42 protein-coding genes, 1 tRNA gene and 3 pseudogenes (1 of these 46 only partly in view) are annotated in these 57671 nt (G+C 69.5%); 24 read left to right on the top strand and 22 right to left on the bottom strand.

Features of this window, described 5'->3' with window-relative positions; all coding sequences use genetic code 11:
• A protein-coding gene (locus tag N4G70_RS23095; protein ID WP_017947815.1) for a Crp/Fnr family transcriptional regulator crosses the window boundary here: on the top strand, positions 1-593 show its 3' portion. It extends 82 nt beyond the left edge of the window; only the last 593 of its 675 coding nucleotides appear in the window; its start codon lies beyond the left edge, outside the window; it ends in the stop codon at positions 591-593.
• A gap of 555 nt (positions 594-1148) precedes the next feature.
• Here N4G70_RS23095 and N4G70_RS23090 read toward each other — a convergent pair.
• The 4 genes from N4G70_RS23090 to N4G70_RS23075 form a co-directional block, all read right to left on the bottom strand.
• On the bottom strand, positions 1149-1979 hold the full coding sequence (locus N4G70_RS23090) for an MBL fold metallo-hydrolase (protein WP_261714597.1): 831 nt from the start codon (positions 1977-1979) through the stop codon (positions 1149-1151).
• A 49-nt stretch (positions 1980-2028) separates the two neighbouring features.
• Positions 2029-2913, bottom strand: coding sequence for an NUDIX hydrolase (locus tag N4G70_RS23085; protein ID WP_261714596.1), 885 nt, complete (start codon positions 2911-2913; stop codon positions 2029-2031).
• A gap of 206 nt (positions 2914-3119) precedes the next feature.
• Positions 3120-3587, bottom strand: coding sequence for a RidA family protein (locus tag N4G70_RS23080; RefSeq protein ID WP_261714595.1), 468 nt, complete (start codon positions 3585-3587; stop codon positions 3120-3122).
• The gene (locus N4G70_RS23075; RefSeq protein ID WP_003975360.1) at positions 3584-3745 is read right to left on the bottom strand and encodes a DUF4177 domain-containing protein; all 162 of its coding nucleotides are present in this window, start codon (positions 3743-3745) and stop codon (positions 3584-3586) included. The genes N4G70_RS23080 and N4G70_RS23075 overlap by 4 nt, the downstream gene beginning before the upstream one ends.
• Positions 3746-3841: 96 nt before the next feature.
• Here N4G70_RS23075 and N4G70_RS23070 point away from each other — a divergent pair, with 96 nt between their 5' ends.
• The gene (locus tag N4G70_RS23070; protein WP_261714594.1) at positions 3842-4804 is read left to right on the top strand and encodes an ArsA-related P-loop ATPase; all 963 of its coding nucleotides are present in this window, start codon (positions 3842-3844) and stop codon (positions 4802-4804) included.
• Positions 4801-6465 (top strand): ArsA family ATPase, encoded by a 1665-nt coding sequence (locus tag N4G70_RS23065; protein WP_261714593.1) that lies wholly within the window; start codon positions 4801-4803, stop codon positions 6463-6465. The genes N4G70_RS23070 and N4G70_RS23065 overlap by 4 nt, the downstream gene beginning before the upstream one ends.
• Before the next feature lie 27 nt (positions 6466-6492).
• On the opposite strand, the gene N4G70_RS23060 is transcribed toward N4G70_RS23065, so the two are convergent.
• Entirely contained in the window at positions 6493-6861 is a 369-nt protein-coding gene (locus N4G70_RS23060; protein WP_174248591.1) for a WhiB family transcriptional regulator, read from the bottom strand.
• 436 nt (positions 6862-7297) lie between these two features.
• Here N4G70_RS23060 and N4G70_RS23055 point away from each other — a divergent pair, with 436 nt between their 5' ends.
• A complete protein-coding gene (locus N4G70_RS23055; RefSeq protein WP_261714592.1) occupies positions 7298-9562 on the top strand; it encodes a transglycosylase domain-containing protein in 2265 nt (754 codons plus the stop codon).
• A 358-nt stretch (positions 9563-9920) separates the two neighbouring features.
• On the opposite strand, the gene N4G70_RS23050 is transcribed toward N4G70_RS23055, so the two are convergent.
• Complete coding sequence (locus N4G70_RS23050; protein ID WP_261714591.1) at positions 9921-10385, bottom strand: GatB/YqeY domain-containing protein; 465 nt, start codon at positions 10383-10385, stop codon at positions 9921-9923.
• A 141-nt stretch (positions 10386-10526) separates the two neighbouring features.
• Here N4G70_RS23050 and N4G70_RS23045 point away from each other — a divergent pair, with 141 nt between their 5' ends.
• From N4G70_RS23045 to N4G70_RS23035, 3 genes are all read left to right on the top strand, one after another.
• Positions 10527-11456 carry a metallophosphoesterase gene (locus N4G70_RS23045; RefSeq protein WP_261714590.1) on the top strand — a complete coding sequence of 310 codons (930 nt, stop codon included), beginning with the start codon at positions 10527-10529 and terminating at the stop codon, positions 11454-11456.
• Positions 11457-11540: 84 nt separating this feature from the next.
• Positions 11541-12293 (top strand): Pr6Pr family membrane protein, encoded by a 753-nt coding sequence (locus N4G70_RS23040; protein ID WP_261714589.1) that lies wholly within the window; start codon positions 11541-11543, stop codon positions 12291-12293.
• 34 nt (positions 12294-12327) lie between these two features.
• Positions 12328-12401: transfer RNA gene (locus tag N4G70_RS23035), tRNA-Pro, on the top strand.
• A gap of 221 nt (positions 12402-12622) precedes the next feature.
• On the opposite strand, the gene N4G70_RS23030 is transcribed toward N4G70_RS23035, so the two are convergent.
• Positions 12623-13720, bottom strand: a complete 1098-nt coding sequence (locus N4G70_RS23030) for a hypothetical protein (protein WP_261714588.1) — start codon at positions 13718-13720, stop codon at positions 12623-12625.
• A 351-nt stretch (positions 13721-14071) separates the two neighbouring features.
• On the opposite strand from N4G70_RS23030, the gene N4G70_RS23025 reads away from it, so the two are divergent.
• Together N4G70_RS23025 and N4G70_RS23020 are read left to right on the top strand one after the other, a co-directional pair.
• Positions 14072-15397 carry a DNA cytosine methyltransferase gene (locus N4G70_RS23025; RefSeq protein ID WP_261714587.1) on the top strand — a complete coding sequence of 442 codons (1326 nt, stop codon included), beginning with the start codon at positions 14072-14074 and terminating at the stop codon, positions 15395-15397.
• 407 nt (positions 15398-15804) lie between these two features.
• Positions 15805-16113: pseudogene (locus N4G70_RS23020) on the top strand (very short patch repair endonuclease); the annotation flags it as partial.
• A 90-nt stretch (positions 16114-16203) separates the two neighbouring features.
• On the opposite strand, the gene N4G70_RS23015 reads toward N4G70_RS23020, so the two are convergent.
• Positions 16204-16440: a hypothetical protein gene (locus N4G70_RS23015; protein WP_261714586.1), complete on the bottom strand. Its 237-nt coding sequence runs from the start codon at positions 16438-16440 to the stop codon at positions 16204-16206.
• Between the two features lie 188 nt (positions 16441-16628).
• Here N4G70_RS23015 and N4G70_RS23010 point away from each other — a divergent pair, with 188 nt between their 5' ends.
• Genes N4G70_RS23010 through N4G70_RS23000 form a run of 3 tightly spaced genes read left to right on the top strand, consistent with a single transcriptional unit; the run spans position 16629 to position 21252 of the window.
• Entirely contained in the window at positions 16629-18956 is a 2328-nt protein-coding gene (locus tag N4G70_RS23010; RefSeq protein ID WP_261714585.1) for an ATP-binding protein, read from the top strand.
• Positions 18957-18970: 14 nt separating this feature from the next.
• Entirely contained in the window at positions 18971-20629 is a 1659-nt protein-coding gene (locus N4G70_RS23005; protein ID WP_261714584.1) for a DEAD/DEAH box helicase, read from the top strand.
• 56 nt (positions 20630-20685) lie between these two features.
• Complete coding sequence (locus N4G70_RS23000) at positions 20686-21252, top strand: hypothetical protein (RefSeq protein ID WP_261714583.1); 567 nt, start codon at positions 20686-20688, stop codon at positions 21250-21252.
• 119 nt (positions 21253-21371) lie between these two features.
• Here N4G70_RS23000 and N4G70_RS22995 read toward each other — a convergent pair whose 3' ends face one another.
• Genes N4G70_RS22995 through N4G70_RS22985 form a run of 3 tightly spaced genes read right to left on the bottom strand, consistent with a single transcriptional unit; the run spans position 21372 to position 27344 of the window.
• Positions 21372-23126, bottom strand: coding sequence for a hypothetical protein (locus N4G70_RS22995; RefSeq protein WP_261714582.1), 1755 nt, complete (start codon positions 23124-23126; stop codon positions 21372-21374).
• 22 nt (positions 23127-23148) lie between these two features.
• On the bottom strand, positions 23149-26199 hold the full coding sequence (locus tag N4G70_RS22990) for a helicase C-terminal domain-containing protein (protein ID WP_261714581.1): 3051 nt from the start codon (positions 26197-26199) through the stop codon (positions 23149-23151).
• Entirely contained in the window at positions 26196-27344 is a 1149-nt protein-coding gene (locus N4G70_RS22985) for an RNA polymerase sigma factor RpoD/SigA (protein WP_261714580.1), read from the bottom strand. The genes N4G70_RS22990 and N4G70_RS22985 overlap by 4 nt, the downstream gene beginning before the upstream one ends.
• A gap of 856 nt (positions 27345-28200) precedes the next feature.
• Between N4G70_RS22985 and N4G70_RS22980 the strand changes: the two genes are divergently transcribed.
• The 6 genes and pseudogenes from N4G70_RS22980 to N4G70_RS22955 all read left to right on the top strand — a co-directional run bounded on the left by N4G70_RS22980 (position 28201) and on the right by N4G70_RS22955 (position 38075).
• Positions 28201-28629: a restriction endonuclease gene (locus tag N4G70_RS22980; protein WP_261714579.1), complete on the top strand. Its 429-nt coding sequence runs from the start codon at positions 28201-28203 to the stop codon at positions 28627-28629.
• Positions 28560-30376 (top strand): annotated as a pseudogene (locus N4G70_RS22975) (hypothetical protein). Before N4G70_RS22980 ends, N4G70_RS22975 begins: the two are co-directional and overlap by 70 nt.
• Positions 30377-31153: 777 nt before the next feature.
• Positions 31154-31570, top strand: coding sequence for a hypothetical protein (locus N4G70_RS22970; protein ID WP_261714577.1), 417 nt, complete (start codon positions 31154-31156; stop codon positions 31568-31570).
• Complete coding sequence (locus N4G70_RS22965) at positions 31567-35331, top strand: caspase, EACC1-associated type (RefSeq protein ID WP_261714576.1); 3765 nt, start codon at positions 31567-31569, stop codon at positions 35329-35331. Before N4G70_RS22970 ends, N4G70_RS22965 begins: the two co-directional genes overlap by 4 nt.
• Positions 35332-35359: 28 nt before the next feature.
• Positions 35360-36253, top strand: a complete 894-nt coding sequence (locus N4G70_RS22960; protein ID WP_261714575.1) for a phosphorothioated DNA-binding restriction endonuclease — start codon at positions 35360-35362, stop codon at positions 36251-36253.
• Between the two features lie 175 nt (positions 36254-36428).
• Complete coding sequence (locus N4G70_RS22955) at positions 36429-38075, top strand: serine/threonine-protein kinase (RefSeq protein ID WP_261714574.1); 1647 nt, start codon at positions 36429-36431, stop codon at positions 38073-38075.
• Positions 38076-38156: 81 nt separating this feature from the next.
• Here the strand turns inward: N4G70_RS22955 and N4G70_RS22950 are convergent, their stop codons facing one another.
• The gene (locus N4G70_RS22950; protein ID WP_261714573.1) at positions 38157-38711 is read right to left on the bottom strand and encodes a GNAT family N-acetyltransferase; all 555 of its coding nucleotides are present in this window, start codon (positions 38709-38711) and stop codon (positions 38157-38159) included.
• Positions 38712-39039: 328 nt separating this feature from the next.
• Here N4G70_RS22950 and N4G70_RS22945 point away from each other — a divergent pair, with 328 nt between their 5' ends.
• Positions 39040-39714 (top strand): DNA-binding response regulator, encoded by a 675-nt coding sequence (locus N4G70_RS22945; RefSeq protein ID WP_261714572.1) that lies wholly within the window; start codon positions 39040-39042, stop codon positions 39712-39714.
• Positions 39715-39849: 135 nt separating this feature from the next.
• Here N4G70_RS22945 and N4G70_RS22940 read toward each other — a convergent pair whose 3' ends face one another.
• The 7 genes and pseudogenes from N4G70_RS22940 to N4G70_RS22910 all read right to left on the bottom strand — a co-directional run bounded on the left by N4G70_RS22940 (position 39850) and on the right by N4G70_RS22910 (position 47324).
• Complete coding sequence (locus tag N4G70_RS22940; RefSeq protein WP_261714571.1) at positions 39850-41151, bottom strand: 4-hydroxybenzoate 3-monooxygenase; 1302 nt, start codon at positions 41149-41151, stop codon at positions 39850-39852.
• Position 41152: 1 nt separating this feature from the next.
• Entirely contained in the window at positions 41153-42529 is a 1377-nt protein-coding gene (locus tag N4G70_RS22935) for an alpha/beta fold hydrolase (protein ID WP_399036486.1), read from the bottom strand.
• Positions 42530-42835: 306 nt separating this feature from the next.
• Positions 42836-44161 carry a 3-carboxy-cis,cis-muconate cycloisomerase gene (pcaB, locus tag N4G70_RS22930; protein ID WP_261714569.1) on the bottom strand — a complete coding sequence of 442 codons (1326 nt, stop codon included), beginning with the start codon at positions 44159-44161 and terminating at the stop codon, positions 42836-42838.
• On the bottom strand, positions 44145-44753 hold the full coding sequence (locus tag N4G70_RS22925) for a protocatechuate 3,4-dioxygenase subunit alpha (RefSeq protein ID WP_261714670.1): 609 nt from the start codon (positions 44751-44753) through the stop codon (positions 44145-44147). The genes pcaB and N4G70_RS22925 overlap by 17 nt, the downstream gene beginning before the upstream one ends.
• 44 nt (positions 44754-44797) lie before the next feature.
• Positions 44798-45448: a protocatechuate 3,4-dioxygenase subunit beta gene (gene pcaH, locus N4G70_RS22920; RefSeq protein WP_261714669.1), complete on the bottom strand. Its 651-nt coding sequence runs from the start codon at positions 45446-45448 to the stop codon at positions 44798-44800.
• A 467-nt stretch (positions 45449-45915) separates the two neighbouring features.
• A pseudogene (locus N4G70_RS22915) lies at positions 45916-46548 on the bottom strand (3-oxoacid CoA-transferase subunit B); the annotation flags it as partial.
• Positions 46545-47324, bottom strand: a complete 780-nt coding sequence (locus N4G70_RS22910) for a CoA transferase subunit A (RefSeq protein WP_261714567.1) — start codon at positions 47322-47324, stop codon at positions 46545-46547. The gene N4G70_RS22910 and the pseudogene N4G70_RS22915, both read right to left, overlap by 4 nt.
• Before the next feature lie 180 nt (positions 47325-47504).
• Here N4G70_RS22910 and N4G70_RS22905 point away from each other — a divergent pair, with 180 nt between their 5' ends.
• From N4G70_RS22905 to N4G70_RS22895, 3 genes are all read left to right on the top strand, one after another.
• Positions 47505-49130, top strand: a complete 1626-nt coding sequence (locus tag N4G70_RS22905; protein ID WP_261714566.1) for an IclR family transcriptional regulator C-terminal domain-containing protein — start codon at positions 47505-47507, stop codon at positions 49128-49130.
• Between the two features lie 841 nt (positions 49131-49971).
• Entirely contained in the window at positions 49972-51177 is a 1206-nt protein-coding gene (locus N4G70_RS22900; protein WP_261714565.1) for a cytochrome P450, read from the top strand.
• 28 nt (positions 51178-51205) lie between these two features.
• Positions 51206-52297, top strand: a complete 1092-nt coding sequence (locus N4G70_RS22895) for a type III polyketide synthase (RefSeq protein WP_261714564.1) — start codon at positions 51206-51208, stop codon at positions 52295-52297.
• 57 nt (positions 52298-52354) lie between these two features.
• Here the strand turns inward: N4G70_RS22895 and N4G70_RS22890 are convergent, their stop codons facing one another.
• From N4G70_RS22890 to N4G70_RS22880, 3 genes are all read right to left on the bottom strand, one after another.
• Positions 52355-52864 (bottom strand): hypothetical protein, encoded by a 510-nt coding sequence (locus tag N4G70_RS22890; protein ID WP_261714563.1) that lies wholly within the window; start codon positions 52862-52864, stop codon positions 52355-52357.
• Positions 52865-52968: 104 nt separating this feature from the next.
• The gene (locus tag N4G70_RS22885; protein ID WP_261714562.1) at positions 52969-54492 is read right to left on the bottom strand and encodes an alkaline phosphatase; all 1524 of its coding nucleotides are present in this window, start codon (positions 54490-54492) and stop codon (positions 52969-52971) included.
• Positions 54493-54645: 153 nt separating this feature from the next.
• Positions 54646-56160, bottom strand: coding sequence for an LCP family protein (locus N4G70_RS22880; RefSeq protein ID WP_261714561.1), 1515 nt, complete (start codon positions 56158-56160; stop codon positions 54646-54648).
• 173 nt (positions 56161-56333) lie between these two features.
• On the opposite strand from N4G70_RS22880, the gene tatA reads away from it, so the two are divergent.
• Both tatA and N4G70_RS22870 read left to right on the top strand, forming a co-directional pair.
• Positions 56334-56597 carry a Sec-independent protein translocase subunit TatA gene (gene tatA / locus N4G70_RS22875; RefSeq protein ID WP_261714560.1) on the top strand — a complete coding sequence of 88 codons (264 nt, stop codon included), beginning with the start codon at positions 56334-56336 and terminating at the stop codon, positions 56595-56597.
• Positions 56598-56660: 63 nt separating this feature from the next.
• The gene (locus N4G70_RS22870; protein WP_261714559.1) at positions 56661-57623 is read left to right on the top strand and encodes a threo-3-hydroxy-L-aspartate ammonia-lyase; all 963 of its coding nucleotides are present in this window, start codon (positions 56661-56663) and stop codon (positions 57621-57623) included.
• The last annotated feature ends 48 nt before the right edge of the window (positions 57624-57671 follow it).

The raw sequence follows: 57671 nt of genomic DNA, 5'->3' as shown, positions 1-57671 counted from the left end.
AAGTGACGCTCGCCCGTGGCGACGCGCTGTTCCACGAGGGCGACCCGGGTGACCGCCTGTACGTGGTCACCGAGGGCAAGGTGAAGCTGCACCGGACCTCGCCCGACGGCCGCGAGAACATGCTGGCGGTCCTCGGCCCCGGTGAGCTCATCGGCGAGCTTTCCCTCTTCGACCCGGGCCCGCGCACCGCCACCGCGACCGCGCTGACCGAGGTCAAGCTGCTCGGCCTCGGCCACGGCGACCTTCAGCCCTGGCTGAACGCCCGCCCCGAGGTGGCGACCGCTCTGCTGCGCGCCGTCGCCCGCCGCCTGCGCAAGACCAACGACCAGATGTCCGACCTGGTCTTCTCCGACGTGCCGGGCCGTGTCGCCCGCGCGCTCCTCGACCTGTCGCGCCGGTTCGGTGTGCAGTCCGAGGAGGGCATCCACGTCGTGCACGACCTGACCCAGGAAGAGCTGGCCCAGCTGGTCGGCGCCTCCCGCGAGACGGTGAACAAGGCGCTCGCCGACTTCGCCCAGCGCGGCTGGCTGCGCCTGGAGGCCCGCGCGGTCATCCTGCTGGACGTGGAGCGCCTGGCGAAGCGCTCGCGCTGATCCACCACGCGAGGGGCCGGTCTCTTTCGGGACCGGCCCCTTTCGCATGGGCCGAACCGTGAACGGCCCCGGGCGACGGCGGACTCGCGACCCCCATGCCCCCACAGGACCACCGGCGCCCCCGCCCCGCCACCGCGCTCGACCGCCGGGCCCAACCACCGCCCCCACCAGGCAGAACCGTCCGGGGAGTTGAGAATTTCGAATCCGCCGGATTCACCGGGAACTCGGTCACGGGCCGGGACGTTCTCACGATGTACACCAGAGATCTCGGCCCCTCACCACCAGATCTCGGACCGCGGGCCCGCCGCCGAATCTGGCACGGTCCATGGCGCCAAGGCGCCGCGCCTGTACGAGAGTTGAGAGCCGCCCCGCCCAACTCTCCTCTACAGAGCGCCCTTTCACACCGCGAGTGACCCTGCTCGGAGCCGACCCCGAACCCGAACCCGGACCCCCGCCGGACCCGAACCCGGACCCGCGGGCGGCCCCGGCGGTGTCATTCCAACAAGGCCGTCAAAGCCGGCAAAGCCATCAGAGCCATCAGAGCCATCAGAGCCGTCAGATAAGCCCGTGCTCGCGCAGGTACTCGAGCTGAGCGTGCACGGAAAGTTCCGCAGCCGGCCACAGCGACCGGTCGACGTCCCAGTAGACCCGGGCCACCACGTCGGCCGCCGTGCGGTCGCCGTTCTCCACCGCCGTCTCCACCTGCGCCAGGCGGTGGGCTCGGTGGGCGAGATAGAACTCGACGGCACCCTGCGCGTCGTCGAGGACCGGGCCGTGACCCGGCAGCACCGTGTGCACACCATCGTCAACAGTCAGCGAACGCAGCCTGCGAAGGGAGTCGAGATAGTCGCCCAGGCGGCCGTCGGGATGAGCCACGACGGTCGTGCCGCGCCCGAGGACCGTGTCCCCCGTCAGCACCGCGCGGTCGGCGGGCAGGTGGAAGCAGAGTGAGTCCGCCGTGTGGCCCGGGGTGGGCACCACCCTCATCTCCAGGCCACCGGTGGTGATGACCTCACCGGCCGCGAGGCCCTCGTCACCCAGGCGCAGGGCCGGGTCGAGGGCGCGCACCGGGGTACGGGTCAGCTCGGCGAAGCGGGCCGCGCCCTCGGCGTGGTCGGGGTGCCCATGGGTGAGCAGGGTGAGGGCCACCCGCTTGCCGGCCTTCTCCGCCGCGGCGATGACACGGCTGAGGTGTCCGTCGTCGAGCGGGCCGGGGTCGATGACGACGGCCAGGTCGGAGTCGGGCTCGGAGACGATCCAGGTGTTGGTGCCGTCCAGGGTCATCGCGGAGGGGTTGGGCGCGAGGACGTTGATCGCGCGCTCGGTGGCAGGGCCCGAAAGGACCCCGCCGCGCGGCTGCCCGGGAAGGGCGGCGGCGTCGGTCATACGGCAGCTCCAGGAGTGGCCGGGTCGGTCGTGGTCACCGGAGTGGGCCTCATCGGGGTCCGCCCGCCGGGATGTGCTTGGTGAACTCGTCGTGGCCGGGCCAGCTCAGGACGAGTTCACCCGCGTCGGTCAGGCGGGCCCGGGCGAGGACGGGAGTCAGATCGCGTTCGTCCGCGGCCACGAGGGCCTCAGCGGCAGTGGCGTACGGAAGGAGGTCGCGCAGGGTGGAGATGGTCGGCGGCATCATCAGGAGGTCGCCCTTGTCGTAGCCGGCGGCGGCTTCGGCGGGGCGGATCCAGACGGTGCGGTCGGCCTCGGTCGACGCGTTCCGGGTGACCTGGCCCTCGGGCAGCGCGGCGACGAAGAACCAGGTGTCGTACCGCCTGGGCTCGAATTCGGGGGTGATCCAGCGGGCCCAGGCGCCGAGCAGATCGGAGCGGAGCACCAGACCTCGGCGGTCCAGGAATTCGGCGAAGCTGAGGTCGCGGGTCACCAGGGCCTGGCGGTCGGCCTCCCAGTCGTCGCCGGTGGTGTCGCCGACGACGGTGGTGGCGTCAGGGCCGGCGAGGAGGACGCCCGCCTCCTCGTAGGTCTCACGGACCGCGGCACAGACGATGGCCTGGGCGGAGGCCGCGTCCGTGCCGAGGCGCTCGGCCCAGACGTCACGGGAGGGGCCGGCCCAGCCGAGTCGGGCGTCCTCGGCGTCGCGGGGGTCCACGCCACCGCCCGGGTACGCGTACGCGCCGCCGGCGAAGGCCATGGAGGTGCGTCTGCGCAGCATGTGCACGGCGGGGCCGGTGTCCGCACCGGCCGCCCCGTCGCGCAGCAGCATCACGGTCGCGGCCCGTCGCGGCTCGACCGCGATGAGCTCGCCTGCGGCGAGGGCGCGGATGCGGTCCGGCCACTCCGGCGGATACCACTGACCATTGGGCATGGGCGGATGCTACGGGGTGGCGTGTGGATGTTCGAGGGGGTGCATGGGGTTGGTCATCCCTTCGACACACCCGGCCCGCCCGAGCCGCCGCCCAGCGCCCGGCCGAGCCGGGCGACGGGCGGTCGGCGGACAGCAGAACCGACGACAGCAGGACCGACGAAGGGCCGCCCCCTGGGGGACGGCCCTCGACGAAAGGAGTGAAGACCTCAGTCCGCGACGAGTTCCACCTGGATCTCGACCTCGACCGGAGCGTCCAGGGGCAGTACCGCGACGCCGACGGCGCTGCGGGCGTGGACGCCCTTGTCGCCGAGTACGGCGCCGAGGAGTTCGCTGGCGCCGTTGATGACACCGGGCTGGCCGGTGAAGTCGGCGGCGGAGGCCACGAAGCCGACGACCTTCACGACGCGCGCGATGCGGTCCAGGTCGCCCACGACGGACTTGACCGCGGCAAGCGCGTTGAGGGCACAGGTGGCGGCCAGTTCCTTGGCCTCCTCCGGGGTGACCTCGCCGCCGACCTTGCCGGTGACGGGCAGCTTGCCCTCCACCATGGGGAGCTGGCCGGCGGTGTACACGTACACCCCGGACCGCACGGCGGGCTGGTAGGCGGCGAGCGGCGGGACGACCGACGGCAGCGTCAGGCCGAGCTCGGCCAGCTTGGCCTCGACGGCGCTCATGCCTGCTTCTCCCGCTTCAGGTAGGCCACGAGCTGCTCGGGGTTGTTCGGCCCGGGGACGACCTGGACCAGCTCCCAGCCGTCCTCGCCCCAGGTGTCCAGAATCTGCTTGGTCGCGTGCACGAGAAGGGGCACGGTCGCGTATTCCCACTTGGTCATGGGCCCGACTGTAGCCGCTGGCCGCCGCCCCCTCGCGCGAGCGCCTTACGCGGGCCACATGCGTAGGCCGCGGACGGACTGGTTAGGCTCGAAGGTGTGAGCAGGCTCCAGGTCGTCAGTGGCAAGGGCGGTACCGGCAAGACCACGGTCGCCGCAGCACTCGCGCTCGCCCTCGCGACGGAGGGCAGGCGCACGCTCCTCGTCGAGGTCGAGGGCAGACAGGGCATCGCGCAGCTCTTCGAGACGGAGGCCTTTCCGTACGAGGAGCGCAAGATCGCGGTCGCGCCCGGCGGCGGGGAGGTGTACGCGCTGGCCATCGACGCCGAGCGGGCGCTCCTGGACTACCTCCAGATGTTCTACAAGCTGGGCGGCGCGGGCCGGGCGCTGAAGAAGCTCGGGGCGATCGACTTCGCGACCACCATCGCGCCGGGGGTCCGCGACGTCCTGCTGACCGGCAAGGCGTGCGAGGCGGTGCGCCGGAAGAACAAACAGGGGGCGTACGCGTACGACTACGTCGTGATGGACGCGCCGCCGACCGGCCGCATCACCCGCTTCCTGAACGTCAACGACGAGGTGGCGGGTCTCGCGAAGATCGGTCCGATACACAACCAGGCGCAGGCCGTCATGCGCGTCCTCAAGTCCCCTGAGACGGCAGTGCACTTGGTGACGCTCCTGGAGGAGATGCCCGTCCAGGAGACCGTCGACGGCATCGCCGAGCTGCGGGGCGCCGAGCTGCCGACGGGCAAGGTCATCGTGAACATGGTCCGGCCGCACGTCCTGGACGGGGCGGCCGTGCGCGGGGTGACGGGCGACCGGCGCAGGGAGGTCGCCAAGGCGCTGACCCGCGCCGGGGTGACCGGCTCGGCCAAGCTGGTGACACCGCTCCTGGCGCAGGCCGCCGAGCACGCCGAGCGGGTGGAGCTCGAGCGCGAACAGCGGGCGGTGCTGGGCACGTTGGGGATACCGACGTACGAACTGCCGCTGGTCGGCGAGGGGATGGACCTGGCCGGGCTGTACCGCCTGGCCACGGAACTGCGGAAGCTCGGGGTGGGTGAGTGACTTTGGACGCGGCCGAGGCGCTGGCGATCGATCCGCTGCTGGATGATCCGGGCACCCGCATCATCGTGTGCTGCGGCTCGGGCGGGGTGGGTAAGACAACTACCGCCGCCGCACTGGGAGTTCGGGCCGCCGAACGGGGCCGGAAGGTCGTGGTGCTGACCATCGACCCGGCTCGCAGGCTCGCCCAGTCCATGGGCATCGACTCGCTGGACAACACCCCGCGCCGGGTCAAGGACGTCGAGGGCGACGGCGAACTGCACGCCATGATGCTCGACATGAAGCGGACCTTCGACGAGATCGTCGAGGCGCACGCGGATCCGGACCGGGCCAAGGCGATCCTGACCAACCCGTTCTACCAGTCCCTGTCGGCCGGCTTCGCGGGCACGCAGGAGTACATGGCGATGGAGAAGCTGGGACAGCTCCGGGCCAGGGACGAGTGGGACCTGATCGTGGTCGACACCCCGCCGTCGCGCTCCGCGCTCGACTTCCTGGACGCGCCGAAGCGGCTCGGGTCGTTCCTCGACGGCAAGTTCATCAAGCTGCTCATGGCGCCCGCGAAGATGGGCGGCCGGGCCGGGATGAAGTTCCTCAACGTCGGCATGTCGATGATGACGGGCACGCTCGGCAAGCTGCTCGGCGGGCCTTTCCTGCACGACGTACAGACCTTCGTGGCGGCCATGGACACGATGTTCGGGGGGTTCCGGACCAGGGCCGACGCCACGTACCGGCTGCTTCAGGCGCCGGGCACCGCGTTCCTCGTCGTCGCCTCGCCCGAGCGGGACGCGCTGCGCGAGGCGGCGTACTTCGTGGAGCGCCTGGCCGCCGACGACATGCCGCTGGCCGGGCTCGTACTGAACCGTGTGCACGGCAGCGCGGCCTCCCGGCTCTCGGCCGAGCGGGCCCTCGCCGCGGCGGAGAATCTCACGGAAGGCCTTTCGGAGGACCCCGCTGACGTTCTCGCGGAAGACTTCACCCAGGGCCTTGCCGAAGAACCCGCGGAAAATCTTGACGACCGTCGCATTGTGGATCAGGAGGCCGGGAAGGCTGGAGGGCGTGGCGCCAGCGTTTCCTCTCCCGACGCTGCCCCCGACACCGCCACGACGCCCGGCGAGGTTCCCCACCCCGCTTCCGATGCAACTGGTTGTGCCACTTCCGGCGCCCCTTCCGGCGCCGATGACATTTCCGGGACCGTTTCCGGTGCCGACGCGTCACCCGACCATTGCGTCGACCATTCCCTGGACCAGGACGACCAGTCGATGGCCCGGAATTCGGCCAGGCGGGATTCGGCCACTCACACGGCCACGGACGGAAAGCCGGAGGCCCGGGATTCGCAGGCCCAGGATTCGCAGGCCCGGGATTCCGTCGAGGATTCCGGCGTCGAGGTTTCCGATCAGCATGAGCAGGCTGACCAGGACGACAAGAACGACGAGGACGACCAGGATTCCGTCGAGCGGCTGACCGCGGGATTGCTGCGGTTGCATGCCGAGCGGATGCAGGTGCTCGCGCGTGAACAGCGGACGCGCGACCGTTTCTCCGCGCTCCACCCCGAGGTCAAGGTCGCCGAAGTGGCCGCCCTGCCGGGCGATGTGCACGACCTCGCGGGGCTGCGGACCATCGGGGAGCGGCTCGCGGCCGGTGGTTCCCCGGCCGGAGCTGTCTGACCCTCTGACTCTGTCAGCCTGGCTCTGTCAGCCCGCCGCCGCGTACGCCTCGTCTCCGAAGGAATGCCGGTAGTCGTACGCCGCTTCCTCCTCCGCGCACACGGGCAGGATCCCCGTGCTGCGCTCGTACTCGGTGCGCGCGGTCTCCAGAAGGCGGTGCCAGGAGGTGACGGTGGGGCGCCTGCGCAAAAGGGCGCGTCGCTCCCGTTCCGTCATTCCGCCCCACACGCCGAACTCGACGCGATTGTCGAGCGCATCGGCCAGGCACTCGGTCCGCACCGGGCAACCGGTGCATACCGCCTTGGCCCTGTTCTGCGCTGCACCTTGTACAAACAGTTCGTCCGGATCGGTAGTGCGGCAGGCTGCCTGCGCACTCCAGTCGGTTACCCAGCCCATGCCGGCGCCGTCCTCTCCCGAATCGAGGCTCCCCCACGGCGGCAGCGGCATATTCACCGCTGCCAGTTGAGGACGTTACGGAAGGTGGGCACAGCGCAACACCCCCGTCGGGCCCAATCTTGAATGGCCCGAACGGACTATGCGTACGCGGCAGATCACCCAACGGAGTGAGGCGAGGACATGCGCGACCAATCCGAAATAACAGGACGTATCAGCTGAGTCACAACGGACGCCCGATGACGCATGAGGCGCAATCGGACACCAACCGGGTTGATTTCCACCGGATTCGGGGACGGCGGAACCGGATTCGAGGACGGCGGGACACTTCCACGCACGGCCCAGGACTTGATGCGCAACCGCACTGCTGTGACAGTTGAGAGCAGCTTAGGCCAGAGCCTTAAGCCGTGTCCGGCGATTGAGAACGTAGGCTGCCCCCATGGCAAAGAAGCGATCGGGCGGAGGCCTGACCGGGACCCAGCAGGCGGCCAAGTTCCTCGGCGTGAGTGTGTTGGCGGGTGCCGTGCTCGCGGGAATCGCCCTTCCCGCCGCCGGCGCGCTGGGGCTCGCGGCCAAGGGCACGGTCGAGGGGTTCGACGAGATCCCGGCCAATCTGAAGACCCCGCCGCTGAGCCAGCGCACCACGATCCTGGACAACAAGGGCGGCACGATCGCCCAGGTGTACTCGCGCGACCGCACCGTGGTGCCGCTCGCCGACATCTCCCCGTACATGCAGAAGGCGATCGTCGCGATCGAGGACGGGCGCTTCTACGAGCACGGCGCGATCGACCTCAAGGGCGTCCTGCGCGCGATGAACAAGAACGCGACCAGCGGCGGTGTCGCCCAGGGCGCGTCCACGCTCACCCAGCAGTACGTGAAGAACGTCTTCGTCGAGGAGGCCGGTGACGACCCCGACAAGGTCGCCGAGGCCACCCAGCAGACGATCGGCCGCAAGGTCAAGGAGCTGAAGTACGCGATCCAGGTCGAGGAGGAGCTCGGCAAGAAGAAGATCCTGGAGAACTACCTCAACATCACGTTCTTCGGGCAGCAGGCGTACGGCATCGAGGCCGCCGCCAAGCGCTACTTCTCCAAGCCGGCCAAGGACCTCACCCTGGACGAGTCGGCGATGCTCGCCGGCATCGTGCAGTCGCCCAGCCGGTACGACCCCGTCAACGACGCGCAGGAGGCCAAGAAGCGCCGCAACACGGTGCTTCAGCGGATGGCCGACGTGAAGGACATCTCGCAGGCGGAGGCCGACAAGGCCAAGGAAGTGCCCATCAAGCTGAGCGTGAGCAAGCCGAAGAACGGCTGCATCACCGCCGTCGACGGCGCGGGCTTCTTCTGCGACTACGTACGCGAGGTCTTCCTGTCCGACCCGGTCTTCGGCAAGACGAAGGAAGAGCGGGCCAAGCTCTGGAACCAGGGCGGGCTCACCGTCCAGACGACGCTCGACCCGCAGAGCCAGAAGGCGACCCAGGCGTCGATCAAGGAGCACGTCTACCAGAAGGACTCGGTGGCGACCGCCGTCACCCTGGTCCAGCCGGGCAGCGGAAAGATCCTGGCGATGGGTCAGTCCAAGCCGTACGGCTTCGGGGACAACGAGACGCAGATCAACTTCTCGGTCAACCGCCAGATGGGTGGCTCCAACTTCGGCTTCCCGGTGGGTTCGACGTTCAAGCCGTTCCTGGCCGCGGCCGCGATCGAGGGCGGCAAGCCGCCGACCCAGCAGTACCCCTCGCCGTACGAGATGGACTATCCCGCCTCCGTCCAGACGTGCAGCGGCAAGCCGTGGGTGAACGACCCGAAGAACCCGGCGCACCTGGAGAACGAGAACGAGAGCGAGAGCGGGCCGTACGCGCTCAGGGACGCGATGGCCAAGTCCGTCAACACGTACTTCGTGCAGATGCTCGGCGACATCGGCATGTGCCCCGTGTCGCAGATGACGGACAGGCTGAACGTCCGTCAGGGCAACGGCGACAAGCTCCCCATGCTGCCCTCGGCACTGACCCTCGGCTCGACCGGCATCTCGCCCCTGACGATGGCCTCGGCGTACGCGGCCTTCGCCAACCGGGGCACGTACTGCAGCCCGATCGCCATCGAGTCCATCAAGAAGCCGGACGGCTCCTCGGTCCCGGTGCCCAAGACCTCCTGCTCGCAGGCGATGTCGCAGACCACCGCGGACAGCATCAACACCCTGCTGCGGGGCGTGATCGACTCCGGTACGGGTGCGGAGGCCGGGCTCAAGGACCGCGACAACGCGGGCAAGACCGGTACGACCGACGCCCGTAAGAACGCCTGGTTCGTCGGCTACACCTCGAACCTGTCGGCCGCGGTCTGGGTCGGCAGCCCCTCCCAGCGCGTCGAGATGAACAACATCACCATCGGCGGCCAGTTCCAGGAGCAGGTGTACGGCGGTCAGGTCCCGGGCCCCATCTGGCGCGACGCGATGACCGGCGCGCTCCAGGGGCAGGACTCGCCGCCCTTCGTCCGCGTCGACATCCCCGACGGCGGCCAGAAGACCACCGACCCGGTGCCGGGCACGGCGGGCAACAACAACGACAAGAGCAAGAACAAGGGCAAGCACAAGCCGAAGCCGGGGGGCGGCGACAACAAGCCCCCGAACCGCGGCGGCCAGCCCCCCTTCCCGGGCATCTCCTTCCCGCCGGGCGTCATCGGCGGGGACGGGGGCGGCTGGCCGCAGTAACTCTCGCGTGCGGCTGCGGTAGCCCTCGCGCGGGGGTGCGGGTGGCCGCGGTAGCCCTTGCGCAGGGGTGCGGGTGGCCGCGGTAGCCCTCGCGTACGCATACGAAGGGGCGCCCCGGGATTCACATCCTGGGGCGCCCCTTTTCGTACGCGTACGCGTACGCATACGCGTAGGCCTACGCGTACGCGCATGCGGTGCGGTCGGTACGGCACACCACGGCGATCGCGGTGCTGGGAATCCAGCCCGCCCGGAAGCCTCCAGAAGCCACCGGGAGCCGCCGGGAGCCGCCGAAAGCTCACGACAGCAGCGCGTCACTTCCGCGGCGTCGCGGCCACGGGTGCCGTACCCGGGACGGGGCTCAGCCCGCCAGCAGCTTCTTCACCGCCGCGGCGACCCGGCCGCCGTCGGCGAGCCCCGCCACCTTCGGGTTCACGATCTTCATGACGGCGCCCATCGCGCGCGGGCCCTCGGCGCCGGCGGCCCTGGCCTCCTCGACGGCGGAGGCGACGATCGCCGCGAGCTCGTCGTCGGAGAGCTGCTTGGGCAGGTACGCGTCGAGGATCTCGCCCTCGGCCAGCTCGCGCGCGGCGGACTCGGCGCGGCCTCCCTTGTCGAAGGCCTCGGCCGCCTCGCGGCGCTTCTTGGCCTCCTTGGCGATCACCTTGAGGACCTCGTCGTCGGAGAGCTCACGCGCGGCCGTGCCGGCGACCTCTTCCTTGGCGACGGCGGTGAGGGTCAGCCGGAGCGTGGACGAGCGCAGCTCGTCGCGCGCCTTCATGGCGGTTGTGAGGTCGTCCTTGAGTCGGGCCTTGAGCGTGGTCATGTCCCCAGTGTGTCAGGTACGGGCGTGGACCCGCCCGCCGATTTCCGCCGCCGCGACCTCCTCCCCGCCGGCTCCGTCAAGCCCTGCCGGGCGGCTTCAGGGGGCGTCAGGTGTCGCGGCCGGGTCTGCGACCATGGGCGTATGCGCGCGCGATACGGAATTCCCTTGGGCATCACGGCTGTCGGGGCCGCAGGCCTCGCCTACGCGGCCGGGTTCGAGGCCAGATCGTTCCGGCTGCGCCGGGTGACGGTGCCCGTGCTGCCGCCCGGGACGCGCCCGTTGCGCGTACTTCAGGTCTCGGACATCCACATGGTGAGCGGCCAGCGCAAGAAGCGGGCGTGGCTTCAGTCGCTCGCGGGTCTGCGCCCCGACTTCGTGGTGAACACCGGCGACAACCTCTCCGACCCGGAGGGCGTCCCCGAGACGCTCGACGCGCTGGGCCCCCTGATGGAGTTCCCCGGTGTGTACGTCTTCGGCTCGAACGACTACTACGGCCCGAAGCTGCGCAACCCCGCCCGGTACCTCTTCGAGAAGGCGCAGGGCCGGCACGGCCTCAACGGCAACGCGCCGGCCCAGGGCGTCGTACACAACCCGTGGGAAGACCTGAGGGACGCGTTCGACACGGCGGGATGGGTGAACCTGAGCAACACGCGGGGCCGCCTGAAGCTGGACGGGATGGAGCTGGCCTTCACCGGCCTGGACGACCCGCACATCAAGCGCGACCGGTACGAGCGGGTCGCCGGCGGCCCCGAGCAGGACGCCGACCTGTCGATCGCGGTGGTCCACGCGCCGTACCTGCGCACGCTGGAGGCCTTCACCGCGGACGGCTACCCGCTGATCCTGGCCGGCCACACCCACGGCGGCCAGCTGTGCATCCCCTTCTACGGCGCCCTGGTCACCAACTGCGACCTGGACACCGACCGCGTCAAGGGCCTGTCCACCCACTCCACCGAGGGCAAGCGGGCCTACCTGCACGTCTCGGCGGGCTGCGGCACCAACCGCTACACCCCGGTCCGCTTCGCCTGCCCCCCGGAGGCGACGCTGCTGACCTTGGTGGAGCGCCACCCGTAAGAGGGGGGAGGGGGTACGAGGCGATGCGGGGCGGGGCGGGGTGGGGCGTATGTGGCACGAACACCCACCCCCTACGGTGAACATATGCGGTACGACCACATTTCCCCCCGAGCGCCCGGCAAGGCCGACGTGCCCGCCTCCGTCGTCCTACCGACCCCCCGCCGCCCATACGCGGCCGCCTTCCGCGCGCTGATCTGCCTGGCAGCGGTGACGGGCATCGTGATCGACCTGGTCACGGGCAGCCCACCGCGCGTCCTGAGCTACTTCACGATCCAGTCCAATGTGCTGGTAGCCGTCGCCTTCGGATGGTCGGCGGTACGCGCCTGGAGGGGCGGCCCCGCACTGCCGGCCCGCGTCACGGGCGGCGTACTCCTCTACATCTCGATCACCGGCCTGGTCTACCACCTGATCCTGGCCAACAGTTCCAGCGGGTTCTCGATGACGGACGACCCGACGGTGGTCATGACGGACTGGCGGGCCGCGTCGAACCAGCTCCTGCACACCGTGACCCCGCTCGGCGCGGTACTGGACTGGCTCCTGCTGACCCGCCCGGGCGGCCTGCGCATGCGCCACGCCGCCCAGTGGCTGGTGTATCCCCTGGCCTACTTCGCCTTCGCCCTCATCCGAGGCGCCCTGCTCGCCCCCGGCACGGTGGGCCGCTACCCGTACCCCTTCCTCGACGTCGACCAGCACGGCTACCCGGGCGTCCTGACCAACGCCGTGGTCCTGGGCCTCGCCTTCTACGCCCTGGCCCTGACGATCACCGGCCTGGACCACGTCCGCCCCTACCCGAAGCCCCCGAAAACCGGATTTCGTCTCCGGCCGCCAGTGGGCTAAAGTAAACGACGTCGCCGCGACAAGCGGAGACAATCGGGGTGTAGCGCAGCTTGGCAGCGCGCTTCGTTCGGGACGAAGAGGTCGTGGGTTCAAATCCCGCCACCCCGACTTCGTAAGACCAGGTCAGGGGCCTGATCCACCTAGTGGATCAGGCCCCTGAGTGGTTCATGAGGGCGATTTGGGAGCCGACTTCCACTCACGGCTCCCAAACGACTCACCCACCCTGTCGCATCGGCCGCCGAGGCGGCACCGACCTGGCTTCGTTGTTACGAGCCGACGCTGTGCAAGCGCTTCTGCCCGGCTAACGCATTCAACGAAACGTTCGAGCGTCAGCGCCTGTCGGCGCCGCGGAGGATGTCGACAAGATCAGCAGAGGCGGGAATCCGTCCTCGGAGGAAGATGACCGCCCCGAATGTGGCGACGACGCCGAGCAGTGGACCCAAGGCGTCAGAGGGGATCCCGAAGGAGACCGCCGCAGTCATAGCAGCGATGACCGCAGTGCCGAGGCCGAGGAACCGCAGATATTCCCCCTGAGTCGCCGACACCTCTGAGTCCAGGCGGTCTTCGTCGAGAAGCTGGCCGAGCCGACCCTCCGCATATCGCTCCGCGATGATCACGAGCATGACGGCCATTTCCCTCAATGCCTCGGCTGGTTCAGCGTCCTGCCGAGCCTCTGCGGCCCGTAGTGCGCCGACCACCTGCGCAGCATGCGCCTTGAGGACTCTGCGGTGATGGCTGCCAATGTCCATGAGGCCCAACGTGCTGGGCCAAAACGATTCCGACGCGGGGTAGCGCGTCTTGTGCGCCCGCCAGATGACTCGTTCGACAGACCGCATCGAGACCCGTGGGACTCCAGCTACGCCAGTCCCCCGCGACCACTGCTGATACGCGCGACTACACCGTGCGGCTGACATCAGCAGCACCACGACCGGCAGAAAGCCGCCCCGCTCTGCCCTCTGCCTTTCCCGTCGCTCGCGCTCCCGCTTCGCTCGCTCGCTTTCAGGGAACGAGAGGCTTACACCGCGCACGGCAAAGATCACTGTGACGACCAGGAACAGCGCCAGCGCGACCCGCAATCCGAAGGCGAGGCCGGGCGGACTCTCCCACGTATGCCCGAGCCCCGTCGCGGCAGACGTCACCTTGCCTGCTGTCCATCGCAGCGCGTCGACCATCCCGTTCAGGAGCGAACCGCCTGTAACCGCGATGGCCAACATCACCCATAGCGCCAACATCATCGGCACCTGAGTTAAGAAGCCCTGCCACCACAGCAACACACACTGAGGGACCAGTCCTGGCAGGCTGTCCGGAACATGCCCACTGACGACAGGAGCAACCAGCTCCCGGGTGTGTTCCATGAAGATCGTGGCTCGCTCCTGTGCGAAGGCGTCCCGTCGTCTGCGAACCCGCTCGATGGTCTGCTCACGCAAGGGGTGGCCATGCCCTCCGGCGCCACAAATCCCAAACAGAGGCGAGCAGTAGGGCACCCACGAGCACAGTTGCCCCCTTCAGCACAGTCGTCATGACGGCAGTCTTGCTGAGCCCACTGACATCACGCACTGCGGGATCGCCTGCGGGTCAATCAGTGAGCGTCGGGGCTGAGAAGAGACCCCGCCGCCGACCGCGTTAGCTCTACGGCTCACCACCCGTACGTGTGCGTAACTCAGCGGTCTAGGTATCGCTGCCCCGTGCCCCCATACATCCCCGTGCGCTCTTGACTCAGATGGTGAATCTGTGTGTTCCACTTTCCAACGAGACGTACTCCGCGGTATGGTTTTGTAATGTCTGAGCAGCAAGAATACCGATCGCCCGACCGTACGGCGGTGGAACTGTTCGCCGGCGGCGGCGGCCTGGCCATGGCCGTCGGGCGAGCGGGCTTCCGACCGCTCCTCGTCAGCGAGGTCGCCAAACGCGCCTGCGAGACGCTGGAGGCGAACGGCGCCAAGGAGCGGGGCGAGGAGGAGTGGATCCCCGAACCCGGTGGACCTGTGCCGCTCGTCTCAGGGGATGTCCGCGAGCTCGATATGCGCTACCTCTGCGGCAAGGTGGATGTGTTGGCCGGAGGGCCGCCGTGCCAGCCTTTCAGCCTCGGAGGCATCGCCAAGGGGGACGAGGACAAGCGGAACATGTTCCCGGAGATGTTCCGGGCCGTTCGCGAGATCCAACCCAAGGCCGTGATCTGCGAGAACGTCGTCGGACTTCGCAGGAAGTCCTTCGAGCCGTACTTCCAGTACATCCTCAACGAGCTGTCGTATCCCTACCTGAAACGCGACCCGGACACCACGTGGCAGGAACACGACGCCCTCTTGCGGACGTATGACGCCGCGTTGCGGGCCGGCCGTGCCTCCGACCCGTCCGGGGGCTATGAGCTTTACGACGTAGTGGCAACGACCGTGAACGCGGCGGACTACGGCGTACCGCAGGTGAGGAACCGGGTGATCATCGTTGCGTTCCGTCGAGACCTCGGCGTGGACGTCGAGGCGTTCAAGCGGAGCGTGAGGCCCACCCACTCGTATGCCGCTCTGGTCCGCTCAATGGTGAAGGGCGATTACTGGGCTCGGCACCAGGTCCCGGACTACGTTCATGATCGAGTCATGGCTGGGCTCCCGAAGCGGAATGACACGGAGGAAGCGTCACTGCTTCCCTGGCGGACGTTCCGCGATGCACTGGCCGGCCTGAACGGTGAGCCACCCCTACCGCCCGTCCCTTGGGGCCATCTCGACCGGCAGGAGCGCCACCTGGGCGGCGTGACCAACCACATCGGCTGGCCTGGCGCGCGTATCTACAAGGGGCACACCCCGAACGAGCTGGACCGTCCGGCGAAGACAGTGAAGGCGGGCGTCCACGGAGTCCCTGGCGGCGAGTCGGTGATGTTGACCGACGAACGCGAGCGTGACCCTTTCACTCCAGGGGATTGGAGGTACAAGCACCGGTACATGACCGTGCGAGAGACGGCCCGCGTCATGACGTTTCCGGACAACTGGGTGTTGGAGGGCCCCCGCGGAGAGCAGATGCGCCAGCTCGGGAACGCTGTTCCCGTTCTGTTGGGCGAGTTCTTCGCGAAGGCGGTGGCCAACGCCCTGGGCAAGGCGGGGAGCACGCGGTGACCACCGCGAAAGCGACTCCACGTCAGGGCCGTTGGAAGGACAAACAGCCCCCCGAGAAAGCGTGGAAAGGGCGGCCCGGTAGGACAAGGGCCCAAGCGTCGGCGGAGCAGGACAAAGCCGCAGGCGGACCTGATCGACGCTGGGTGGACTTGGGCGAGGGGCGCCGAGCCCGCGCCTCCGTCGAGCTGAAGGTACTGACCAAGACCCGCCGGATCCGGGCCTATTTGCGCTGGTCCGACAAGGGGACCACCCGTAGGCCCGTTTACCTCGGAGAGGTCGAACACGAGACTCGGCGCGAGAATCTCGCCGAGGCGTGGCGCCGGGCCATCGATCGCGGCCTTGTGCAGCGCCCCCAGGAGGAGGCGCCAGCGTCCTCATGGGCGGCGAGCCACTCGGTTCGCGCATCGATGCAGGGCAACCGGTCGCGCGACACGGCTCCGGAGAAGCTCCTGCGTAAGCACCTGCACGAGCGGGGCGTGCGATACCGCGTCTCCCACCGCCCTCTGCGCAGCCTGCGGAGAACCGCAGACGTGGCCTTCCCCGGTGTGAGGGTGGCCGTGTTCGTGGATGGATGCTTCTGGCACGGTTGCCCGGACCACTGTCGGTGGCCAGCGACGAACGAGGATTTCTGGCGGAACAAGATCGAGGGGAACCGCACACGGGACGCCGAGACGAACCGCGTGTTGGAGGAGTCGGGCTGGCTGCCTGTGCGGGTATGGGAGCACGAGGACCCATCGGTGGCCGCCGAAAAGATCATCGCGCTCGTTAGGGCAAGGCGCCGTACTGCGGCCCCTGGGCACGCTGGCTCACAACTTGCCATCCCCCAGAAGGTCGGCGATGGCGTCCTCGGCACGGCGCAGCACGATGCTACCGTCGCCCGCACTGTGGGCGAGCAGACGGCTGCCCCAACCAAGGCCGGCCTCTGCTAGTAGCCCCATGGGCAGCTCGACCCGACCGTTCTCGTCGATGATTACCTCGGCGGGCTCTCGGATCATGAGGGCCAGTCTGGCGCGTACTAAGGAAAGATCGTCGGCGATGCGCATCACTCCTGATGGCAGGCGGGATCCCGCTCATTCCGGACCGGTTGTCAGTGGGCGTCAGTAGAGTGAATGCATGCTGACGCGAGGTATCTCGGGGGGTGAGTCGCGGACGACGCGAGACTCACACCCCGCCGGTCCAAGGCACTACATCCAGTACGACGCGGCACACGGGACCCGGGGAGCCACAACGTATGTCTGAGGGCCAGTACATCAACGTGATGCCGCACCCCCGCATCCTCGGTGTCCTGGGTGACATCGAGTTCGCGGCCTGGCAGTGCCTCGCCGAACTCGTGGACAACGCCTTCGACGTGTTCCAATCCTCCCCCGAGACGGGGAGCGAGAGGCCCACCGTGAGCATCTCACTGCCGACCGCTCAGGACTCGCGGTCCACGGCTGAGGTGCTCGTCCAGGACAACGGCCGGGGCATGAGTCTCGACGAGGTGCGCAACGCGATCAGCGCCGGCTGGAGCGGCAACGGCCGACACGGCGCCCTGGGCCTGTTCGGCATGGGCTTCAACATCGCGACCGCCCGGCTCGGGCGCAAGACCGTCGTACGCACGGGACGCGCCGGCGACTCCTACTGGACGGAGGTCACGCTCGACCTTCCGGAGATCGAAGCGTCGGAGGAGTACCAAGCGCCGCACCGCCAGTTGCCCAAATTGAATCCCTCGGAGCACGGGACCGTCATCACCATCAGCGACCTCAAGGGTGAGCAGTTCGAGGCGCTTCGTCGTGCGAACGCCCTGAAGGTGATCAGGGAGAAGCTGAGCGACGTGTACAGCTACCTCCTCACGGAGCGTGGCTTCCTGCTCACGATCAACGGGAAGAAGCTGCCGCCTCGGAAGCCCTGTGTCTGGGACGAGAAGCGCACCGTCACCCGACGGGGCGTGGAGATCAACGCCGTCCAGCGCATAGACGTCGCTCTCACTGACAAGAAGGCGTGCATGGCTTGCGGGTACTGGAACCCGCTGGACGTCGAACGCTGCCGAGAGTGCGATCAGGACCGTCTTGTGGTCCGTTCCCGTCGCATCTGGGGTTGGCTCGGAGTCCAGCGCTACGTGCACCGCACGGACTACGGCGTCGACTTCCTCCGCAACGGCCGCAAGATCCTGCTCAAGGACAAGCGAGTCTTCTACTGGACCGACGAGGACGGCCTCGGAGAGCCGGAATTGGAGTACCCGATCGACTCCAAGGCGGCCACGGGCCGCATTGTCGGAGAGATCCATTGCGACCACGTCACCCCGAACTACCAGAAGACCGCATTCGAGTTCGAGACCGCAGAGTGGCACCAGGTGCTCCGAGCCATCCGTGGCGAGAGCCCGCTGCGTCCGGAGATCGCCAAGCGGCGACAGCTGCCGGAGAACGAGAGTCCGCTCGCCCTCCTGTACTCAGGCTTCCGCCGCCAAGACGCGGGCCTGAACTACTTGGTGCCCGGAAACGGCAAGGAGGCCATCCACGAGAAGACCGTCCAATGGGCGAAGCTGTTCCGGGACGGACACCCCGACTACCAGAGCGACGAGATCTGGTATGAGGCGGCGTACAGCAACGATCACCCGGTCCAAAATGAGCCGGACCCTGGCACCGACAGCGATGCAGACGAGCTTCTGCCCGGTCTCGGCCCCGCTTCGCCCGGTGAGGACAAGGATCAGGAGACACCTGCGGTCGATGAGGTTCCGCCGGCGGCCGAGGATCCGGCAGAGACCTTCGAGCAGCGGCTACAACGCTACCGTGACGGTGCCGACCAGTTCCCCGACCTCGCCGGGGAGTACTTGATCCCCGAGATGGGGCGGGTCGAACTGAGAGTCTGGGCCGTGCGGGACCAGCGGCTCACCAACGCCAAGGACCAGGAGACCCCGGCCTTCGCCATCATGGTGCGGTCCCCGCAGCTGGAGGTCTTCGTCGACTCCGATCACCACCTCTATCGCGAGCACGGGGTGGACATGCGTGACGTCGCGCTGCTGGAGGCGGCCGAGTACATGCGCGTCCGGAAGAACAACAACTCCACGCCCCTGACCCAGCTGCTGCTCCTGTTCAAGGAGCGCTCCTCCAGCCCCCGGCTGACGCCGACCGCGATGGCCGATGAAGCTGAGCGGCTCCTGGAGCGGATTCGCACGCTGATGGCCCCAGTGATCGCGGAGACGCCGGCCGTTCACTGGCTGCAACTGCGGGCAGAGGAAAGGGAGGCCGCCGAGGAGCGGTTCGCCCTGGAATCCGAACCCGGTCTCGACTGGAACGAGGCTGTTAACAACGGCGACTTCATCCGCTTCGCGCCCGCCAGCGCCATTCTGCGCGTCATCAGCGAGTCTCCGGCGCTCTTCATGGACGGGAAGGTCTTCCGACGCTCGTATGCCGCGCTGTCGGCCTCAGACGCACGTGACTTGATGGTGGAACGCTTGATGAACCCCTTGAGCGACCTGGCGCTTCTCGCCCAGCACCGACCCAAGGTCACGCCCGAGGAGCTGGGACGTATCCGTGTTAGCTGCCGCCTGATCGCCCGTGACCTCGCGGACGACAGGTGAGGATCGGAGAGGCGATGCACAGCTTCCTGGACCCAGGCCCACTTCTCGACGCCGGGCCTCTGCAGTTCCCGAGGTGCGTCGAGCGGCTCCTGTGGCATCTCGGCTTCACAGACGTCGCCGTCATCGACGGCTCCGGCGACGAGGGTGGCGACGTCCTCGCGCGCCGGCGGGGAGAGCTGTGGGTCTTCCAGTGCAAGTGGAAGCGGCGCGGAGTCGTCGGCGCTGACGCCGTGGACGAGGTCGACAACGCGCGGGACCACTACAGCGCGCATCAGGCCGTCGTTGTGACCAACAGCCGCTTCAGCTCGGACGCCCGGCGCCGGGTCGACGTACTGTCCCGCATCCGCCCGAGCATCCACCTCTGGGAGGGCGGTCACCTCGCCCGCAGTTTCAAGGGACTCGCACCCCGCTTCGGGGAGGTGACACCCCGGCCCTACCAGGCCGAGGCGCTCTGGGCCCTGGACAAGGACCTGGACTCCCACGGACGCGCCCTGCTCATCCTGGCGACAGGGCTCGGCAAGACCGTGGTGGGCGGTGAGGTCATCGCGGCGCACCTCCGTCGTCACCCCACGGATCAAGTTCTTGTGGTGGCGCACGCCAAGGACCTGGTCCAGCAACTCGAACGCGCGCTATGGCGGCACCTGCCCAGGGAGGTCCCCACCCGCCTGCTCACCGGAGACACCCGCCCCGACGACCTGTCCGGAGTCACCTGCGCCACCGTCGGCTCCGCTCTGCCAGCCGCCCGCTTCGGCTACCGGCCGGCGCTTGTCATGGTTGACGAGGCGCATCACGTCGGCGCGGACGGGCAGTACGACGAACTACTGGAAGTCCTGTCCGCCTCCAGGCAGTTCGGGGTCACAGCCACACCTTGGCGAGGCGACGCTCACGACATCGGCCACCACTTCGGGCCGGCGAGTTTCACACTCGGCATCGAGGAGGGAATGCGTCGGGGCTACCTGGCGCAGGTGGACTACCGGTTGTTCGTCGACAACGTCGACTGGGATGTCGTCAAGGCGGCCAGCGAGCATGAATACGGCCTGGCGGACCTCAACGCCCACCTCTTCCTGCCGCAGCGTGACGAGTCCATCCGTGATGAACTAGCTGCGGCATGGGCGGCCACCGCCAACCCCCGCGCCATCGTGTTCTGTCGCACGGTTGAGCACGCCGAACGACTGGCCGAACTCCTGCGTCGAACCCCCCTTTGGTCCGGAGCCTTGGCCTTGCACGCGGGCCTGGCCAAGCGCGAGAGGCAGAGCCGCCTTCTCGCCTTCCGCAGCGGCGAGGTCCCCATCCTCACCTCTGTCGACATCCTCAATGAGGGTGTCGACGTCCCCGACGTCAACATCCTCTGCTTCGCCAGGGTGACTCACTCCCGCCGGATCTTCGTCCAGCAGTTGGGACGGGGGCTCCGGCTCAGGACGGGCAAGGAACGCGTGACGGTGCTCGACTTCGTCAGCGATCTGCGGCGGATCGCGGCGGCCCTCAACATCAAGCGCAGCCTGGAGGGCGGTGAGGTGGAGACCCTGGACCAAGTCGCCCCATCGCGCATTGAGTTCAACGACCAACGAGTCGCGACCCTTATGGAAGAGTGGATCAAGGACGCGGCCAGCCTCGAAACCGCGTACGACGAGCACCGCCTACAGTTCCCGTCCGCCCTCGCCACCCTGGAGTAGCCGCCTTGCCCCAGCTCAACCTTCCCGAAGCTCTCCGTCGTCGCATCCTCCTAAGCATGTACCGCACCGCCGACGAGCTGGACTGGGAGTTCCTGAGCAATCCCGGGAAGACCGCTCAGTACCGTCGCTGGTTCGATGATCCTCAAATCGGCGGGGAGCTCCGAGACTTCGCCAGCGACCAGGACGTCCGGGTGTGGATCAAGGACGTACCGATGAAGGAGTACGCCAGGGCTCAGGAGGGTATCGGCAAGTTCGTCCCGTACGTCCGCCGCCGTTTCCGCGGGGCGGACGAGATCGTCCAGTTCTTCTGCGGGCCTGGCTGGTCAGTGGTCCCCGACTCGGTGGAAGGCAAGCCCAACCACTGCCTTGCCACAGATGGGAAGACCAAGCGTTACATCTGTTGGGGTAAGGCCGGGGTCTTGAAAGACCTCATCTGGGCAGTGCTGAACGAGGCGATCGACTCGCCCAGCCGCCCCGGTATCGTGATCACCACAAGGGACGGCGAAACGATTCCCCAGCACGCGCGTGAGCGTCACGTTCGGCTCGCGAATCACTGCGGCGTCGACCTGAGCCACCTGCACCGAACCATGATCGATAACCCGGAGCTCATCACGATGCCCTAGATCGCGATTCTTCGGATCTTCCGTGGCCGCCCACTTCTGCGGGCCAAAGTGGTGGAGGGGGGACGAGCGCTCGCCTGACCTGGTTGGTAGGGCGAGCGCCGGGAGCATGGCGTTCGAAGTTACGGCTTTTGGTGTGCGGAGGTGGCGAGGAAGCCGTCGGGGCCGAAAAGGGCCGTGCGATTCAGATAGCGATTGAAGTGGTCGCAAGCCGGTTCGCCCAGATGCAAACAGGCGGGGCAAGCGCCGCCGTTACGTTCACAGGCGGGATCCATAGCACACCGGGACTCGGCGCCGGCGATGCTCGCGAGCAGGATGTGCAGGTCGTTCTCAAATACAGCTTGCAGGCCACCAAGGACAAAATCACCTCGGCTGGCTGCGAAGACGAAGAAGCCGTTGTGCCGAGGGATGAGGTATTCGCCCAATCCCTCGCGGTCAACACCAGCGAAGACAGCGAGTTGGCGGATGGCCCGGTGTGCGTAGGAGTGGATGAGGGTGAGAAGGTCCCGGCCGACGGGCGACGCGTCATCCGGGTCGCTGAAGCGAGAAGGCGGGGTGACATGAGCGGCGAGAACGGTGCGGGCGGTGCGCGCGTCGTCTGCTGGCGGTAGTACATGCCCGCGTTGACGCAAGGCGGTGTGGACCAGGAGGGGGTCGAGGCGGAAAAACAGGGCCTCCGTGGATCGCAGGTCGGCATAGATCCGTCGTCCGCTTTTACCCGTGAACAGGCTCAGGCGGGAGGTACCAGGCTCACCGCCGCCTCGTGTGTACCCATATACGGCCTTGAGGACGGGGAAGTCTGTGAACAGGTCCACCCCAGCTAGTCCTGCGCGCTGCAGAGCGGCGGGATAGTGGACTTGGTAGCGGGTCTGAACAGCGGGCGGGGTAGCAGCAGTGACGAGGTCGGCAACGCGCTGGCGGGAGCCCTTCTCGGTAGCTGCCAAGGCAACGTCTACGGCCTCCCGTTCAGCGGCTTCGATTTGCAGGCTGTGGGCATTAGCCAGCTCGCCGAGGTCTTCCTCGGCACCCAATTCTCCTGCTGCGCCGGCCACGGCGGCCATCTGCTCGGCAACCGCGCGGGTTAGCCCGGAAGCGACGAGCTGGTCGACCAGGGAGGTCTGGGTCTGGCGGCCTGCACCAGGCTCGGAGTCCTCAAAGCCGCCCAAGGCCCAAAGTAGAGCACGACGCGGTCCGCCAGACTCGGTGACGCGGCGCATCGCGGCGCGGCTGGCTGGGTTGATCTGTGTGAAGGTCTGGGGCGTGTAGACGCTGGCAGATCGGTGAACGTTGTAACGCAGGTACTCCGCGTTCTTGGCCTCTGAGTATCGGCGCCCGCAGGAACACTTACGCCATGCGAAGCCCTTCTGGATCTCCTTCTGGCATACCGGACACTCGAAACGGATGCGTGCGGCATCCATGCTCGACTGGTGAGGCATGCGGACCTGTCGGTGCTCCCTGCACAGAGGAATTGGGGGTTGTTCCAGCAGTCCGCAGTCATGGAACCCGACGAAGTGCAGCTGTCTCCAGTGGTTGCTCCCGCACTGACAGGTCTTGACGGTGCCGGTCTCCACACGTCGGCATCCGCGGCACACCCATACCAGGGGAAAGCGCTCGACGCGTACTCCTCGTTCGGGGTTAACCCCCACGACTTCGACCGGGCCGCCTGCACGCAGATAATTCACGGCGGTAACGTCCAGGCCGCGGCCTACCCAGCCTTCGAGTTCGGAGATCAGGCGGCCCCTAATGATCGAATCCTCCACATCGACGGGGCGCGGGTCTTTCCACTCAGCGGTGCGCCAGATTCCGCCTTTGAGGTCAGCGGTCTGCTGTGGGAGGAAGCTGTAGAGGATCTGGGATCCGCTGCGCTCGTCCTTCATTGCTGTGCCTTCCCTGGTTTGGTTAGTCGTCGCTGACGGGGATCTGGGCTTCGACATCACGCAGGGAACGCATGGGTGCGCGTGCGAGCAGTTGATTGGGCCACTTGGCTCCGTCTCCAGGGTTCTCCAGGCGCATGAAGTACGTCTCGAGCTGACGGGTCACGTCGGTGAAAGCCAGATGGTGTTCTTCATCCACTCCCAGGGCGGCGGTGCAGGCCCGCGCCTCCTCCGCAGCGGTCAAGCCCGTCTGAGCGGTGTACTTCCGGAGCAGGTCCACGGTGGTAAGCCGTCCGCCAGCCGAACGCGGTTCGTGGACGAACAGACGGCGGGACTCGATTGCCGCGCTGGTGGTTAGCTCCAGCACACGACGGCTGGCGCGAGTGATGGGAATGGGTTCCACGAAGCGGTCGCCCTGCTCGATGAAGGGCCTGAACTGGGAGAAAACGGCGGAATCCCGTTCGCGGCCGATCTTGTGGATGACGTACACCAAGCCGGGATGGGCGCGTCCCACGCGGGCCGTGGCCTGAATGAACTCCGCAGTTGTCAGCGGCACGCCGAGCACAGTCATCACATTCAGCCTGTCGACGTCCACGCCGTGCGAGATCATCGAGGACGCGGTGATCACGTGCAGGCGGTCAAGGAAATTCGTCTCAGGACGCAAGAGGCGTTGCAGGGTCTCGCGGACTTCCTCGAATGGGGTTTGACCGGTGAGTTGGGCGGCGTTGAGAGGCGTGACGGGGACCTGTGTTCCGAGGGAGCGCCTGGCGGCCTCAACATCACGCACAGTGTTGCCGTACACCACATGAGTGCCATAGAGGTTCAGAAGCATGGGCACGTGGACGGGGTCGACGCCTGCCTCAGCACATACGGCCTGGGGCTCGTCATGCAGACGGCGCACAGACTGCTGGAGGATGGTCGTGGTCCGGTCTGAGACCCACTCAAGTGTGACTCCGCGCGGCCACACCGCGACGAACCTGCGGAGCAGTCGATCCGTCTCACGAGACCAAAAGGACTCGCGAGCAGAGGGGCCAGGAACTGGGAATACCCGGCCGCGTCGGTTGTACAGAACCTCTACCTGACGCTCGAATCCCGTCAGAGTCGCCGACGAGGCAATAATTTTCGGGGCTCTACCGGTGAGCTCCGTCTGCAGGGCGTCCAGCAATGACTCGTAGTGGGAGTCCACCGCGCCCAGGGAGTCACGTAGCAGGTGCAGTTCGTCTTGCAGCCGGAAGGAGGGGGCGAATCGCGCGCGGTCCCTAGGTGCCAGCGGCGTGGTCTCGCCGGGGCAATCGGGGACCAGGCAGCCGGTAGGCCGCTTAGCGCGCTTCGCGTACGTGAACCCATGGCCGGGGCGTGAGCAGCGTCCGGCCGGTCCCTCGAAGAAGCCCCGCATGCCTCCCTGCATAGCAATCAGTGCGGCCTTGTCCAGGGTGCCGATAACGACGGTGGGCAGGAAGCGGTAGATCTCCTGGTCGACGACATACACCGGTAGCGGCTTACCATCGCTGGGGCAGCCAGGTGCCGCGCACAGATGACGCAGTGTCCAGTCACCGCGGTGGAACTTCATGCGGATCTCCTTCGACCCGCAGAACGGGCAGGCGGTGAGAACCTGGTAGCGGTCCGCCATACGAGGCTCGTCCACGTCGATGGGGTTGTATTCGGTAGGCGCGATAGGAATTTCGTTGGGGGTCGCGCCCGCACCGATGAAGTACCCCAAAGAAATCGGCTCCCCCCCGATCGCGTGTTGACGACGCACCAGCTCGGCTGCGGCTAGGGCGTCCGCGAAGCGCTGGGTCTGTTGAAGGGACAGCATCCGTAGGGGGAATCGACTCCAGGCCGTGATGCCCGCGAGCTTCCCGCGCAGTCGATCATAAAAGGCGGCTAGGACAAGCAGACCGAGATACGTCTCGGTCTTGCCACCGCCGGTGGCAAACCACACGATCTCGACCTGCTGCCAATCTTCGCCCTCGTTCACCAAGGAGGGCAGCACTGAGAGAATGAAACCGATCTGGAACGGGCGCCAGCCCACGTAGCGCCCGCAGGCAGCGCGGCGCATGGCGCGATTCATGAGCTGGAAGGCTTGACGTAGATCGGCGTCCTGTTCCAGAACGGCCACGCCGGCACGTAGCCGCTGGAGTTCGGCCGTGTGCTCCGCAGCAGCTCCCACGGCTTCTTGGAGCATCTCCGGCTTCCAAGACTCCTCTGTGGCACGGCGTTGCAAGGCTTCCGAGGACCAGTGCTCGAGTCCCCAAGCCTCATACGCCTCCACCAGCCGCGCGAGGATGGCCACCGGTTCTTGGGCCAGATGCTCGAAGGTCAGCGGCAACACCCCGGCGTTGGTCCGCTCAAAAGTGTATTCAGGGCGATATCGATCGACAACGACCTGATCGGTGGTAACAAGTTCATTGACGCCCCGGAGAGCAACACCACAGTTAATGCCGATGGCCGGCAAACGCCGGTCGTAGCGGAAGCTCTCGGGCAGGGATTCCAGCAGGAAAGGAGTGGTCCGCAGGTCCAGGACCGTCAGCTCCACTTCGAAGAGATGACGCTCGCCTCGCTGACGCGAGCCGTCAGGCGTGGTGTTGACGAGTTCCACCACGAGCTCAGGGCTGCCGCGCCAAGACTCGTCCGTTACGCGCACCTCCGCGCACGAGCCCACCGCACCCGCCGCGTCCAGGGCCTCGGCGATCTGACGCCTGCCGAAGACCACTCCTGCGGCCCCCAATGGGACTTCGATCGGCACCACTACGTCGATCGACGCCGTCTTCTCCCACTTCTCGCCTCGCCCCTCCGAACCGCGCACCTGGTTCCAGGCCAGCGCACGCAGGCGTGCCCGCAGTGTCCATGGCCCCTCGATCTCGGGCCGCACTCGCAGGCCAATCGCGCACGGGTCCATGCGCCGCTCTCTACGTACGGCGGCCGCTTCGCTTTCCGGAGCCAGCCGGCCCAACCAGTACACCCCGGCCGGGTCCGCGTCCAAGACGTTGTCCCGGTCCCCTCGTCCTTCTGCTGTTACCTGGCTGTCGAGCCAGTCCACGAACCGGCTCTGCGCCTCCACCACGTCCTGCGTCACGTCGCCTCCATCGCCAAGAATTCCAGCGTTAGCTGCCTGAGGCTGCAGTTATCCCGCAGCCGCTCAAGCAACTTCTTCTGCAGTTGCCGCACCCACTCGCGGGTGCAGCCAAACTCCTTGCCCAACGCGTCGAGCGTCATGGGATCCTCGCCATCCAGTCCGAAGCGCCCCTCCAACAACCGCGCCAGACGTGGGTCGGTGCCGTCGAGCAGAGTGCTGATGGTCGTGAGGATCTGCTCCTTCAAGAGCCGGCGGATGATCTCGTCTTCCGGCCGTTCCGCCTTGGCGGCCAGCACCAGATCGCCGAGAGTGGCACCACCTTCCTCGTCCACTGGGACATCCAGGTGGATGATGGGGGCGGAGTAGTCCAACAGAGCCTGGATCTCCTCTCCCTTCTCACTCAGTCCCTCGGCCAGCTCCGCCACCGTCGCGGATCGTCCGTTGCGCTCCTCGAAACGGCGCGCGTACTGCTGCACACGCCGCAGGTCGTCGCGGACGTGCACCGGCAAGCGGACCGCGGAGCTAGTGTTCGCGATGGCCCGGCTTACCGATTGCCGCACCCACCAGCTGGCGTACGTCGAGAACTTGTAGCCCCGCGTCGGATCGAACTTCTCCGCCGCACGGTTGAGCCCCAGGACTCCGTCCTGGATCAGGTCGTCAAGCTCCAGGTCGCCCGCGCTCGGCAAGTACCGCCTCGCGATATCGATAGCCAGGCGCACGTTGTGCCGAACGAGCACCCTGCGGGCCGCCTCACCGTCACGTACCAGCTCAGCCACTTCATCCGACACCTCACCACCCTCCGCTGCCCGTAGTCCCATCTGGATGCGTCGGCCCAATGCCACTTCCTCCTCGGCCGTCAAGATGCGGTGGCGCCCGATCCGTCCCGGGTAGGCGTCTGACTGGTTGTCGCCACTGGACGCCGTCGGCCCGGTGTCCGTCCTGATCCCACCGCGATCCGCACCCTCACCCCCCGGTTCTTGGCTCAGCACCCCGTACTCGCGCAGCATCGTGATGACGCGCCCCACCTGCTGCGGATCGATGCCTCGACGGCTCGCAACCTGAACCACGTGAGCACGCTCAAGCCGGCCCAGACGCTCGCTGTCCTCCATGAGCGCCTCGACGCAGGCTTCGATCACGTCTTCCACTTCGAAGACGCCTCCCCCTGGATTGAAAAAGTGAATTACCTGGACCTCGAGCGATGCCGTTGACCTTCCCTCGGTCCAGTGGGGAAAAGCTAGGACGACAGATCAGCCGAGCGCAAGCGAAAGCCCGATTAATTGACATACGGAGCGGTAATCGATAAAGGCCGAAGACGCGACGCGCGAGCGTCAATTTGGGCGCTAAGTCCGACTCGTTGACTCGCCACACCGTGGGCGCTAAGTTCGCCGCACAGGCTAAAACTTCTTTCAGCGGCGGCGCAGCCGACTCCGTGGGTCCCCGCCCATCCAGGCAAGTCGTCTATGCCCTTGGGGACCTTCATAACCACGGTCGGAAATGATTGACGAATATTGATGGCACGCTCGCCACGCGAGGCTCCTCGCTTTTGAGAAATCACCTGTAGAACAACCAAGCTGGCAACTTGGAGACTCGAGGTGCTGGTGAGGTGGTCGTGCGGGCGGGAAAAGCAGCTGGGGCGTTCCCGATGGGCTCAAGTCCGACGCGCCCTCGGCCCTGAGCAACGCAGTCGATAATCTCAAGGACATGGCAGCAAATCCAGCTGCAGCAGCAGATAATTGGACGACTTACAGATTCAGATCCCGGTTGTCGACATCGCCATAACGGGAATGCGAGACACCCTGATGGCGGAGATACCTCGCACGGCGGGTGCCATCGACTCCCGCCCATGCTTTCCCCATCCCAAGACAGCAGGGTCAGCTCTTCGCGGCGTACGCCCAGGCGTCTTCCGGGGACAACCCACGACAAGGCCCTAACCTGCATTAGCCAGCGCCCGGACTGCTGCGGGAGACTGGAGGCTGGTCGGCATCCAGAGGCGAACACGACATGGACTCTTTCGAGTTGGGGCGGTTGACGGATCATGATTTTGAGGTGGTCTGCCATGATCTGTTCAGTGATGTCCTCGGTATACCGCTGGAAATATTCCCGCGCGGCCGAGACCGCGGCATCGACCTGCGGCACACTGGTTGCGCCGGGACAACCGTCGTGCAGTGCAAGCACTGGCCGCGCGCGACCCAGAAGACTCTGATCAGACGCCTGATCAAGGATGAACTGCCCAAGGTCCGCGCGCTGGCACCCGACCGTTACATCGTCGCCACGACGGTCGGTCTGACCGTCGACGGCAAGGAAGAGAGCTCCGCGACGCCTTCTCCCCGTACGTACGCAGCACCAGCGACCTGTACGGCGTGGACGAGATCGTCGCCGAGCTGCTGCGCCGCCCGGACCTGGTCCGACGACACTTCCGGCTCTGGCTGAGCAGTACCGCCGTCCTTCAGACCGTGCTGAACCAGGACCAGTACCTGCGGTCGTCCTGGCTTCAGAGGCGACTACCGGGCGTCGCCGACACCTTCGTCCCGCACGAGGGCTTCGAACGAGCCCAGCAGCTTCTGGACACCCAGCAGGTCTGCGTCATCGCCGGCATCCCCGGGGTGGGCAAGACGACGGTGGCGCTGATGCTCACGGCCTGGCTGTGGGCAACGGCTACGAGGTCCACGAGATCACCCAAGACGTCGACGAGATCGGCACCCTGTGGCGCGAGGGCACTCGGCAGGTGTTCCTCTACGACGACTTCTTTGGGCGTACGACCCTGGACACGCCGTTGAACAAGAACGAGGACAACCGCCTGCTGTCGGTGATCCGGGAGATCCAGGAGACACCTGGCAAGGCACTGGTGATGACGACCCGCGACTACCTGCTGGAGCACGCCCGTCTCCGGTACGACCGGCTGGTCGCACCGGACGTGTCGGACGCGGTCAGCGTGATCCGGCTGACCGACCTGCATCGGCGGGTGCGGGGCCAGATCCTCTACAACCACGTCCACCACTCCTCCCTGCCACCGGACGTCAAGCGCCGGTTCGCCGATCCGAAGGTGTGGCGTCCGGTGGTTCGGCACAAGAACTCCAATCCGCGTCTGGTCCAGGAGACCCTCCGGCTGTCCGCGCGCCGGGGCCAGGACGTCGCCGCGGCGATGCGGAAGAACCTGGACGACCCCCGCCGCGTATGGGAACGCATCGTTGAGAACGAGCTGACGGACGAGGCCGTCCACATGCTGGAGGTGCTGTTCACCTTCAAATCCGCCGGTCTGGACGACCTGGAGGAGTCCTGGCGCTCGTACCGCAAGAAGATGGAGCGGGCGGCGGACGGCAGAACCTTCCGCAGGGCACTGCAGCTGCTGGACGGCACGATGATCTCGGTCGAACAGGGGCGGGTGGCATTCCACAACCCATCGATCGAGGACTATGTCCGCTTCCACCTCGACGCCGGCCGGGCCCACTTCTCGGAACTCCTCAAGGCACTCGTCCACGAGGAACAGGTGCAACGACTCGTCGCTGCAGCTCGTATGGCTGACGGGGCGGGCATTCTGACCCGACTGCGGGAGCACGAGTCGACCGTGAGCACCATCGTCCAAGCGATGGGCGGTGACATGGAGACCAGGTTGTGGCACAAGGACGAAAGCCGGTCGACGCATCTGGAGTGGGTACTGGAGACGGCCGAGTTGCTGGACTCTGCCACGCTGGCCGCGTACGTGATGCAGGAGACGGTCTCCCCGTTTACCCCCTATGGACCCTTCTCCCACCTGGAGGGCCTGATCAACTCTCTCGATGCCAGCCCGTTAGTGCCGCGGGAGCACGCCCAGCGGTTCCGGGAAAAGGTGACTGCCGCCATCCACGCCGAAATGCTGGAGTACGTCGAGGCCGGCGACTGGTACTGGTCCATCGCGCTGTACCACCAGCTGCGCCGGACACCGTCCAGAGCCTCCCGCGAACAGGCGACCGAGGGTCTGGTCCAGAACGGCCTGGAAGAGCTGCGCCGGCTCGCCGCGCAGCCCGAGCGCGAACCACGTATTGCCTACCTGGAACTGTTGGAGGAACTGGTGGACTTCCTCCTGGAGCAGGGGCCGAGGACGAGCTGCCCGAGCAGTTCGCAGTCGTGTACGGCAGAGCCGAGCGCGTGTTCGCGCTCCGGGAAGCAGAGCGGAACGAGTGGCTCCAGAAGCACCTAGTCCAACGGGATCCGTCCGAGCGTTCCGACGTCGCTCGCGATCACACGCTGGTCACCGACCTGATGTGCAAGCTCGACGACACACGCTGACCGCTTCCCGCTGGGAGCCATCTGGGAGCCAACCCGCTCCCCAAGCCCCTTCCAGACCACCCGACACCACCGCACGCCAGCGCTCTGACCAGGCAAAACACCAAACCGCCCGGTGTCGATCTTGCCCGAACCTCATTCGGGACGAAGAGGTCGTGGGTTCAAATCCCGCCACCCCGACAGCTAAGTAGCAGATCAGGGCCACCGACTCACGTGAGTCGGTGGCCCTGATTCGTTGTGCGTGTCTATCTGCGTGACTACCGCTTCGGAGGCGCGGGCGTGCCGAAGACCCCGTCCGTCGCCGTCGCCGGCAACGGCGCATAAGCATCGCGGCGGCAGTGAGTACGCCGCCGCGACAGGGGTGGCCGCCAAGAAAGGAAGCGGATGTCTTCGGCGCCGAGTTCCTGACTGGGACAGCATCTCCTTCCCGTCAGCGGGGTTGTCGGCAGAGGTCAGGCACGGACTCCTGGGGAGCAGTCGGAAAGCGCCCGGCCGGGAGAGGCACGCGGTCCCGTGGCCCCAGCTGGTGCCTGCGCGCTTGTCGGTGGCCGCCGAGACACTGCTCCTGCTCAGCGCCGAGGTGGCCGGATGCCGTCCCTCCCCTCCCCTCTGGGCTGTCACCAGCGAACGTCCTCATGCAAAAGTCGCTGAACAGACAGGCCAGGCACAGAACGAACGCGAGGAGCAGCACATGCGCGACGGGGGACCGCAGTGGACACTGACCGTGCCCACAGGCGGCGACGCACTCCGGCAGGAACGCCTCACCCGGGATCTGCACGACAGCCTGGGGAGGGTTGACGGTCTCGTTGTCGGCTTCCATGACGCCGAGGGGCCCGCCGGACCGGGCCGCAAGGGCACGGGCATGGGCGAAGTGGCCCTCTGGGCCGCTACCGGCGCCGCTGTCGTTCGGCCGGCGTCCCAGGTCCTGATCACGCTGATCAAGGAGTGGTGCGCCAAGGAGCGGCACCGCAGGGTCGTGGTCACCATCGCGGGTGACTCCGTCGAGATCACCGGGCGCCCCGACGCCGCGCAGGAACGCATGGTCCGGGAATTCCAGGACCGGATCTCCGGCGATGACGGCACCGCACCGGATGACACCGCGGCGTGACCCGCCTCCACAAGCGCCGGGCTCTCCTCATCGGCAACGAGCACTACGACGACGGCCGCTTCTCGCCACTCGCCTCCGTCCGAGCGGACGTATGGGGGCTTTCCCAGGTCTTGAAGCACCGCAACATCGGCAACTTCGTCTCCGTCCAGACCGAATCCGATCTGGCTGCGGACGACATGCGGGCGGTCATCGGTGAGTTCCTTCAGGATCGCGACGAGGACGAGCTCGCGCTCGTCTATGTCTCCGGGCACGGTGTACGCACGGTGCGCGACGGCGGCGAGTTCCATTTCGTCGCCAAAGACACCGACTTCGACAGAGTGGCCGCGACCGCGGTCAGCGCCGGGTTCCTCAATGACGCGCTGGAAGAGTGCGTCGCACCGCAGAAGATCGTGATGATCGACTGCTGTCGGAGCGGCGGGTTCGCCATGGGGCTGCGTACATCGGACCGTCGTCCTGACAGTTCTGTGGCGAAATCCGGTGAGGGTCCCCCGCTGACCAGCAGAGGTGTGTACGTACTGTCGTCCTCACGTGCCGGGGAGGACTCGTTCGCCGACGCGGGCGGCGGCGACGTCGTGAAGCCGTCGGCGTTCACGGGTGAGGTCATCGAGGCGCTGCGCACGGGGAAGGTCAGCAAGGACGGCGGCAGCGCGGTACAGGTCAGCGACCTGTTCCACTATGTGAACCGGCGTATGCGTGCCCAGGACGGCGGCCGTCAGGTCCCGGTGCAGTCCGCGCTCGGCGTCGACGACCGGATCGTCATCGCGGACAGTCCCTTCGGTCGGGCCCCTACCCTCGATCCACTGCGCCCGCGACCCCGCCCCGGCGTCGAGGAGCCACCGCGGCCGCATCCGGCGAAGTCCGCTCCTGCACAGCCCACCTGGACCGCCCTGCTGGACTACTACCGCGAGTGCGTCATGGCCGAAGACGCCGAGACGCCTCTGATGGAGGTGGGCCACCAGAACACGTCGTACGTATGCCTGGAGGGCTCGGAGAGGTTCATCTCCGGCGACGTGGACGACGACGGATGCACCGCGCTTCCCGAGGAAGCGGCCGCGCTGGTGGACGCGGCGGCCGAGGAGGACGCGGAGCTCTGGGCGGGCTACCCGGCCGTGGTCCTCACCGGGCCGCGTTCCGCGGCCCCCTGGCGGCATCCGAAGTTCGCGCCGCTCCTGGTACGCCGAGTCGAGATCGTCCAGGGCGACGGGGAGGTGAGGCTGAAGCCGTACGGTCCTGTCCAGCCGCACCCCCAACTGGCCCTCGACTGGATCGGTGAGGAGGAGGCCACCCAGCTCATCGACACGTTCCAGCCGTCTTGGCATCGGGGGCAACACGACCGTATGGCGTTGGAGGTACGCAACCTCCTCACCCAGGAGTTCGAGCTGCCGTGTGTGCAGGAGCTCCAGCCCGACCGGCTCGCCGGCCGCATCGATGTCCACACACCTGGTCACGGCGCCCGCAACACCGCGATTCTCTTCTCCGCGCGCCCTCAGACGGGCTTCACCAAGCGCCTGCTCAACGACTTCGCCGACATCGCCAACCGGACCGATCAGATCGAGAAGACCGCTCTGGGGGCCCTCGCGCCCCAAGCCTCGCAGCGGGACCGATCCCTCGGCCACACCGAGCCCCAACCGGTGCGCCTCGTAACGCCCTTGCCCTGCAACGAGGGGCAGTCCACGGTGCTGCGGTCCGCGATGAGCCGCCGACTCACGGTCGCCACCGGGCCGCCCGGCACGGGCAAGAGCCAGTTGGTCGCCAATCTCGTCGCGACCGCGATCTCCGCCGGCCAGACCGTACTGGTCGCGTCCACCAACAACGAGGCCGTGGACGAGGTTTGGCGCCGCTGCGACACGCTGGTGCCCGGCAGCATGGTACGAACAGGTTCGGCCCGGAAGAACGCCAAGAGCAACGCGGAGCACGAAGTGGCCGCGTTGCACGCACTGCGCACCGGCCCGGAGCCGTCGTGCACCGTGGCCACGGCGTCCATGGAAGCGGCCGTGGCCGACGATCGGCTGACAGAAGTGCGGAGCACCCTGGCGCACATCGCGGAGACGGAGCTGCGGCTGCGCCGGGCAGGTGAGGCCCGCGACCATCACGCGCAACAGCTCGGAATCGCCGTTGCCGACCTACAGGACCTTCTGGATCGTCTGCCCCGACCGAGCGAGTTCGAGGACAAGGCGCGCCGCCTCTCCCGGGCGCGCTTCCTCGGATCGTGGCGCCGGACCCGGTTCCTGCGCGGTGCAGGCCTACAGGGGTACGACGGCGATTCCGCCGTCGGCTGCCTCGCGCTCGCCGGCTTCGCCGCGGCCGAGACGGAATGGCGCGAGGGGCGCGAGCACGCGGCCTCCGTGGATGACTCGGCGCTCGCGCGCGCACTGCGCGACGCCGAGAACGGCGTCCAGGAAGCCTCGCGTACTCTCCTCGCCACCACGGTGCAGACCGCCGCCTGGACCGGGCGCCGTCGCATCCTCGATCTGCTGACCGCCCAGGACGGTGCTCGCAGCGACTGGCCGCAGATGCGGAAAGTTCTGGGCCGCTCGGACGGCTCGTCGGACACCCCCGCGGTCGCTGGGTGGGCCGTCACCAGTCTCTCCGCGCGACGCTTCCCGCTGGCCCCAGCCCTGTTCGACCTGGTCGTCATCGACGAGGCCAGCCAGTGCGCGATCCCGCACATCCTGCCGCTGCTCTTCCGTGCGCGGCGCGCCCTCGTCATCGGCGATCCCATGCAGCTCACCCACATCACGAAGACCAGCCCGCACCGCGAGGCGCTCATTCGCCGGGAGAACGGGCTGCGGTCCGAGTGGCTCGAGAAACACCGCCTCGCCTACCGGCGCCACTCCGCCTTCCATGCCGCCGAACGCGCCGTGGGCGGCACGTTGCTCCTCGACGAACATTTCCGCTGCCATCCGCACATCGCCGCGATCTCCAACGACCTCTTCTACGACGGCGGGCTGACCGTCCTTACCGACACTCGCGGCCGCCCCGGTCTGCCGCGGCCCGCCGTCATCTGGACGGACGTGCCGGGGCGGGCCTCGCGCCCCCGGTCAGGTGGCTCCTGGGTCAACGAAGACGAGATCCGAAAGGCGCACGACAGCGTCAACTACCTGCTGGAACAGCTACCGCCCGAAGCTACCGTCGGTGTCGTCACCCCGTTCGCGCCGCAAGCCGAAGCACTGCGGCGGCGGTTGCGACCGTACGACGAGCGGCGTCTGCGCATCGGTACGGTGCACACCTTCCAGGGCGGTGAACGCGATGTCATGGTGTTCACCCTCGTCGCCGGGGACGGCATGCACCCCGGCGCCGTCGAATGGGTCGCCGGACAACTGAACCTTTGGAACGTCGCCGTGACCCGAGCGCGCAGTCACCTCATCGTGGTCGGGGACAAGGAGCGCTGGCGGAAACGGGGAGGCGTGGCCGGCGCGCTGCTGGAGGCCGCGGAGCGCGACGGCGTACCCCGGCGTGACGGCACCGAAGACGTGCTGCTCAAACGCCTGTACCGGGCCCTTGCCCGCGAGGTGGGAGCCACTGTGACGCTGGGCGAGACCGTTCACGGGTACCCGGCGGACGCTCTGGTGGGAGGGGCCGGCGACACCGCCACCAGAGCTGTACTGCTGGACAGAGGAGTCGAGGAGGGCGCCGATCCGGCACGCCACCTCCGACTCATGCTGCACCGGCGCACCCTTCTGAGCAGCCTGAACGGTGAAGTCGAGGCCGCTCGTTGGCCGGCCTGGAGGCTGTACGAGACGGACGAGCAGCGGGGATGAGCCGGACCCCCTCACTACGATCACCCGCATGGACTGGCTTGAGCGGGTCGCGAAGCTGAGGCAGTGGAGTCGGGGTGGGGTGCGGGCGCCGCACAAGCCGTTGTTGCTGTTGTACGCGCTGGGGCGGTACCAGGCTGATGGCGAGGGCGAGTTGGTGTACAGCGCGGTGGAGGGGGATCTGCGGCGGCTGCTCGTGGAGTACGGGCCGCCGCGCGCGACCACGCCCGCCTACCCCTTTCACCATCTGGTCAGCGACGGGGTGTGGGAAGTGCGGACCGAGCGCGGTCTCGGCAGCCCTGGCACCGGGGTGCGGGAACTCCGTGCCGGCCGGGCCGCCGGGCGGCTCGTCCCGGAGCTCCGGGCCGCGATCGGGCGGGAGCCCTCGCTGCTGGGCCGCATGGCGAGGATCCTGCTCGATCTGAACTTCCCCCCGTCGCTGCACCAGGACCTCTGCGACGCGGTCGGCCTGGAACTGGAAGCCGTGGAGGCCGGCGGGCCCGCCATGCCAGAGCGGCGTCAACGGGGGCGCCACATGCGGGAGTTGGTGCTGGTGGCGTATGAGTACCGGTGTGCCTTCTGCGGCTACGACGGCCTCATCGGCACGACCTCCGTCGGGCTGGAGGCCGCGCACGTGCGCTGGTGGGCCTTCGACGGGCCCGACGACATCGACAACGGCCTGTGCCTGTGCTCGCTGCACCACAAGCTCTTCGACAAGGGCGTCCTGGGGATAGGTGACGGTCACCGCATCCTGGTCTCACAGCGCTTCGTCGGGCGCAGTCAGGTCGCCCGCGAGCAGGTCACCGCGCTTGCCGGCCGCCCCGTCCTCGGCCCCCAGCCCGGTATCCGCCCCGTCGCGGAGGCCCACCGTTCCTGGCACACCAGTCAGGTTTTCCACGGCGCTCCACGGTCCGCCGCCACCTGAGCCCGCGCCCCTACCGCGAACAGGCCACGGCGGTCCACGGTTCGCCGCCATCTGAGTCGGCGCCCCGACCCTCCAACAGGCGGGCCTGCGTGCTGGGTTCGGGGCCGGAGGAGGGGGCGGAGGACGGCGTGTCAGAATGCGGGGCGGGTCATCAGGGGGTATCGGGGGGTAGTTGATGGAACCGCTGGACGAGCGGGATCCGCGTGCCGTGGGTGGGTACCGGGTGCTGGGGCGGCTCGGCGAAGGGGGTATGGGGCGGGTCTATCTGGCGCGCACCCCCGGCGGCAGGTCGGTGGCGCTCAAGCTCATCCACTCCGACATGGCGGCCCTGCCCGGTTTCCGGGACCGGTTCCGGCGCGAGGTGGACGTCGTTCGGCGGGTCGCCGGGGTCGGCACGGTGCCGGTCGTGGATGCCGGGGTCGACGAGCAGCACCCCTGGTACGCGTCGCACTACCTGCCGGGCCCCTCCCTCCAGGACGCGGTGGAGACGTTTGGGCCGCTGTCCGAACAGGCGCTGTGGCGGTTCGCGGCCGACCTCGCTCAGACCCTGGAGCACGTCCACGGCAAGAGCCTCGTCCACCGGGACCTCAAGCCGTCCAACGTGCTGCTGTCCACCTCGGGCCCCCGGCTCATCGACTTCGGCATCGTGCACGCCGCCCTGGACACCGGGCTCACCCTGTCGGGCGCCCGCATCGGTACGCCCGCGTACATGTCGCCGGAGCAGGCGTACGGGGAGCGCGTCACGGCCGCGAGCGACATCTACAGCTACGGTCTGACGCTGGCCTTCGCCGCCACGGGCATCACCCCACGGCGCGGCACGCGCCCCGACGAACTCGGCGGTGTGGGACCGGAGTTCACGCTGCTCATCTCCCACTGCCTGGATCACGACCCCGAACGGCGTCCCACCGCAGCCGAACTCCACGTCCGGGCACGGGCGTTGGACACCACGGGCGACACCTGGCTGCCCGCGGCGGTGGCGTCCGCGATCGCCCGTACGTCGGAAGAGCTCCTCAACCTGGAGGCGCAGGACGACCTCGGGCAGGCACGGGTGAAGACTGAACCCGACCCCGGCCCCGACCCCGGCGCCGGGAGGGGAGGCGGGGTCGGGGACGAGGCCTGGCGCGGGGGCCCCGCCTCCGGGTCCGGGTCCGGGTCCGGGTCGGGCAGGCCCGGAGCACCGTCCGGCGGGCCCGAGGCGCCGTTCTTCGGCCCTGGCGCGTTTCACGGTGCCGCGACGCAGGGAGCCGGGCCGTCCCGGCCCTCCACACCCCCGCCCCCTCCCCCGCCCGGCACCCCGCCGCCCTACTCGTCCCCGTACTCACACTCGTACTCGTACTCGCCCGACTCCGGGTTCCCCATGGCGGCCCGTGACCATTCCTGGGTTTACGGCGGGCTGCTCGGGCGCCCGTTGTTCGCGCTGTTCTGGCTGCTGCCGCTGGGCATCGGGTCGTATCTGGTGGTGTTCGCGGAGCCCAGCTTCATGGGCTGGGTGCGGGTGATCGCCGTACCGGGTCTGCTCGCGCTCTGCGCCCGGCTCACGGCAGGCCGGAGGCGGATGCCCATCGGGCAGTGGTGCCGCATGAACCAGGTCTTCTGGCTGGTCCTCGCCTTCTTCGAAGTGCAGGGCTGGTGGGGGATCAGCACGTACAACGCGATGGGCGTGGCGGCGCGTCACCACGGGGTGGTTACCAGTTACCAGAACCTCGTGGACTCCCTGAACGGCATGTTCTCCTTCCTCCTGGCCCTGGGCTCACTCGCGATGATCTACGTCGTCCCGGCGGTCTTCGCCCGGCGTGCGCGGGCGGTGAAGGAGGGGCTCTGACGCGGGGAGCCACCCCCATGACGCGCCCCCATGACGCGCCCCCATTACGCCCCGTTGAGCTCTCCCGTCGCGCCCTCGTACTCAGCCCGCCGGGCGTCGGATCCAGGCCTCCGTGCGCTCCCCCTCGGTGAGGGCCGGCGCGGCGGTCGGGGGACGGAGCGATCTGGTCCAGCCCCAGGATGTGTACGCCGCTGCCGCGGGGGTGTTGGTGGGGGCGATCAGGGTGGTGAGGAGGTCGGCTTCCTGGCGTTCCAGGAGTCGCTCCTGAAGGCGGGTCGCGATACCGGTGCGGCGGCGATCGGGCAGCACCATGAGCTCGGCCAGCGCGAACACCCGGTCGGAGGTTGCCAGTTCCTCGGTTCCGTCGGTCACGGCACCCCGGAAGCCGTGCCACCACTCGCCCTCGCGCCCGGGCGGGTATCCGTAGGCACAGCCCACCAGGAACGGATCGCCCGCGATGATCATGTCGAAGCCGGGGCGCTGCACATCCTCCTCGAAGCGGCGCAGGAAACCACTCCGGCCCAACGACTGCACGCCGGGCACCTCTTCGTACGCCGCTACGTACAGGTCGGCGACGGATTCCCGTTGCTGCTCGGCCTGCCATCGGGACAACCGCCGCAAGAACACCTCTGTCATCGCAACAGCGTGGCAGGTCACGGCGGTTCTCGGAACAGGGGAAGGCGGGGAGAGGGGATGAGGGGGGAGAGGGGGAGAGAGAGGGAAGAGCGGAAAGGCGGCGAGAAGAAGTGGGGAGGGGCGGGGCGGGCGCGGTCCTGCGGCGCCTCGGCGCGCGTTGGGGACGGAGGCAGGTCCGGTCCCTTGGCGCCTCGGCGCGCGTTGCGGACAGGGACAGGTCCGGTCCCTTGGCGCCTCGGCGCGCGTTGGGGACGGGGGGCAGGTCCGGCCCCGTGACGCCTCGACGCCCGTTGACCCGGCCCGGCGGGCCGCTCACACTGGCCGGACCATGAACGACGAACCCATCGTGACCCTGCACGGCGAACGCGCCCTCATCGACCGCGCCGGGCATCTGTTCGCGGGGACCCGGCACGAGTTCCTGGTCGCCGCGGCCGACCCGTTGACCTGGTCGGCCGGGGTCCGTACCGCCTTCGCCGCCGGGTTGCGCCCCGCCACGGAGCCCGGTGGGCTCGCCCTGCGCAAGCTCTACACCCCTGAGGCGCTCCCCGACGCCCGGGCCGAGCGTCGGCTCGCCAGGATGGCCGCCGGCGGGGCCCACATCCGCATCTGCTCGGCACCGCTCGTCCAGGAGACGATCGTCCTGGACCGCCGGGTCGCGATCCTCGCGGGCGCGCCGGGCGCGGGGCCGCGCACCTACACGGTGATCCGTACGCCGGATGTCGTCGCGGGGCTCAGGTCGCTGGTCCAGGCGGCGTGGGAGTCCTCGCCGGATCTCGACGCCCATCTGCTGCGGAGGGCTCCCGCGCTGGGGGCGGACGCGCACCGCATCCTGCGGACGCTCGGCGCCGGGCACACCGACGAGGCGGCCGCGCGCCACCTCGGGATGTCCCTGCGGACGTACCGCAGACGGGTCGCCGAGCTGATGGAGACCCTGGGGGCGACCTCCCGCTTCCAGGCCGGGCTGCGGGCCCGCGAGTTGGAGGGCGGGCTGCGGGCGGGGTGAGTTGAGGCGGATGCGGGCGGGGTGAGGTGAGGCGGATGCGGGCGGGGAGCGGCACAGGGGACGCGCGGGTCACGTGGGTCCGGTGCCGGTGTTGTTGCGAGCGTCGGGGCGGGCGCGGCCGAGGATGGGGCGGGCTCAACTCCCCTGGTGTGACGCCGGGTTGATGGGACGGCCCGTGTAGTTCTCCGCCAGTTCCGCGGCCGCGTGCCGCGAGTGGGCGATGCGGTCGAGTTGGGCCAGCTGGAGGCGGGTCCGGAACGGGGACTGCGCCGGGTCCACGTGGAGCAGCTCGGTCATCGAGTACGAGAAGTGCTGGGCGCGCCAGACGCGGCGCAGACACGTCTGGGAGTACGCGTCGAGGAGCTCCGTCGAGCCGGTGACATGGCGCTGGACGAAAGCCCGGGACAGGACGACGACGTCGGCGACGGCCAGGTTGAGCCCCTTCGCACCGGTCGGCGGCACGATGTGCGCGGCATCGCCGGCCAGCAGCAGCCGCCCGTACCGCATCGGCTCGACGACCCGGCTCCGCATGGGCAGCACCGCCTTGGCCGTCACGGCTCCGCGCTCCAGCTTCCACCCCGGGTCGGCGTCGGTCGCCAGACGGGCGTCCAGCTCGTCCCAGACGCGGGCGTCCGGCCAGTCGCGGGGGTCGGTTCCGTTGGGGACCTGGAGGTAGAGCCTGCTGACGGTGGGCGAGCGCATGCTGGCGAGGGCGAAGCCGCGGGGGGAGTGGGCATAGATCAACTCCTGGTAGCGGGGCGGCGCTTGGGCCAGGATGCCGAGCCAGGAGTAGGGGTACGTGCGCTCGTAGGTGGTGCGCAGCGGCGCGGGTACCGTGCGCGCCGCCACCCCGTGGAAGCCGTCGCAGCCGACGACGTACTCGCAGGTCAGGGTCGCGGGGCCGTGGCCCAGGCGGTGGTAGTGGATGACGGGACCGGGGGTGCGGGGCGCGGGGGCGGGGCGGGTGGCGCTCGTAGTGCGGCCGGCGCCGGGGGCGTGGTCGGTGTCCTCGATGCCTTCGACGGCCTGCACCTCCGTCTCGAAGAACAGGGCTGCGCCATCGGCCAGTTGAAGGGCCACCAGGTCCTTCACCACCTCCGTCTGGGCGTAGACCATCACGCCGCGACCCCCGGTGAGGGACGGGAAGTCGATGCGGTGGGAGCGGCGGTCGTAGCGGAGTTCGATGCCGTCGTGCGGCTGCCCCTCGCGGTCCATGCGTTCCCCGGCGCCCGCGGCCCGCAGCACGTCGACGGTGCTCTGTTCGAGGATGCCGGCGCGCTGACGCTGTTCGACGTACGCGCGGTCCCGGCTCTCCAGGACCACGCAGTCGACCCCGGCGTTGTGGAGCAGCCGGGCGAGCAGCAGTCCGGCGGGTCCGGCGCCGATGATGCCCACGGTGGTGCGGGCGGGGACGGGTCGCTCGTGGGCGGCGCGCATGTCAGCTCCCCTTCTGATCGGCGTGGTGGGTGTGGTCGACCCGGTCGGTGTGGTCGGTGTGGTCGGTGTGGTCGCTGTGGTCGACCCGGTCGGTGCGGTCGCTGGGGTCGACCAGGTCGGCATGGCCGTCGTACGCCTCGATCGCCCGTTCCGCGACGGCGAAGGCGGCGTTGGCGGCGGGGACCGAGCAGTACACGGCGCACTGGAGCAGGACGTCGGCGATGTCGTCGGGGGTCAGGCCGTTGCGCAGCGCGCCCTGGACGTGCAGGGCCAACTCGTCCTTGTGGCCGCCCGCGACGAGTGCGGTGAGCGTGATGGCGCTGCGGGTGCGGCGGTCCAGGGTGGTGTGTCCGGCCGGAGGACTGTCGGTGCCGGCCGGGGTACTGGCCGAGGTCCCGCTCGGCGATCCGCCCCAGATCTCGCCCCAGGCGTAACGGGTGATGAAGTCCTGGAAGCGGGCGGTGAAGGGGGTGGTGCGGGCGTGGGCGCGGTCGACGTGGGCGTCGCCGAGTACGGCACGGCGGGCGGCCTCGCCGGCTCGGCGGAGGGGGTCGGGGGCAAGGGGGCGACCCGGCTCGGGTGCGGGTGCGCGGGCAGGGTCGTGGGCGGGGGCACGGGCAGGTTCGGGTGCGGCCTCGCGGGCGGGGCCGGGGCGCGGGTGATCGGCGGGCGCCCGGTGCGCCGCGAAGTGGCGGCGCAGCGCCCGGCCCACGGGTTCGGGGCGCTCCACATTGGCCAGGTGGCCCGCGCGGGGGAGTTCGAGGAGCTCGGCGTTTTCGATGCCGTCGGTGAGTTCGCGGGCGTGCGGGGGCGGGGTGGCGGTGTCGTCCCGGCCCGCGATCACCAGGGTGGGGGCGGTGATGCGGGCCAGATCGGGGCGCAGATCGATCCCGGCGAGGATCTCGCAGCAGGTGGCGTACGCCCCGGGGTCCACGCGGTGGTGGTCGGCGAGCAGGCCCGGCGGCGGCCGGAACGCCGGGGTGAACCAGCGGTTCGGGGCACTCTCGGCGACCTCCCCGATCCCCCTGGCCCGTACGGTACGGGCGCGCTCCAGCCAGGGTTCGGGCGGTCCGAAGTGGGCGGAGGTGCACAGGAGCGCGAGCGACTTCACCCGCTCGGGGTGATGCGCGGCCAGCCACGCGCCCACGGCACCGCCGAGCGAGATCCCCGCGTAGGCGAAGGTGTCGACGCGGAGTTCTTCGAGTCGCTCAAGGAGGAGGGTGGCCAGGGTTTCGAGGGTGGGGCGGGGGTCGGGGGGAAGCAGGGAGGCGGGGGTGTCGCCGTGGCCGGGCAGGTCCCAGCGGATGACGTTGAAGTGGGCGTTCAACAGCGCGAGTTGGGGCCGCCACAGGTCCTGGGTGGTGCCGAGTGAGGGCACGAGCACGAGGGTGGGGCGCGGGGCCGACGCGGAGATCGGTACAGAGGCCGGCGCGGGGCCACGCACAGAGGTCGGCTCGGGGCCAGGCACACAGCCCGGCGCGGGGCCACGCACAGAGGCCGGCGCGGGATCAGGCACACAGCCCGGCGCGGGGCCAGGCACAGAGGCCGGCGCGGGGCCAGGCACCGAGGCCGGCGCGGGATCAGGCACACAGCCCGGCGCAAGGTTCGGCATGGGGTTCGGCACAGAGGCCGGCATGGGGTTCGGCATGGGGGTTCCTTACGGAGGGCTCATAGGGGGGTCGCCTCACACGGGGCGGGTCGCCGGTGGTGGGCCCCCTGTCGGCCGCCTCCGCAGCTCACCCTCCACCAACGCCTCCGCCGCCCCCGTCCCCGTCCCCTGCGCAGGAGCGGGCGCCGACGCGACTCCCCCCGCCGGATGAGGCGCATCCCGCACACGATCGAGCACCGGCCCGTCCGGGGCGGGCGTCCAACCAGCCGTCGCCGAGGCCAAGTTGAACCTCATCCGTTCGGGAAAGACGCGGAGCTCCGCGCACAGCGTCGCGGTCGCGTTCGCCGCGCCGCCGCACAGGCGCAGGGCCTCGCGCAGGGGGGACCACTCCGCGTGCCAGGCGCCGGGTGGGCGTTCGTCCTCCGCCGCCAGGCCCGCGTACAGGACCGAGGCCAGCGCCGGGACCTGCCGCGCCGCCGAGGCGATCAGGACCGAGCGCACGGGGTTGCTCTTGTGCGGCATCGAGGACGAGACCCCGCCCGTGCCCTCCGCGACCTCCCCCACCTCGGTGCGGCCCAGCACCAGGACGTCCGCAGCGATCTTGCCCAGCGCCCCGGCGCAGAACGCGAGGACGCCGCCCAGGTCCGCCACCGGCGTACGCAGCACATGCCACGGCAACTGCGGTGCGCACAGGCCCAGTTCGGCGGCGTACGCGTCCACCAGCTCTCCGCCCGCCATCCCGTACGCCTCGAACGCTGCCAGCGTTCCCGCCGCGCCGCCCAGTTGCGCGGGCAGGCCGGCCCTGACCCGTACGACGCGGTCGCGCGCGTCCAGGACCAGGGAACGCCAGCCCGCCACCTTCAGGCCGAACGTGGTCGGCACCGCGTGCTGGGTCAGGGTGCGGCCCGCCATCGCGGTGGTGCGGTGGTGGTCGGCGAGGGCGGTGAGGGTGGTGGCCGTCGCCGCCAGGTCGGTGGTGATGAGGTCGAGGGTGCGGGCGGCGACCAGCATCAGCGCGCTGTCCAGGATGTCCTGGCTGGTGGCACCCCGGTGGACGAACTCCTCGTCGCCGGGCGAGAGATGCGCCACGGCCCGCCTCAGGTCGGCCACCAGGGGGATCACCGGGTTGCCGCCCGCCCCGGCCCGCAGGGCCAGGCTCCGGGCGTCGAAGCGGCCCGGGTCGGCCGCGCGGGTCACGGCGTCCGCGGCCCTGCGGGGTGCCGCGCCGAGCCGCGCCTGCGCCCGGGTCAGCGCCGCCTCGGCGTCGAGCATCGCGCGCAGCACCGCGCGGTCGCCGGTCGCCGCCTCGGCGGGGCTCCCCGCGCTCACCGGCGTGAGCAGGCCGACGTCCCCGTGGCCGGCCGCCTCCGCCCCGCGCCCGGTCTCACGCGTGGAAGTCAAGGAAGACCGTCTCCTTCTCCCCCTGGAGGTGGACGTCGAAGCGGAAGCGTCCGGGGCGGCCGCCGTGCGGGGCGTCCTCGCGCCGGGCCAGCATCGTCCGGCCCCGCTCACCGGCGATCGCCGTCAACTCGGCGTCCCCGCCCAGCCCTTCGACGTACGCCCGGGTGAAGAGGTGGCGGGAGAGCCCCCTCGCGAACAGGCACACCGCGAGATAGGGCGCGGCCGGCGGTGGCGGCAGGGTGCGTACCGACCAGTGGCCGTCCGCGCCCGTCGGCACCCGGCCGAAGCCCGTGAAGCCGAGCCCGTCGCGGCCGAGGAAGGCGCCGTCGGCCGGGTCGCGCCGCCAGGAACCCGGGGTGCCCGCGAGGGAACCGTCCGGTGCGGCCTGCCAGAACTCCAACAGCGCGTCCGGTACGGGCTCGCCGTGCCCGTCGTACACATACCCGTGCACGGTGATCGCGTCCGGGTGCCCGGCGGGCGCGATCTCGCCCCCGGCGGGGAACGGGAGGGCGTGGCCGAAGAAGGGCCCGACGGTCTGCGCGGGGGTCGGGCCGAGCCCGGTGGGTTCCGGCGTCGCGTGGCCCCGCGGCACCGCCTGCCGCCCCGCACGCTCGGTGCTCACGCGGCTCACGCGGCTCACGCGGTCATCTCCGGCTCGGGCAGCGTCGCCTCCGGGCCGTCCAGGACGATGTCCCAGCGATAGCCCAACGACCAGTCTGGTGCTGACAGTTGGGGGTCGTAGGCGGCCACCAGACGGTTCCGCGCCGCCTGGTCGGTCACCGTGTGCAGAATCGGGTCGTACGCGAGGAGGGGGTCGCCCGGGAAGTACATCTGGGTGATCAGGCGCTGCGTGAAGGCCCTGCCGAAGAGCGAGAAGTGGATGTGCGCGGGGCGCCACGCGTTCTCGTGGTTGCCCCATGGGTACGCGCCCGGCTTGATTGTCGTGAAGGCGTACCGGCCTTCGGCGTCCGTCAGACAGCGCCCCGTTCCGGTGAAGGACGGGTCCAGCGGGGCCGGGTGCTGGTCGCGCCGGTGGGCGTAGCGGCCGGACGCGTTCGCCTGCCAGATCTCCACGAGCTGGCCCACGACCGGGCGGCCCGAGCGGTCGACCACCCGGCCCGACACCGTGATCCGCTCGCCGTGCGGCTCTCCCGGGTGCTGGCGGGTGAGGTCCGCGTCGAGGGCGGTCACCTCGGTGACGCCGAACACCGGGCCGTACCGTTCGACCGCCTCCGGATCACCGTACGGCGCCGCAACGGCCAAGGGTGTACGTGTTTCCACGGGCACGGGTGTACGCGCTTCCACGGGCACGGGTGTACGTGTTTCCACGGGCACGGGTGCATGCGTCCCTGTGGCCAGGGGTGCATGCGGCCCCTCGGCCAGGGGTGCACGCGTCCCCGCGACCAGGGGTGCACGCGTCCCCGCGGGCGCGGGTGGCGGCACCCGCACGGTTATCGGGGCGCGCGTCGGCACGCGCAGGGCGCCGCTGCGGTAGGCCAGGCCGTGCCCCGGCGGCTCCTGTGTCGCCGACTCGGTCTGGCCCTGCGTGAGCGCCTCCGACTCGGTCTGGTCCTGCGTGAGCGCCTCCGACCCGGCCTGGTCCTGCGTGAGCGTCATCGCCCTGCCACCTCTCCCTGTCGCTCGCCTGCCGCGCTGCCTGCCGTACGGTCGGGCGCTTCGGTCTCCGCGCCCCCGGCCCTGGCGCCCCCTGCCCTGGCGCCCCCGGACCGGGCGTCACCGCCCCGCTCCCCTCCCACCCGAACCTCCGCCCCGGTCCTCGCCCGTACCTCCGCCACCTCGACACCCGGCGCCGTCTCGACGAGGACGAAACCGTCGTCGGGGTGGATGTCGAGGACGGCCAGGTCGGTGATGACCCGGTGTACGCAGGCGCGGCCGGTGAGCGGCAGGGTGCAGTGGTCCACGAGTTTGGGGGTGCCGTCCTTCGCGGTGTGCTCGGTCAGGACGATCACGCGGCGCACCCCGTGCACCAGGTCCATCGCGCCGCCCATCCCCCTCACCAGGCGCCCCGGAACAGCCCAGTTGGCGAGGTCGCCGGCCGCCGACACCTGCATCGCGCCGAGGATCGCGGTGTCGACATGGCCGCCACGGATCATCCCGAACGACAGCGCGGAGTCGAAGAACGCGGCGCCGGGCAGCACGGTCACCGTCTCCTTGCCCGCGTTGACGAGGTCCGGGTCCACGTCCGCCTCCAGGGGGTACGGCCCGACGCCGAGAATGCCGTTCTCCGAGTGGAGCACCACATCCACGCCCGGCGGTAGATGGCCCGGGACCAGGGTCGGCAGGCCGATGCCGAGGTTGACGCAGCTCCCGTCGGCGAGTTCGGCCGCCGCGCGGGCCGCCATCTCCTGCCGTGTCCACCCGCTCACCGGTCCTCCGCCTCCCCCGCCACGGGCCGCACCGTACGTTTCTCAATTCCCTTGTCGGCCACCTGGGTTGGCGTCAGCGGCACGACGCGCTGCACGAATACGCTCGGTACATGGACGCCGTCCGGATCCAACTCGCCCGGTTCCACGAGGAGTTCGACCTCAGCAAGGGTGGTCCTCGCCGCCATCGCAGCCGGCGGGTTGAAGTTGCGGGCCGCGCGTCTGAAGACCAAATTGCCGTGCCGGTCGCCCTTCCAGGCCCGTACGAGCGCGAAGTCCGTGGTGATGCCGTGTTCCAGGACATGGGCGCGGCCGCCGAACTCGCGCACCTCCTTGGGCTGCGAGACCATGGCCACTTCGCCGTCGGGCCCGTACCGCAGCGGCAGTCCGCCCTCGGCGACCTGGGTGCCGACGCCCGCCAGGGTGTAGAACGCGGGGATGCCGCAGCCGCCGGCCCGCAGGCGTTCGGCGAGGGTGCCCTGCGGGACCAGCTCCACCTCCAGCTCGCCGCCCAGGTACTGGCGGGCGAACTCCTTGTTGGTGCCGATGTACGAGCCGGTGACGCGGGCGATCCGGCCGGCCGCGAGCAGCACGCCGAGGCCCGCGTCGTCCACCCCGCAGTTGTTGGAGACCACGCTCAGCGCGGTGGCGCCCTGGGCGTACAGGGCGGCGATCAGCACGTTCGGCACCCCGCTGAGCCCGAAGCCCCCCACCGCGAGAGAGGCGCCGTCGGGGATGTCGGCCACCGCTTCGGCCGGATCCCGTACGACTTTGTCCATGGATGTCTCCCCGCCCGTTCCCATCCGTGCCCGCTCGATGGCCTTGTGGAGAGGCGTTGTTCGCCAGATGAACTAAGGTTCATCACCGCGGCCGCCCCGAGTCTGCGGTCGAAGGGTGCGCCCGTCAACACCCCCCGCACTGTTCCCCCGCCACCCCAACTCCCCATCCCAGGAGGCCCCATGCGCGCCGCTCCCGCCGAAGCCGTCGGTCCGCTGATGCGCGGGGTGGCGGTGTTGCGCGCGCTCAGTGACGCGGACGGGCGGCTCACGCTCGGCGAGCTCGTGCGGGCGACCGGGCTCGCCCGCTCCACCGTCGACCGGGTCGCGTCCACGCTCGTCCGCATGGGACATCTGCGCCTCGACGGGTCCACCGTCACGCTCGCCCCGCGCCTGATGGAGCTTGCCAACGCCTATCTCGGCGCCCTGCGGCTGCCCGAACTGCTGGGTCCGTACGCGGTCCAACTGGCCGCGGAACTGGACGAGTCGGTGTCACTCGCGGTCCCGGACGGCGACGGCATCCGCTTCGTCCACCAGAGCACCCGGCGCCGCGCGATGTCCCTCACCTTCCGCATCGGCGACCTCCTGCCGGCCGAACGGACCGCCGCCGGGCCCCTGTTCGCCGCGCACTGGACGCCCGAACAGTGGGAGTCCTGGCGCGAGCGGCGCGCCGCCGACCCGGAGGGACTCGGCTTTCCCGGCGTACCCCCCGGTGCGGGCGAGCACTTCGAGGAGCGGGCCGCGAGCGCCCGCGCCACGGGCTGGGCCCTCGACGACCAGCTCATCGAGCCCGGCCTCATCGCGGTGGCCGTGCCGCTGTGCGACCCGGCGGGTGTCCCTCTCTGCGCGATCAGCGTGGTCAGCCACACCAGCCGCCACAGCGCCGAGTCCCTGCGCGCGGCCGTACTGCCCCGGCTGCGCACGGCCGCCCTGGCCATGGGGGACGCGCTCGCCCACGACCGCGTGCCCGCCCCCGCGGCCCCGCACGCGCTCGCGAGCCCGGCCGCCGTCTCGAAGCGGGAGCTCGGCGCGGAGTTCGTCGAGTCGCTGGCCCGGGGCCTCACCGTGGTGACCGCGTTCGGTACCGGGCGGGCCGAGCTCTCCCTCAGCGCGGTCGCCGAGGCCACCGGTCTGCCCCGCGCCACCGCCCGGCGCGCCCTGATCACCCTCGACCATCTGGGCCTGGTCGCCACCGAGGGCCGCACCTTCCGCCTGACCCCGCGCGTCCTGGCGCTCGGCTGCCCGCCGCTGTCCCGTACGACGCTGCCCGAGATCGCGGCGCCGCACCTGGCCGCGCTGGTGCGCACCGTGCACGACTCGGCCTCCCTCGCGGTGCTCGACGGCGACGCCATCCAGTACACGGCCCGGGTCGCCACCGCCCGCGTCATGAGCGTCAACATCACCCTGGGCACCCGCTTCCCCGCGTACGCCGCCTCCATGGGCCGGGTGCTGCTCGCGGATCTGCCCCCCGAGGAGCGCGCGGAACGGCTCGGCCGTACGGAGCTGTCGGCGCTCACCCCGCACACCATCACCTCACCGGCCGTACTCGCCGACCTCCTGGACCGGGTCGCGGAGCAGGGATACGCGCTGGTCGACGAGGAGCTGGAGGAGGGGCTGCGGTCGATCGCGGTGCCGGTGCGGGGGGTCGGGGGGCGGGCCGTGGCGGCGGTGAACGTGGCCATGCACACGACGCGGCGCACGGTGGGGCGGTGTGTGGTGGAGGTGCTGCCCGTGCTGCGCGCGGTGGCCTCTCGGATCGAGGGGGATCTGCACGTGGTGAGTCGCTTCTGCCAGACCCCCACGTCGTGACGCCCCCGGGGGCCCTTTGCCCACCCACCCGCCCGTGCAGCGGGGTTGTTCGGTCCCGGCCCCCTGGGGCTCCGCCCCAGACCCCAGGGGTTTGCCCACCCACCCGCCCGTAGGCGCAGGGTTGGTTGGTTCCGGCCCCCCTGGGGCTCCGCCCCAGACCCCGAGGCACCTCGCCCACCCACCCGCCCGTACAGCGGGGTTGGATGGTTCGGGCCTTCCTGGGGCTCCGCCCCAGACCCCGTTCGCGCCTGAACGGCGCTCGTCCTCAAACGCCGGACGGGCTGAGGTGCCTCGATGCGGGCCAGCGCCGAGTAGTTAGGGGCGCGGGGAACTGCGCGACAAGCGGGCACGGTCCGCAGCCGAAAACCGGGTTCCTGGGGCTCCGCCCCAGACCCCGTTCGCGCCTTAAGGGCGCTCGTCCTCAAACGCCGGACGGGCTGAGGTGGCCTGTGCTGGCCCGCACCGAGCAACCAGGGGCGCGGGGAACTGCGCGCCAAGCCACTCGCGGTCTGCACACGTAAGCGGGTTTCAGGGGCGCGAGGAACTGCGCGAAAGGCGACCACGGTCCGCGCGACCGAGAGGGGTTAGGGGCGCGGGGAACCGCCCGGGCCGCCCGCCGGGACCAGCCGACCTGCGGGGGCAGAGGGCGGGCCGCCCACAGGGGCCGGGGCGCTCAGGCCGGCGTTCCGGCTGAGGGCGTGGGGACGGACCGTCACCACGCCCCCCGCACTCTCCCTCTAATCGGTTAATTCACGCCACCGCGGACATGCCCATGATCCTTCCCGGGGATACAGGGCTAGTCCCCTGCTCAGCTCGTCCCTGACACACCGGAGTACGCCTCGTGGAGACCACAGACACCGTGTGGAGCTGCCCCTTCGACTACGCCGACGCCCTCGAATTCGATCCCCAGCTCCAGCGGATGCTGGCCGAGGAGCCGGTGGCGCGGATCCGGATGGCGTACGGGGAGGGCGAGGCCTGGCTGGTCACCCGGTACGAGGACGTGCGGACGGTGACCACCGACCGGCGGTTCAGCCGCAGCGCCGTCATCGGCCGTGACTTTCCGAGGATGACGCCCGAGCCCATCGTGCAGGCCGAGTCGATCAACCTGATGGACCCGCCCGCCAGCAGCCGGCTGCGCAGTCTGGTCGCCAAGAGCTTCGCCCCCAAGCATGTGGCCCGTATGCGCGAGCGCACCCAGGGCGTCGTCGACGAGCTGCTCGACACGATGGCCGCACACGGCTCCCCCGCCGACTTCGTCGAGCACATCGCCGCACCGCTGCCCCTGGTGACGATCTGCGAGGTCCTTGCCATCCCGGACGGCGAGCGGGACTGGCTGCGCGCCCACGCGCTGACCATGATGAACATCGGCGCCGCCGGCCGCGAGGCCGCCGTACGGGCCAAGGCCGACCTGCGCGCCTACTTCACCGAGCTCACCGCCGCCCGCCGCCGCTCCCCCGGCGACGACCTGATCTCCACCCTCGCCACCGCCCGCGACGGCGACGAACTCCTGGACGACCAGGAGCTCGCCGTCATGGCGATGGTGCTGCTCATCACCGGCCAGGACACCACCACCTACGAGCTCGGGAACATCGCGTACACGCTGCTGACCAGGCCGGACATCCTCGATGGCCTGCGTGCGCGCCCCGACCGCTTCCCCGCCGTCCTCGACGAGTTGCTCCGCTTCATCCCGTTCCGCAAGGGCGTCGGCATCCCCCGCGTCGCCACCGAGGACGTCGAGCTGAGCGGAGTGCTCATCCGGGCCGGGGACATCGTCCACGTCTCCTACCTCACCGCCAACCGGGACTCCCGCAAGTTCGACCGGCCCCACGAGGTCGACCTCGACCGGGGATCCGTCCCGCACATGACGTTCGGCTGGGGCGCGCACCACTGCCTCGGCGCCCCGCTCGCCCAGATGGAACTGGAGGTGGCGTTCACCTCCCTGCTCACCCGTTTCCCCGGGATCCGGGCGGCGGGCGAACCCGGCGACGTGCCGTGGAACACCCACTCCATCTGGCGCCACCCGCTCAGCCTTCCGGTCGCCTGGTGACCGACCCCCACCTCAGAAGGGAAGACCGATGGCCACCCTGTGCCGACCGGCGGTAGCCGTACCCGAACACGTCATCACCCAGGAGCAGACCCTGGCGCTCGCCCGGAAGATGCACGCCGGGCACCCGCAGCGCGATCTGGTGCTGCGCCTCATCGAGAACACCGGCGTCCTGACCCGCCACCTCGTCCAGCCTCTCGACGTCACCCTGGACCACCCCGGGTTCGAGACGCGCAACCACGTGTACGAGGCCGAGGCCAAGCGGCGGGTGCCCGACGTGGTGCGCCGGGCGCTCGCCCACGCCGATGTCGAACCCGGCGACATCGACCTGATCGTCTACGTGTCGTGCACGGGCTTCATGATGCCCTCGCTGACCGCCTGGCTGATCAACACGATGGGGTTCCGCTCCGACACCCGTCAGCTTCCCATCGCCCAGCTCGGCTGCGCGGCGGGCGGCGCCGCGATCAACCGCGCACACGACTTCATCACGGCCTACCCGGGCTCCAATGTGCTGATCGTGTCGTGCGAGTTCTGCTCGCTGCTCTACCAGCCCACCGACATCGGCGTGGGTTCCCTGCTCTCCAACGGCCTGTTCGGGGACGCCCTTTCGGCCGCGGTGGTACGCGGTGAGGGCGGCGTCGGCATGCGGATCGAGCGCAACGGCTCGCACCTGGTGCCGGACACCGAGAACTGGATCTCCTACGCGGTGCGCGAGACGGGCTTCCACTTCCAGCTCGACAAGCGGGTGCCGGGCACCATGGAGATGCTGGCCCCGGCCCTCAAAACCCTGGTGGCGCAGCACAGTTGGGAGGTCGGCGAGCTCGACTTCTACATCGTGCACGCGGGCGGCCCGCGCATCCTGGACGACCTGTGCCACTTCCTGGACCTGGGCCCGGAGATGTTCCGCTTCAGCCGCGCCACCCTCACCGAGCGCGGCAACATCGCGAGCTCGGTGGTCTTCGACGCGCTCGCCCGGCTCTTCGACGAGGGCGGCATGGACGACGGCGCCCGGGGCCTGATCGCCGGGTTCGGGCCCGGCATCACCGCGGAGATCGGGGTGGGCCGCTGGAACGCGGGCCCGGGCATCGAGCGTGAGCTCAGCGCCCTGACCGCGCAGCTCTGAACCAGCTTCGATGCAGTACGCGTCGACCGGCGCGGGATCCGAACCCGCGCCGGGGCGCTACTCGTTGACCAGCACGGGGATGGAGAGCACCGCGCCGGTCGGCGTGCCGGTCAGCTGCGAGGGCCGCACCGTGAAGTCGATGCCGGGCCCCTCGGCGGCCGGGGCGTGGCCGCCCGGGTGCTCCTCGTGGCCCTCCTCGGCGTAGTGGAACGAGCCGGTGCCGAGCAGTTTGCCGTCCGCGTCGTAGTAGGCGGCGCGCAGCTCCAGGGCGATCAGCTCGCTGACGTCCGAGGTGACGGCGAGGTGCCCGGTCACGGCGGACCCGGCGCCCAGCGCTTCACCGCCGACCTTGACGCGATCGGTGAACGGCCCCTTCTCCAGGCGTACTTCACCCCGCGCGAGCCTCTGGTACGCGGCGGGTTCGGCGGCGTGCCGGGGTGCGGCGAAGCTCACCGAGGGGACCGGGCTCGGCGTGTCGTCGGCCTGCTCACCGGACCCGCCACCACAGCCGGTCACCAGGGCGAGGCCGAGGGCGGCCAGGACGGCATGGGCGGCGATGCGTCGCATGACGTGGGTACTCCTGTGCGTGGTCGGCCAGTTGGCGTTTTGGTGGCTGGCGGCGGACCGGGCCCGGGGCGCCGTGCCCCGGGCCCGGTCGCGGGGTGGGGAGGTCAGCCGCGCGGGGAGCGGCCGAACAGCGAGCCGTACATCTTCTTGTACAGCTCGGTGTTGATCTGGCTGGCCGCGAAGCGGTCGGCGCCGGGGCCGTAGGCGAAGATCGGCACGTCCGCGCCGGTGTGGTTGCCCGACAGATAGGTCAGCCACAGGCTCGCCTCGGGGCTGCCGTCCTTGACGCCCTTGGGGTCGTCGGGGGTGCGGAAGGTCGCCGGGGCGAAGTTCTTCGTGTCGCCCGCGCCCGCGCCGTTGGCGATGCCGGTCGAGCGGGCCGGGTCCTTGGCACCCGACGTGGGGCGCGAGGTGAGGGAGTTGTTGGCGGGGTTGCCCGCGTCGGTGTTGGCCGGGGGCGCCACCGCTTCGGCGTTGGTGTAGGTGCCCTTCTCGACGATGTTGAAGCCCGCGCACTCGTGGTCCGCGGTGACGATGACCAGGGTGTGGCCGTCCTTCTTCGCGAAGTCGGTGGCCGCCTTGACCGCGTCGTCGAACGCCTTGACCTCGCCGAGCGTCTGCGCGGCGTCGTTGGCGTGCGAGCGCTTGTCGATCTGGGCGCCCTCGATCTGGAGGAAGAAGCCCTTCCTGGAGCGGCCGTCCAGCAGGTCGATCGACTTCTTCGCCATCTCGGCGAGCGTCGGCTCCTGCTTCTGGGGGGCGTTCGCCGGGAGCCCGGGCTTGGCCTGCTCGACCGTCAGGTTGCCCCGGTTGAAGAGGCCGACGACCTTCTTGGCGTGCGCCTTGTCGAGGTCGGCCTTGGTGGCGACCTTCTGCGAATCGGCGCTCTGCGCGGGCAGCTTGGGGTCGCCGAACGAGCCGAGTACCTGGTAGCCCTGCTTCTGGAGCGCCTTCTGGTCGTCCGGCTCGAAGCGGGCAAGACCGCCTCCGAGGACCACGTCGGCGGTGCCGTTGCGGGCGATCTGCTCGGCGATCGGGGTGATCAGCGTCTTGTCGGCGGGGGCCTTCTCGTAGCTGCCGTCCGCGTTCTTGGGCAGGCAGGCCGCGTCCGAGTACGTCGGGCCCTGGCAGCCGCGCAGGAGCGCGTGGCTGAACTGGGCGGCGGGCGTGGCGTCGGTGATCTCGGCGGTCGAGACGTTGCCGGTGGCGAAGCCGGCCGCCTTGGCCTGCTCCATCAGCGTGGCGCGCCGCTTCTCGTAACTGTCCACGCCGATCGCGGCGTTGTACGTCTTGACGCCCGAGGACCACGCGGTGGCGGAGCTCGCCGAGTCCGTCACCAGGGAGGGCTGGTCGGAGCCCTTCTCGACGGCGTAGGTGGCGACCGCGCCGGTGTAGGGCAGGCGCTCCATGTTGAGCTTGCCCTGAGCGCCGTAGAAGCGCTCGCGGCCCGCGGTGACGTGGGTGCGGCCCATGCCGTCGCCCAGCAGGTAGATGACGTTGCGTATCTCACGGTCGTTGCCGCCGTGACCGCCGTGCTGGGGCGCGGAGTTGGCGGTGACCGCCGAGCCGGCGGCGACCGCGGAGGCCGCCGCGACGACCGCGAGCACCTTCATTGCCTTCTGTCTCATGGCGGTGAAGCTATGAGTCCCATGTGAACGGCTCGGGAGGACCGGGCGACGACGAGGCGAACGGCTCCGGCTTTCACGGGGTGCGCCGCCCGTGCGGGTCCCCCGCCGCTCACTCGCGGGAGAGGCGGGAACCGTCCGCACGAGAGGCGGGGCTCACCCGTAGGACAGGTTGGAGCAGATGCTGTCGTCGGCCGAGCGGGCCTTGTCGGCGACGGCCGGCGGCACCGATGCGGGGGCGCTGGGCGCCGCGTCCGCGCCGTCCGCCTTGTAGTCGGTGCCGACGATGACGTTCAGGCCCGGCGCCTTGGCCTGGCGCAGCACCGCGCCCGGGAAGTGGGTGGCGAGCGTCCTGGCCTTGGCCTCGGAGCTCGCGCCGTACTCGATGACGGTCTGCTTGTAGTCCTGGGTGGCGGCGGTCGTGGCACCGGTCACCGTGAAGCCCGCGGATCGCAGGGAGGTGGCGACCTTGCTCGCCAGGCCCTTGGTGACGGTCCCGTTGTAGACGGCGACGCTGACCCCCTTGCCGGACGCGGGGGGCGCGGCCGGGGCGGACGGGGCCGGGGAGGCGGTCGCGGCGCCCTTGGCCGCCGCGTCCTTGCCGTCGATGGTGCGGTCGGCCCGCAGCGCGGCGAACAGGGCGTCGGCCTCCGGTTTGACGACGGCGACGCGCTCGCCCTCGTAACGCCAGGGCAGGGTCACGAACTTGGTGTTGTGCAGGTCGATGTTCTTCATCGACATCGCGAACGAGATGAGCTTGTTGGGGGAGCCGAGGCCCGGGTCGACGGTCATCGACTTGGTGGCCGCGCTGGCGAGCGGCAGCAGGCTGGTCGGGTCGAGCCCGTTGCCCTTCACCTTCTTGATCAGGCTGCCCACGAAGGCCTGCTGGCGCTGGATGCGGCCTATGTCGGAGCCGTCGCCGATGCCGTGCCGGATGCGTACGTAGTCGAGCGCCTTCTGGCCGGAGACGTTCTGCTCGCCCTTGGCGAAGACCAGGCTGCCCTTGTGTCCCAGCTTGGGGTTGAGGTCGCCCTGGTAGACGTTGTTGGGCACGCACACCCCGACGCCGCCGACGGCCTCGGTCATCTTGGCGAAGCCCGCGAAGTCCACGATCACGGTGTGGTCGACGCGCAGCCCGGTGAGCTTCTCGACGGTGTTCTGGGTGCAGGCGGGGTTGCCCTCCACCGTCTCCCCCACCTCGAAGGCCGAGTTGAACATCACCCGGTGCTTCTCCTTGGTCCAGCTGCCGTTGGGGAGCTTGCACGGGGGTATGTCGACCAGCGAGTCGCGGGGTATGGAGACGGCGACGGCGTGCTTCTGGTCCCCGTACACATGCAGCAGGAACGCGGTGTCCGAGCGGCCGATGTCGCCCTTGCCGTGGCCGAACTGGGCGTTGTCGCCCGAGCGCGTGTCGGAGCCGATGACCAGGACGTTGGAGCCCTCGGTCGAGGCGGCCGGGCGGTCGGCGGAGACGCCGCCGTCGTCGAAGGTCTTGATGTCGCCGTTCAGCTTGAGGTAGATCCAGCCGCCGCCGGCCACCGCGAGGACGACGACCGACAGGCCCGTGATGCCGGCGATACGGGCACGGCTGCGCTTGTTCCGTCCCCCGGGCGCGGCGGCACCACCGCTCTCACCCCTGCTTGCCGCTCCCGCTTTGTGGCTGCCGGCCATCGGACCCCTCATCCCTCATTCGCGCCTCTTCTGTAGAGGAGACGGTGAGTCGCACCCTCTGGTTGTACAGTTGCGCAATGTAGCAAGTCTCATGGAGAGTCATCAGCCCCAGCCGTGCGATGAGCGCGGCCGACGAAAACGGCTGTAGGACGCGAACGAGGGAGGACGGCGGGATGTTCCTGCGCAACGGCCTTGAGCCCTGGCATCTGCTGATCGTGGGCGTGGTACTGATCCTGCTGTTCGGCTCGAAGAAGCTGCCCGACACCGCACGCGCGCTGGGCAAGTCCCTGCGCATCCTCAAGAGCGAGACCAAGGCCATGCGCGAGGAGTCCGAGGCGCCCGCGCCCACCGCGACCCCCGCCCCGCAGGCCACCCCGGCCCCTCTGGTCACCCCCGCCCCGGTCGCCGCGGACGCTCCCCCGCGCCCCGCTCCGTAACCCGCGTCCCGCCCCATAACCCGCGCCGTACGCCCGGCAGGACACGCCGTACGCTCGGCAGGCATGGAGAACCTGCCGACGTACGACGACGTGGTCCGCGCACACGAGCGGATCGCGACCCACGCCCACCGCACCCCGGTCCTCACCTCGCGGCTCACCGACGCCGAGCTCGGTCTGAGCCTGTTCCTCAAGTGCGAGAACCTCCAGCGCATGGGGGCCTTCAAGTTCCGCGGCGCGTTCAACACGCTGTCCCAGTTCGACGCGGAGCAGCGCCGCGCGGGCGTGGTCGCCTACTCCTCGGGCAACCACGCGCAGGCCATCGCGCTCTCCGGCGCGCTGCTCGGCATCCCGGTGACCATCGTCATGCCGCACGACGCCCCCGCCTCCAAGCTCGCCGCGACCAAGGGGTACGGGGCGAACGTGGTCTCCTACGACCGCTGGACCGAGAGCCGCGAGGAGATCGGACAGGCGCTGGCCGCCAGGGACGGCCTGACGCTGATCCCGCCGTACGACCACCCCCAGGTGATGGCGGGCCAGGGCACCGCGGCGAAGGAACTCTTCGAGGAGACCGGCCCCCTGGACGCCCTGTTCGTCCCGCTCGGCGGCGGCGGACTCCTGTCGGGCAGCCTGCTCGCGGCGGGCGCGCTCGCCCCCTCGTGCGCGGTCTACGGGGTCGAGCCGGAGGCGGGCGACGACGGGCTCCGCTCGCTGCGGGCGGGCGAGATCGTGCGCATCGACACCCCGGCGACCATCGCCGACGGCGCCCAGACCCAGCAGCTGGGTGCCCACACCTTCCCGGTGATCCGCGACCACGTGAGCGACATCATCACCGTCTCGGACGACCAACTGGTCGACGGAATGCGGCTGTTGGCGTCCCGAATGAAGATCGTCGCCGAACCGACGGGCTGCCTCGGCCTGGCCGGCGCCCGCGACCTGGCCGAGCGGTACCGGGGCGGCCGGGTCGGCGTGATCCTCAGCGGCGGCAACGTCGACATGGCCCGGTTCGCGGAACTCCTGTCGGCGTGACCCGGCCGGCGCCGCACCCGGGAGTTTTCCACAGGCCGCGCTGTCCAC

Source organism: Streptomyces sp. ASQP_92 (assembly GCF_025399895.1).
In the GTDB taxonomy this organism is placed as follows: Bacteria; Actinomycetota; Actinomycetes; order Streptomycetales; family Streptomycetaceae; genus Streptomyces.
The sequence above is the reverse complement of the archived record's forward strand: the minus strand, read 5'-3'. Positions and strand labels throughout refer to the sequence as shown.

What these genes read in the sequence shown, in the direction of transcription:
- N4G70_RS23090 (WP_261714597.1), bottom strand. Translation starts at nt 1,979, where the DNA reads ATGACCGACGCCGCCGCCCTTCCCGGGCAGCCGCGCGGCGGGGTCCTT.
- N4G70_RS23085 (WP_261714596.1), bottom strand. Translation starts at nt 2,913, where the DNA reads ATGCCCAATGGTCAGTGGTATCCGCCGGAGTGGCCGGACCGCATCCGC.
- N4G70_RS23080 (WP_261714595.1), bottom strand. Translation starts at nt 3,587, where the DNA reads ATGAGCGCCGTCGAGGCCAAGCTGGCCGAGCTCGGCCTGACGCTGCCG.
- N4G70_RS23075 (WP_003975360.1), bottom strand. Translation starts at nt 3,745, where the DNA reads ATGACCAAGTGGGAATACGCGACCGTGCCCCTTCTCGTGCACGCGACC.
- N4G70_RS23060 (WP_174248591.1), bottom strand. Translation starts at nt 6,861, where the DNA reads ATGGGCTGGGTAACCGACTGGAGTGCGCAGGCAGCCTGCCGCACTACC.
- N4G70_RS23055 (WP_261714592.1), top strand. Translation starts at nt 7,298, where the DNA reads ATGGCAAAGAAGCGATCGGGCGGAGGCCTGACCGGGACCCAGCAGGCG.
- N4G70_RS23050 (WP_261714591.1), bottom strand. Translation starts at nt 10,385, where the DNA reads ATGACCACGCTCAAGGCCCGACTCAAGGACGACCTCACAACCGCCATG.
- N4G70_RS23045 (WP_261714590.1), top strand. Translation starts at nt 10,527, where the DNA reads ATGCGCGCGCGATACGGAATTCCCTTGGGCATCACGGCTGTCGGGGCC.
- N4G70_RS23040 (WP_261714589.1), top strand. Translation starts at nt 11,541, where the DNA reads ATGCGGTACGACCACATTTCCCCCCGAGCGCCCGGCAAGGCCGACGTG.
- N4G70_RS23025 (WP_261714587.1), top strand. Translation starts at nt 14,072, where the DNA reads ATGTCTGAGCAGCAAGAATACCGATCGCCCGACCGTACGGCGGTGGAA.
- N4G70_RS23015 (WP_261714586.1), bottom strand. Translation starts at nt 16,440, where the DNA reads ATGCGCATCGCCGACGATCTTTCCTTAGTACGCGCCAGACTGGCCCTC.
- N4G70_RS23010 (WP_261714585.1), top strand. Translation starts at nt 16,629, where the DNA reads ATGTCTGAGGGCCAGTACATCAACGTGATGCCGCACCCCCGCATCCTC.
- N4G70_RS23005 (WP_261714584.1), top strand. Translation starts at nt 18,971, where the DNA reads ATGCACAGCTTCCTGGACCCAGGCCCACTTCTCGACGCCGGGCCTCTG.
- N4G70_RS23000 (WP_261714583.1), top strand. Translation starts at nt 20,686, where the DNA reads ATGTACCGCACCGCCGACGAGCTGGACTGGGAGTTCCTGAGCAATCCC.
- N4G70_RS22995 (WP_261714582.1), bottom strand. Translation starts at nt 23,126, where the DNA reads ATGAAGGACGAGCGCAGCGGATCCCAGATCCTCTACAGCTTCCTCCCA.
- N4G70_RS22980 (WP_261714579.1), top strand. Translation starts at nt 28,201, where the DNA reads ATGGACTCTTTCGAGTTGGGGCGGTTGACGGATCATGATTTTGAGGTG.
- N4G70_RS22970 (WP_261714577.1), top strand. Translation starts at nt 31,154, where the DNA reads ATGCGCGACGGGGGACCGCAGTGGACACTGACCGTGCCCACAGGCGGC.
- N4G70_RS22960 (WP_261714575.1), top strand. Translation starts at nt 35,360, where the DNA reads ATGGACTGGCTTGAGCGGGTCGCGAAGCTGAGGCAGTGGAGTCGGGGT.
- N4G70_RS22955 (WP_261714574.1), top strand. Translation starts at nt 36,429, where the DNA reads ATGGAACCGCTGGACGAGCGGGATCCGCGTGCCGTGGGTGGGTACCGG.
- N4G70_RS22950 (WP_261714573.1), bottom strand. Translation starts at nt 38,711, where the DNA reads ATGACAGAGGTGTTCTTGCGGCGGTTGTCCCGATGGCAGGCCGAGCAG.
- N4G70_RS22945 (WP_261714572.1), top strand. Translation starts at nt 39,040, where the DNA reads ATGAACGACGAACCCATCGTGACCCTGCACGGCGAACGCGCCCTCATC.
- N4G70_RS22940 (WP_261714571.1), bottom strand. Translation starts at nt 41,151, where the DNA reads ATGCGCGCCGCCCACGAGCGACCCGTCCCCGCCCGCACCACCGTGGGC.
- N4G70_RS22910 (WP_261714567.1), bottom strand. Translation starts at nt 47,324, where the DNA reads ATGGACAAAGTCGTACGGGATCCGGCCGAAGCGGTGGCCGACATCCCC.
- N4G70_RS22905 (WP_261714566.1), top strand. Translation starts at nt 47,505, where the DNA reads ATGCGCGCCGCTCCCGCCGAAGCCGTCGGTCCGCTGATGCGCGGGGTG.
- N4G70_RS22895 (WP_261714564.1), top strand. Translation starts at nt 51,206, where the DNA reads ATGGCCACCCTGTGCCGACCGGCGGTAGCCGTACCCGAACACGTCATC.
- N4G70_RS22890 (WP_261714563.1), bottom strand. Translation starts at nt 52,864, where the DNA reads ATGCGACGCATCGCCGCCCATGCCGTCCTGGCCGCCCTCGGCCTCGCC.
- N4G70_RS22885 (WP_261714562.1), bottom strand. Translation starts at nt 54,492, where the DNA reads ATGAGACAGAAGGCAATGAAGGTGCTCGCGGTCGTCGCGGCGGCCTCC.
- N4G70_RS22880 (WP_261714561.1), bottom strand. Translation starts at nt 56,160, where the DNA reads ATGGCCGGCAGCCACAAAGCGGGAGCGGCAAGCAGGGGTGAGAGCGGT.
- tatA (WP_261714560.1), top strand. Translation starts at nt 56,334, where the DNA reads ATGTTCCTGCGCAACGGCCTTGAGCCCTGGCATCTGCTGATCGTGGGC.
- N4G70_RS22870 (WP_261714559.1), top strand. Translation starts at nt 56,661, where the DNA reads ATGGAGAACCTGCCGACGTACGACGACGTGGTCCGCGCACACGAGCGG.